Annotated in this window: 56 protein-coding genes and 2 riboswitches (2 of these 58 only partly in view); of the genes, 30 read left to right on the top strand and 26 right to left on the bottom strand. The window is 52.7% G+C overall.

Features of this window, described 5'->3' with window-relative positions; genetic code table 11:
- Positions 1-156 carry the 3' end of an alkaline phosphatase family protein gene (locus tag NSQ46_RS01055; protein WP_007128984.1) on the top strand. 660 nt of this gene lie to the left of the window's left edge, so 156 of the gene's 816 nt are visible here — the last part of the coding sequence; the start codon falls outside the window, past its left edge; its stop codon occupies positions 154-156.
- Positions 157-202: 46 nt separating this feature from the next.
- On the opposite strand, the gene NSQ46_RS01050 is transcribed toward NSQ46_RS01055, so the two are convergent.
- Positions 203-733 (bottom strand): cysteine hydrolase family protein, encoded by a 531-nt coding sequence (locus NSQ46_RS01050; protein ID WP_251535810.1) that lies wholly within the window; start codon positions 731-733, stop codon positions 203-205.
- Between the two features lie 394 nt (positions 734-1,127).
- On the opposite strand from NSQ46_RS01050, the gene NSQ46_RS01045 reads away from it, so the two are divergent.
- The 6 genes from NSQ46_RS01045 (at position 1,128) to NSQ46_RS01020 (ending at position 8,672) form a co-directional block, all read left to right on the top strand.
- On the top strand, positions 1,128-2,225 hold the full coding sequence (locus tag NSQ46_RS01045) for a GntR family transcriptional regulator (protein WP_007128986.1): 1,098 nt from the start codon (positions 1,128-1,130) through the stop codon (positions 2,223-2,225).
- Between the two features lie 43 nt (positions 2,226-2,268).
- Entirely contained in the window at positions 2,269-4,467 is a 2,199-nt protein-coding gene (locus NSQ46_RS01040; RefSeq protein ID WP_342576081.1) for a GH92 family glycosyl hydrolase, read from the top strand.
- Positions 4,468-4,658: 191 nt separating this feature from the next.
- The gene (locus tag NSQ46_RS01035) at positions 4,659-6,323 is read left to right on the top strand and encodes a spore germination protein (protein ID WP_342576968.1); all 1,665 of its coding nucleotides are present in this window, start codon (positions 4,659-4,661) and stop codon (positions 6,321-6,323) included.
- A 32-nt stretch (positions 6,324-6,355) separates the two neighbouring features.
- On the top strand, positions 6,356-7,465 hold the full coding sequence (locus tag NSQ46_RS01030; RefSeq protein WP_341342572.1) for a spore germination protein: 1,110 nt from the start codon (positions 6,356-6,358) through the stop codon (positions 7,463-7,465).
- Positions 7,462-8,439 carry a Ger(x)C family spore germination protein gene (locus NSQ46_RS01025; RefSeq protein WP_342576079.1) on the top strand — a complete coding sequence of 326 codons (978 nt, stop codon included), beginning with the start codon at positions 7,462-7,464 and terminating at the stop codon, positions 8,437-8,439. The genes NSQ46_RS01030 and NSQ46_RS01025 overlap by 4 nt, the downstream gene beginning before the upstream one ends.
- Positions 8,440-8,453: 14 nt before the next feature.
- Entirely contained in the window at positions 8,454-8,672 is a 219-nt protein-coding gene (locus NSQ46_RS01020; protein WP_342576077.1) for a Ger(x)C family spore germination C-terminal domain-containing protein, read from the top strand.
- Between the two features lie 62 nt (positions 8,673-8,734).
- On the opposite strand, the gene NSQ46_RS01015 is transcribed toward NSQ46_RS01020, so the two are convergent.
- On the bottom strand, positions 8,735-10,150 hold the full coding sequence (locus tag NSQ46_RS01015) for a hypothetical protein (RefSeq protein ID WP_341342574.1): 1,416 nt from the start codon (positions 10,148-10,150) through the stop codon (positions 8,735-8,737).
- Between the two features lie 166 nt (positions 10,151-10,316).
- On the opposite strand from NSQ46_RS01015, the gene NSQ46_RS01010 reads away from it, so the two are divergent.
- From NSQ46_RS01010 to NSQ46_RS00990, 5 genes are all read left to right on the top strand, one after another.
- The gene (locus NSQ46_RS01010; RefSeq protein WP_251535816.1) at positions 10,317-11,018 is read left to right on the top strand and encodes a response regulator transcription factor; all 702 of its coding nucleotides are present in this window, start codon (positions 10,317-10,319) and stop codon (positions 11,016-11,018) included.
- Entirely contained in the window at positions 11,015-12,022 is a 1,008-nt protein-coding gene (locus tag NSQ46_RS01005) for a sensor histidine kinase (RefSeq protein ID WP_341034727.1), read from the top strand. The genes NSQ46_RS01010 and NSQ46_RS01005 overlap by 4 nt, the downstream gene beginning before the upstream one ends.
- A 371-nt stretch (positions 12,023-12,393) precedes the next feature.
- Positions 12,394-13,164 carry an ABC transporter ATP-binding protein gene (locus tag NSQ46_RS01000; protein ID WP_251535818.1) on the top strand — a complete coding sequence of 257 codons (771 nt, stop codon included), beginning with the start codon at positions 12,394-12,396 and terminating at the stop codon, positions 13,162-13,164.
- Entirely contained in the window at positions 13,139-15,070 is a 1,932-nt protein-coding gene (locus NSQ46_RS00995) for an FtsX-like permease family protein (protein WP_342576073.1), read from the top strand. Before NSQ46_RS01000 ends, NSQ46_RS00995 begins: the two co-directional genes overlap by 26 nt.
- A gap of 4 nt (positions 15,071-15,074) precedes the next feature.
- Positions 15,075-15,563 carry a DUF418 domain-containing protein gene (locus tag NSQ46_RS00990; protein WP_251535820.1) on the top strand — a complete coding sequence of 163 codons (489 nt, stop codon included), beginning with the start codon at positions 15,075-15,077 and terminating at the stop codon, positions 15,561-15,563.
- Here NSQ46_RS00990 and NSQ46_RS00985 read toward each other — a convergent pair.
- The gene (locus NSQ46_RS00985) at positions 15,512-16,255 is read right to left on the bottom strand and encodes a hypothetical protein (RefSeq protein WP_342576071.1); all 744 of its coding nucleotides are present in this window, start codon (positions 16,253-16,255) and stop codon (positions 15,512-15,514) included. The genes NSQ46_RS00990 and NSQ46_RS00985 overlap by 52 nt on opposite strands.
- A gap of 207 nt (positions 16,256-16,462) precedes the next feature.
- Here NSQ46_RS00985 and NSQ46_RS00980 point away from each other — a divergent pair, with 207 nt between their 5' ends.
- Both NSQ46_RS00980 and NSQ46_RS00975 read left to right on the top strand, forming a co-directional pair.
- Positions 16,463-17,293, top strand: a complete 831-nt coding sequence (locus NSQ46_RS00980; protein ID WP_251535822.1) for a MerR family transcriptional regulator — start codon at positions 16,463-16,465, stop codon at positions 17,291-17,293.
- Positions 17,294-17,484: 191 nt separating this feature from the next.
- Complete coding sequence (locus NSQ46_RS00975; RefSeq protein WP_251535823.1) at positions 17,485-18,249, top strand: SDR family oxidoreductase; 765 nt, start codon at positions 17,485-17,487, stop codon at positions 18,247-18,249.
- Between the two features lie 118 nt (positions 18,250-18,367).
- Here NSQ46_RS00975 and NSQ46_RS00970 read toward each other — a convergent pair whose 3' ends face one another.
- Both NSQ46_RS00970 and NSQ46_RS00965 read right to left on the bottom strand, forming a co-directional pair.
- A complete protein-coding gene (locus NSQ46_RS00970; RefSeq protein WP_251535824.1) occupies positions 18,368-19,960 on the bottom strand; it encodes a sigma-70 family RNA polymerase sigma factor in 1,593 nt (530 codons plus the stop codon).
- Between the two features lie 214 nt (positions 19,961-20,174).
- Positions 20,175-21,005: a hypothetical protein gene (locus NSQ46_RS00965; protein WP_251535825.1), complete on the bottom strand. Its 831-nt coding sequence runs from the start codon at positions 21,003-21,005 to the stop codon at positions 20,175-20,177.
- 451 nt (positions 21,006-21,456) lie between these two features.
- Between NSQ46_RS00965 and trpS the strand changes: the two genes are divergently transcribed.
- Positions 21,457-22,440 (top strand): tryptophan--tRNA ligase, encoded by a 984-nt coding sequence (trpS, locus tag NSQ46_RS00960; protein WP_251535826.1) that lies wholly within the window; start codon positions 21,457-21,459, stop codon positions 22,438-22,440.
- A gap of 196 nt (positions 22,441-22,636) precedes the next feature.
- Here trpS and NSQ46_RS00955 read toward each other — a convergent pair whose 3' ends face one another.
- Positions 22,637-23,815, bottom strand: a complete 1,179-nt coding sequence (locus NSQ46_RS00955) for a DUF3533 domain-containing protein (protein ID WP_213616100.1) — start codon at positions 23,813-23,815, stop codon at positions 22,637-22,639.
- Positions 23,816-23,991: 176 nt separating this feature from the next.
- On the opposite strand from NSQ46_RS00955, the gene NSQ46_RS00950 reads away from it, so the two are divergent.
- Positions 23,992-24,600, top strand: coding sequence for a TetR/AcrR family transcriptional regulator (locus NSQ46_RS00950; RefSeq protein ID WP_213616098.1), 609 nt, complete (start codon positions 23,992-23,994; stop codon positions 24,598-24,600).
- Between the two features lie 54 nt (positions 24,601-24,654).
- Here the strand turns inward: NSQ46_RS00950 and NSQ46_RS00945 are convergent, their stop codons facing one another.
- Positions 24,655-25,704, bottom strand: a complete 1,050-nt coding sequence (locus tag NSQ46_RS00945; protein WP_007129005.1) for an NAD(P)/FAD-dependent oxidoreductase — start codon at positions 25,702-25,704, stop codon at positions 24,655-24,657.
- Between the two features lie 331 nt (positions 25,705-26,035).
- Between NSQ46_RS00945 and NSQ46_RS00940 the strand changes: the two genes are divergently transcribed.
- The 4 genes from NSQ46_RS00940 to NSQ46_RS00925 are packed head-to-tail and all read left to right on the top strand — an operon-like array spanning position 26,036 to position 29,872.
- Complete coding sequence (locus tag NSQ46_RS00940; protein ID WP_007129006.1) at positions 26,036-26,908, top strand: ABC transporter ATP-binding protein; 873 nt, start codon at positions 26,036-26,038, stop codon at positions 26,906-26,908.
- Positions 26,862-27,818 (top strand): iron-hydroxamate ABC transporter substrate-binding protein, encoded by a 957-nt coding sequence (locus NSQ46_RS00935; RefSeq protein ID WP_210094174.1) that lies wholly within the window; start codon positions 26,862-26,864, stop codon positions 27,816-27,818. The genes NSQ46_RS00940 and NSQ46_RS00935 overlap by 47 nt, the downstream gene beginning before the upstream one ends.
- 36 nt (positions 27,819-27,854) lie before the next feature.
- Positions 27,855-28,865 (top strand): iron ABC transporter permease, encoded by a 1,011-nt coding sequence (locus NSQ46_RS00930; RefSeq protein ID WP_210094074.1) that lies wholly within the window; start codon positions 27,855-27,857, stop codon positions 28,863-28,865.
- Positions 28,862-29,872, top strand: a complete 1,011-nt coding sequence (locus NSQ46_RS00925) for an iron ABC transporter permease (RefSeq protein ID WP_007129009.1) — start codon at positions 28,862-28,864, stop codon at positions 29,870-29,872. The genes NSQ46_RS00930 and NSQ46_RS00925 overlap by 4 nt, the downstream gene beginning before the upstream one ends.
- A 117-nt stretch (positions 29,873-29,989) precedes the next feature.
- Here NSQ46_RS00925 and NSQ46_RS00920 read toward each other — a convergent pair whose 3' ends face one another.
- A complete protein-coding gene (locus NSQ46_RS00920) occupies positions 29,990-31,540 on the bottom strand; it encodes a BCCT family transporter (protein WP_251535910.1) in 1,551 nt (516 codons plus the stop codon).
- 124 nt (positions 31,541-31,664) lie between these two features.
- Positions 31,665-32,006 (bottom strand): helix-turn-helix domain-containing protein, encoded by a 342-nt coding sequence (locus tag NSQ46_RS00915; protein ID WP_251535827.1) that lies wholly within the window; start codon positions 32,004-32,006, stop codon positions 31,665-31,667.
- Positions 32,007-32,128: 122 nt separating this feature from the next.
- On the opposite strand from NSQ46_RS00915, the gene NSQ46_RS00910 reads away from it, so the two are divergent.
- The 3 genes from NSQ46_RS00910 to NSQ46_RS00900 all read left to right on the top strand — a co-directional run bounded on the left by NSQ46_RS00910 (position 32,129) and on the right by NSQ46_RS00900 (position 34,018).
- A complete protein-coding gene (locus NSQ46_RS00910) occupies positions 32,129-32,548 on the top strand; it encodes a nuclear transport factor 2 family protein (protein WP_251535828.1) in 420 nt (139 codons plus the stop codon).
- Between the two features lie 136 nt (positions 32,549-32,684).
- On the top strand, positions 32,685-33,116 hold the full coding sequence (locus tag NSQ46_RS00905) for an HTH domain-containing protein (RefSeq protein ID WP_237086953.1): 432 nt from the start codon (positions 32,685-32,687) through the stop codon (positions 33,114-33,116).
- Complete coding sequence (locus tag NSQ46_RS00900) at positions 33,113-34,018, top strand: IS3 family transposase (RefSeq protein ID WP_341035036.1); 906 nt, start codon at positions 33,113-33,115, stop codon at positions 34,016-34,018. The genes NSQ46_RS00905 and NSQ46_RS00900 overlap by 4 nt, the downstream gene beginning before the upstream one ends.
- A 91-nt stretch (positions 34,019-34,109) precedes the next feature.
- On the opposite strand, the gene NSQ46_RS00895 is transcribed toward NSQ46_RS00900, so the two are convergent.
- The 3 genes from NSQ46_RS00895 to NSQ46_RS00885 form a co-directional block, all read right to left on the bottom strand.
- Positions 34,110-35,087: a ring-cleaving dioxygenase gene (locus NSQ46_RS00895; protein ID WP_342576065.1), complete on the bottom strand. Its 978-nt coding sequence runs from the start codon at positions 35,085-35,087 to the stop codon at positions 34,110-34,112.
- A 229-nt stretch (positions 35,088-35,316) separates the two neighbouring features.
- Positions 35,317-35,838 (bottom strand): peptide deformylase, encoded by a 522-nt coding sequence (def, locus tag NSQ46_RS00890; RefSeq protein WP_007129014.1) that lies wholly within the window; start codon positions 35,836-35,838, stop codon positions 35,317-35,319.
- Positions 35,839-35,842: 4 nt separating this feature from the next.
- Positions 35,843-36,088, bottom strand: a complete 246-nt coding sequence (locus NSQ46_RS00885; RefSeq protein ID WP_213616845.1) for a helix-turn-helix transcriptional regulator — start codon at positions 36,086-36,088, stop codon at positions 35,843-35,845.
- Positions 36,089-36,327: 239 nt separating this feature from the next.
- On the opposite strand from NSQ46_RS00885, the gene NSQ46_RS00880 reads away from it, so the two are divergent.
- From NSQ46_RS00880 to NSQ46_RS00865, 4 genes are all read left to right on the top strand, one after another.
- Positions 36,328-37,017, top strand: a complete 690-nt coding sequence (locus tag NSQ46_RS00880; RefSeq protein ID WP_213616843.1) for a response regulator transcription factor — start codon at positions 36,328-36,330, stop codon at positions 37,015-37,017.
- Positions 37,014-38,018 (top strand): sensor histidine kinase, encoded by a 1,005-nt coding sequence (locus NSQ46_RS00875; protein ID WP_251535829.1) that lies wholly within the window; start codon positions 37,014-37,016, stop codon positions 38,016-38,018. Before NSQ46_RS00880 ends, NSQ46_RS00875 begins: the two co-directional genes overlap by 4 nt.
- 225 nt (positions 38,019-38,243) lie before the next feature.
- The gene (locus tag NSQ46_RS00870) at positions 38,244-39,005 is read left to right on the top strand and encodes an ABC transporter ATP-binding protein (protein ID WP_007129018.1); all 762 of its coding nucleotides are present in this window, start codon (positions 38,244-38,246) and stop codon (positions 39,003-39,005) included.
- Entirely contained in the window at positions 38,995-40,938 is a 1,944-nt protein-coding gene (locus NSQ46_RS00865) for an ABC transporter permease (RefSeq protein WP_007129019.1), read from the top strand. Before NSQ46_RS00870 ends, NSQ46_RS00865 begins: the two co-directional genes overlap by 11 nt.
- Before the next feature lie 295 nt (positions 40,939-41,233).
- Here NSQ46_RS00865 and NSQ46_RS00860 read toward each other — a convergent pair whose 3' ends face one another.
- The 3 genes from NSQ46_RS00860 to NSQ46_RS00850 all read right to left on the bottom strand — a co-directional run bounded on the left by NSQ46_RS00860 (position 41,234) and on the right by NSQ46_RS00850 (position 43,719).
- A complete protein-coding gene (locus NSQ46_RS00860) occupies positions 41,234-41,725 on the bottom strand; it encodes a DinB family protein (RefSeq protein WP_342576060.1) in 492 nt (163 codons plus the stop codon).
- Between the two features lie 355 nt (positions 41,726-42,080).
- On the bottom strand, positions 42,081-43,298 hold the full coding sequence (locus NSQ46_RS00855; RefSeq protein WP_100085199.1) for an MFS transporter: 1,218 nt from the start codon (positions 43,296-43,298) through the stop codon (positions 42,081-42,083).
- The gene (locus NSQ46_RS00850) at positions 43,291-43,719 is read right to left on the bottom strand and encodes a MarR family transcriptional regulator (RefSeq protein WP_007129022.1); all 429 of its coding nucleotides are present in this window, start codon (positions 43,717-43,719) and stop codon (positions 43,291-43,293) included. Before NSQ46_RS00850 ends, NSQ46_RS00855 begins: the two co-directional genes overlap by 8 nt.
- Before the next feature lie 249 nt (positions 43,720-43,968).
- Between NSQ46_RS00850 and NSQ46_RS00845 the strand changes: the two genes are divergently transcribed.
- Complete coding sequence (locus NSQ46_RS00845) at positions 43,969-44,214, top strand: hypothetical protein (RefSeq protein ID WP_251535830.1); 246 nt, start codon at positions 43,969-43,971, stop codon at positions 44,212-44,214.
- 118 nt (positions 44,215-44,332) lie between these two features.
- On the opposite strand, the gene NSQ46_RS00840 is transcribed toward NSQ46_RS00845, so the two are convergent.
- From NSQ46_RS00840 to NSQ46_RS00805, 8 genes are all read right to left on the bottom strand, one after another.
- Positions 44,333-44,554, bottom strand: coding sequence for an aspartyl-phosphate phosphatase Spo0E family protein (locus NSQ46_RS00840; RefSeq protein WP_007129024.1), 222 nt, complete (start codon positions 44,552-44,554; stop codon positions 44,333-44,335).
- A 656-nt stretch (positions 44,555-45,210) separates the two neighbouring features.
- On the bottom strand, positions 45,211-45,759 hold the full coding sequence (locus tag NSQ46_RS00835) for a hypothetical protein (RefSeq protein WP_251535831.1): 549 nt from the start codon (positions 45,757-45,759) through the stop codon (positions 45,211-45,213).
- A gap of 156 nt (positions 45,760-45,915) precedes the next feature.
- Positions 45,916-46,010: riboswitch (cyclic di-GMP riboswitch) on the bottom strand.
- Between the two features lie 268 nt (positions 46,011-46,278).
- Positions 46,279-46,373: riboswitch (cyclic di-GMP riboswitch) on the bottom strand.
- 198 nt (positions 46,374-46,571) lie between these two features.
- The gene (locus NSQ46_RS00830) at positions 46,572-47,186 is read right to left on the bottom strand and encodes an FMN-dependent NADH-azoreductase (protein WP_251535832.1); all 615 of its coding nucleotides are present in this window, start codon (positions 47,184-47,186) and stop codon (positions 46,572-46,574) included.
- Positions 47,187-47,240: 54 nt separating this feature from the next.
- Positions 47,241-48,602: an MFS transporter gene (locus NSQ46_RS00825; RefSeq protein ID WP_251535833.1), complete on the bottom strand. Its 1,362-nt coding sequence runs from the start codon at positions 48,600-48,602 to the stop codon at positions 47,241-47,243.
- Positions 48,603-48,692: 90 nt separating this feature from the next.
- On the bottom strand, positions 48,693-49,283 hold the full coding sequence (locus NSQ46_RS00820) for a TetR/AcrR family transcriptional regulator (protein WP_007129028.1): 591 nt from the start codon (positions 49,281-49,283) through the stop codon (positions 48,693-48,695).
- Between the two features lie 109 nt (positions 49,284-49,392).
- Entirely contained in the window at positions 49,393-50,454 is a 1,062-nt protein-coding gene (locus NSQ46_RS00815; RefSeq protein ID WP_040738327.1) for an LLM class flavin-dependent oxidoreductase, read from the bottom strand.
- A gap of 204 nt (positions 50,455-50,658) precedes the next feature.
- Entirely contained in the window at positions 50,659-51,168 is a 510-nt protein-coding gene (locus NSQ46_RS00810; RefSeq protein ID WP_083832598.1) for an SRPBCC domain-containing protein, read from the bottom strand.
- Between the two features lie 29 nt (positions 51,169-51,197).
- A complete protein-coding gene (locus tag NSQ46_RS00805) occupies positions 51,198-51,527 on the bottom strand; it encodes a metalloregulator ArsR/SmtB family transcription factor (protein WP_040738328.1) in 330 nt (109 codons plus the stop codon).
- Positions 51,528-52,680: 1,153 nt separating this feature from the next.
- Here NSQ46_RS00805 and NSQ46_RS00800 point away from each other — a divergent pair.
- Complete coding sequence (locus NSQ46_RS00800; protein ID WP_342576055.1) at positions 52,681-53,895, top strand: MFS transporter; 1,215 nt, start codon at positions 52,681-52,683, stop codon at positions 53,893-53,895.
- Positions 53,896-53,981: 86 nt separating this feature from the next.
- Positions 53,982-54,542 (top strand): hypothetical protein, encoded by a 561-nt coding sequence (locus NSQ46_RS00795; RefSeq protein ID WP_007129034.1) that lies wholly within the window; start codon positions 53,982-53,984, stop codon positions 54,540-54,542.
- A 168-nt stretch (positions 54,543-54,710) separates the two neighbouring features.
- Here NSQ46_RS00795 and NSQ46_RS00790 read toward each other — a convergent pair whose 3' ends face one another.
- The 3 genes in view from NSQ46_RS00790 to NSQ46_RS00780 are tightly spaced (at most 47 nt apart) and all read right to left on the bottom strand, a layout consistent with a single transcriptional unit that may run on beyond the window.
- Complete coding sequence (locus NSQ46_RS00790; protein WP_213616833.1) at positions 54,711-55,877, bottom strand: mannitol-1-phosphate 5-dehydrogenase; 1,167 nt, start codon at positions 55,875-55,877, stop codon at positions 54,711-54,713.
- Complete coding sequence (locus NSQ46_RS00785; protein ID WP_007129036.1) at positions 55,874-56,314, bottom strand: PTS sugar transporter subunit IIA; 441 nt, start codon at positions 56,312-56,314, stop codon at positions 55,874-55,876. Before NSQ46_RS00785 ends, NSQ46_RS00790 begins: the two co-directional genes overlap by 4 nt.
- Positions 56,315-56,361: 47 nt before the next feature.
- On the bottom strand, positions 56,362-57,273 hold the 3' portion of the coding sequence (locus tag NSQ46_RS00780; protein WP_342576052.1) for a BglG family transcription antiterminator. 1,161 nt of this gene lie beyond the right edge of the window; 912 of the gene's 2,073 nt are visible here — the last part of the coding sequence; its start codon lies off the right edge, out of view; the stop codon is at positions 56,362-56,364.

Genomic DNA, 57,273 nt, shown 5'->3' with positions numbered 1-57,273 from the left:
TGGGGAATTACGGGACCTGCCGTAAACGCCGGCCCTATCCAAACGCCGGTTGGCATTATGGATACGGCTGCCGTTACGGCGCATGTGCTGGGATTGCCCGTACAAGAATGCTGGGAAGGAACCATTCCCGGAGGACTGTTTTCATCAAATTTATGAATCGGCCAAACCTTTTTTAAATAGCCAACAGACCAAAAGCCGGCGATTACACGCCGGCTTCTTCGTGGAAATCGATCTCTTCCGTCCGTCGAATTGCCGCAAACCATCGCAGGACGTCATTATGATGATCTATAATCTGCTGGGCGGTCAGGGCCGAATTATTCCAGGTGCTGTGGGCGTCTCTTGCCAGCGTGACCCGGTAGCCCAGGCTTACCGCCCTTCTGCATGTCGTATCCACGCACAGATCGGTCTGCATTCCGGCAAGCACGAGATGCTCGACGCCGTGACGCTTCAATTCATCCTCAAGCGTCGTTTGATAGAATGAATCCGGCTTCGTCTTGTGAACGATCGCATCCATCATTGCAGGTGCAATATCGGCATGAATCTTCCATGCCTCCGACCCCTTCTCCAAGCCCTCATCGCTGTGTTGTATGTAGACCACGGGAGCATTGTCCTTCCGGGCCTTTGCTATAAGCTGCTTGATGTTTGTCAGCAGCCGTTCTCCCTCATATACCGGATCCCCTTCATCAAACATCGCATTCTGCACGTCAATGACCAACAACGCCGTTTTCCCCATCCCGCCAGCCTCCCTGTTCATATTCCAATCTTTCTCCACTATAGAACGTACATTCCCGTTTTGCAATACATAAAAGTAGATTTTGGAAAATTCCCGGATATTGAGCAGAAGAGCTGGCTAACCGGAAATGATAAGGGATCATTGAAAGACGGATCGGATAATCCGCATCCCCTCAACTTGATATAACAACTAATACAAGCTAAAATACCACAAATAAAGCAATACCACGCCGCCCACCGTCCTATCCAGGATGAATAAACTGCTAAAACATTAGAGCCCCCTCTTCCACCGACTTTTCAGGTTCGACATACCAACTTAAATGATGTAATATTAATCTATCGATTTTTCTGACGAATCCCGCGTATATGATATATCAAATTATAAGGGGATATTCATGGAACAATTTCCGCTATACCAGCAAATCGCGAATGCGTTACGGGCAAAGATTGAATCCGGGGAGCTTCAGAGCGGGGATCAACTGCCAACCGAAGCTGAAATCTCGAAGACTTATAACGTAAGCCGCATCACATCCAAGCGGGCGCTGACCGAGCTTGAGAATGAGAAACTGATCTATCGGATCCAAGGGAAGGGCAGCTTCGTCAGTACATCGCCGCCTCCCCGCCAAGCTTTCGGCGGAAGCGGCAAGGACGTTCTGCTGATCCTGCCGTTTGCCCATAATCCCGGGCTCGGCGATTACGAGAAAGGGATTAATGAATATCTGGCTGCGACGGATTATACGCTGAACATCCAGTCGAATACGATTGTCGGGCAGCGCAGATTGCTGCAAAGCGCCCTTCAATCCTCCCACTCGGGCCTGATCTTCTACCCGGTTAACAGCGTATCGGATCTCGGGATTTTGTATCAGTATCATCTTTCCGACTATCCGCTCGTCACGATGGATAAATGCATCCAAGGGATTCCGTTCCTCTCCGTGGTCGCCGATAACTTCGACGGCGGCTACCAGGCTGCCCGCCATCTGATCGAGAACAATCACAAACGAATTGCCTTCCTCTCGTCCCAGAAGATCGAGGACTCATCGTCGCTCCGGGAGCGCTATTTCGGCTATTTGAAGGCGCTGTTCGAGGCAGGCCTGACCGATCCCGGCATGCATGATCTTACCGAACAGGGTCTGGCCCATGACAATCCTGCGTCGCAGGAATATTTCCTCCGGCTCCTCGAATCCGTGATGGAGCAAGGCATCACCGGCATCGTAGCCGAGAATGACCTCATGGCCATCGAGATCATTCAAGCTGCCAAAGAACGGGGGCTGTCCGTCCCGGACCATTTCTCCATCGTGGGCTTTGACGATATTCAGCTTGCCGGTCTCATCGAGCCGAAGCTGACCACCATCTCGCAGGATTTCGAGCGGATGGGGTACCTTGCGGCCGAAAGCCTGATCGGGCTCATCGAGCAGCAGCCCCGGGTTCAAGCCAAGGAGAATGTTGTGGTTCCGGTACGGCTCATTAAGCGCCAGACCGTCAAGAAGCTGTAACCTGCCATCTATTTTCAATTGATTAAAAAAGGAGATGTTACATATGCTGCAATACATCGATACACGACAAGGCTCCAACAGCAGATATCCTTATTCCAACGGAAACACGCTTCCTTATACAGGCGTGCCTTTCGGCATGAACCATTTCGTTGTGCAGACCCACAATGAAGGCAGCTGGTTCTTTAACCCGCATGACCGCATCTTCCAGGGCATTCGGCTGACGCATCAGCCAAGTCCTTGGATGGGCGATTTCACCCACTTTCTGATGACACCGATCGCCGATGACAAGATCAAAGGCTCCGTCTTCACTTGTCAGAGCTCATACCGTCCGGAAGAGGCCGTATTCAAGCCGCACTATGTGCGGGTTAAGCAGCAGCGCTACAACATTACGACCGAGCTGGTTCCAACCTGTTACGGAGCGGCGATGCGCATAAGGTACAATTCCAAGCAGCAGGCCGGATTGGTGCTGAACGTTAGCAATAAGAGCGAGTTCCGCCTGGATGCCGCGGGGCGCAGGCTCACCGGATACGTCAGCAATTTTGCCGACTGCCACGACAAGGATTTCCGGATGTATGTGGCCATGAGCTTCAGCAAAGATGTGGACCTCTCGACATCCGGATATTATGACGCGGAAGGTGCCTTCATTCCCGAAGTCTCGCTGGGCGGCACCGATCAACATGCCGTCATTCGATTCAAGGACTGCGAGCGGGAGTTGTTGGAGGTGAAGCTGGCAACCTCGTTTATCAGCATCGAGCAGGCCGAGCTTAACCTTCAGCGTGAAGTCACCGGCACCCTGGATGAGCTGAAGGACCGCGCTGCCGAGTCGTGGAATCATTACCTAGGCAAAATCCAGGTCACGCATTCGAACGAAGAATACCTGCGTACATTCTATACCTGTCTGTACCGCATGTTCCTGTTTCCGCAGAAGTTCTATGAACTGGACGCCGATCTGCAGCCGGTCCATTACGATACGACGGCTAAAACGGTCAAGAAGGGGATTTTGTACACGAATAACGGATTTTGGGATACGTACAAAACGGTATATCCGCTTTACTCCATCATTGCTCCGAAAGAGTATGAGGAAATGCTCGAGGGCTTCCTGAATTCCTATCGCGAGGCCGGATTTCTGCCGAAGTGGCTCTCTCCGGACGAGCGCGGCCTGATGCCGGGGACGCTGATTGATGCCGTGATCGCAGATGCTGCCGCCAAAGGAATCGGTATGCACCTGATGCCTGAGCTGCTGCAGGCCATGCTGAAGGCAGCCACGACGCAGAGCGGACAGAATTGCTACGGGCGCCAAGGGACGCTCGATTACCTCCAATATGGGTATGTACCAAGCAGCTACCACGAGAGCGTGAACCATACCTTGGACTATGCCTACAGCGATTACTGCATCAGCCGTGTTGCCGACGTGCTCGGCGAGGAGAGCATTGCTGAGCAATACCGGCAAAGCGCATTGAATTACCGGAACATTTTCGACCCCGTCACCGGCTTTATGCGGGCGAAGGATAAGAACGGACAGTTCCGCCAAGAGTTCGACGATACAGCTTGGGGCCGGGATTATGCCGAAGGCAGCGCCTGGCAGAACAGCTTCGCCGTATTCCAGGATTTCGAAGGCCTGATTCAAGCGTACGGTTCCAAAGAACGCTTTTTCGACAAAATCACCGAATTATGCAACAAAGCGCCGGATTTCGACGTGCTCGGGTACGGCTTTGAAATCCATGAGATGAGTGAGATGGCCGCGATCGATTACGGGCAGCTGGCGATCTCCAATCAGCCGAGCTTTCATATTCCGTATCTGTTCAATTATGTAGGGCAGCCAGCCTCGTCCCAGGTCGTTCTGAAGCAGCTGATGAGCAACCTGTTCAACAGCGGCTATGACGGCTTCCCGGGGGATGAAGACAACGGCAGCATGTCGGGGTGGTACGTATTCAGCGCGATGGGCTTCTACCCGGTTTGTCCTGGAAGCAATGAATATGTGCTCGGTATTCCACTCTTCGACAGCGTCACCATTGAGCTGCCGAACGGCAAGCAAATGCGCATTCATACCGATAACAACAATCGGCAATCCAATTTCGTTTCGAAAGTGGAGCTCGGGGGCGAGGAATACACCAAGCTGTTCATAACGCATGAGGATATCTTGGCAGGAAAGACCCTTGATTTCCGGCTTGGCTTGGCACCCCGCTACCGTTCCTATACTCCGGAGGAGCTTCCATTCTCCTTATCCAAGCAAGAACGCTAAAGGTTCACTTGTAACTGTTACAAGGGACATCCCTCAAGGCCGGATTCATGGCCTGCGGGATGTCCCTTTTCTTCGTTTGGGTTCACTTCTCTGAAAATGAAAAAAACGGAATGTTCGGCGCCGCATCGGGTAACAATACACTTGATCTTCATTTATGACGGATAATCAGAGGAATTACGGGGGTGATATTGTTGTGGTCGACGGTATTATACTACGTTCCAAAGTGGACTGTTTTTGCTCAAGCCTTTCTGCTCTTGATCATCCCTCTCCTGCTCTTACCCATGTTCAAGATGATCCGAAAATCCATAAACTCCAGCTTTTCTTTGAAGCCGGACAAGTATTCCCCTCCTAGAACGGAAAGTCCGCTAAAGAATATCCGTTTGACCGGGAAGTACGATACAGACCTAACGGCGATCCGTAAAGTTATCGGAGGTCAGGCGGATGTTCGATTCCGTGAGATTACGATCCGTGGAACGAGGGTCAGGGCCGTGCTCCTGTTCGTCGAAGGGTTGACGGACATCGACCTGGTCGTCACGCAGCTGCTCAAACCGCTAATGCTCCATGGCATACCGGAAGAACATCGGACAGCCTTTCTTCATTCAAGCAGTGCGATGAAAGACTATTTAACCGAACAGGTGATGACGGTCAGCGAAGTTCAAGCCGTGACTGAGATGGAGAGGTTCGTGGAATCGGTTCTGTTCGGTAAAACCGGGCTGGTGGTGGAAGGGATGCAGGGCGCATTCCTTATCGGAGCCGCTAAAGGGAAGAGCCGGAGCATTGAGGACCCGATCTCGGAGGCGCTTCTGCGCGGTCCCCGTGTCGGCTTTACCGAGCGTCTCGGAGACAACACGGGCCTGCTCCGGCTCCACGGACAAAACGAGAGTCTCGTCATGACAAAGTTCGAAGTAGGGAACCGGGTAAAGAAGGACTTGGTTTTGGCCTACATGAGGGACATCGCCGATTCCAAGCTGGTGGAAGAGGTAGCCTCCCGGATTCAAAGGATTGAAATCGATGATCCTATGGAATCCGGATACATTGAGCAGCTGATCGAGGACAACGTTCTGAGTCCGTTTCAGCAGGTGCAGAACACCGAAAGACCCGACAGAGTGATTGCCGGATTGCTGGAAGGAAGAGTTGCCATTCTGCTGGACGGTACCCCGTTTGCTCTCATCCTCCCGGTTACCTTCAGCATGCTGCTCCAGTCGCCGGAGGATTACTATGATCGATGGCTGCCAGGGACTTTTATTCGTGTATTGCGGTTTCTGGCTGCTATGCTCGCCCTGTTGGCCCCGGCGCTCTATATTTCATTCATCTCGTATCACCCCGGCTTGATTCCGACCAAGCTGGCGCTTTCCATTACCGAGACAAGGCAAGGCGTACCGTTCCCCTCGATCATCGAGGCGCTCATCATGGAGGTCTCGATTGAAATCTTACGTGAAGCAGGAATCCGGCTCCCGAAGCCGATCGGACCTGCGATGGGCATCGTCGGCGGTCTGATCATCGGCGATGCGGCCGTCAACGCTGGCATCGTCAGCCCGTTCCTGGTGATCGTCGTTGCCGTTACCGCCATCTCGTCCTTTACCATTCCGGTATACAGCGCCGGAATTACCCTTCGCATTCTTCGTTTCACCGGGATGTTCAGCGCGGCGGTGCTGGGACTGTTCGGCGTCGTCCTGTTCTTCCTGTTAATTTGCAGCCATCTGGTACGCCTGAAGAGCTTCGGCGTTCCTTATGTGAGTCCTATGACACCTTATAACATCAGCGAGTGGAAGGATTTTATTATTAGAGCTCCGCTCAAAATGATGAAGAAGCGGCCCGGTATGTTAAAACCAAATGATAGCGACCGAAGAAACTGAGGATATCCATGCAGTGAAAAGAGGTTAGAACGATGAGCAGTCCCAACACGAGTCCTAAAGAGAACATCTCCACTTCGCAAGCTGCCGTAATGGTTATCAACTATATGCTTGGGGCCGGTATCCTTACCCTCCCCAGAACTACCGTAGAAGCCGTTCGAACGCCGGACGCATGGATCTCCATCATCGTGTCCGGACTTATCGTTTTGGCAGCAGGCTGGATCTTAGTATCGCTGTGCAAAAGATTCCAAGGAAAGACATGGTTCCAATTTGTTCCGGAAATTACGGGCAAATGGATCGCATTCATCCTAAGCCTGCTGGTTATCGGATATTTCATTGTCATATCGGCTTTTGAGATTCGGATTTTGGCCGAGGTGACGGCATTATTTCTACTGGAGGGTACGCCCATATGGGCAATCGTCCTGCCCTTCATGTGGATCGGCCTGTATTTGGCGCTGGGGGGCATTAACTGCATCGCCCGCCTCTATGAAATCATACTGCCGATCACGCTTGTATTTTTGGTTCTCGCCCTCCTGCTGAGCAGCAATATTTTTGAGGTGGATAACCTGAGACCGGTGCTTGGATCCGGTATTATGCCTGTATTGCGGGGGATCAAGCCGACGCTTCTGTCCTTTACGGGCTATGAGATTATGCTTGTTGCCACAGCTTTTATGAAATTCCCCAAGAAGGCAACTAGTGCTGTGATAATCGGCATATCGGTACCTGTTTTGATGTATACCTTTACCGTCATTATGGTTGTCGGAGGGATGTCGATTGACGGCGTGGTGACGAGAACATGGCCCACTTTGGACCTGATGCGCAGCTTTGAAGTGCAAGGCTTGATTTTTGAACGGTTCGAATCCCTCCTGCTCGTCATCTGGATTATGCAGATTTTCTCTACCTATACCGTTACGCTGTATGCGGCATCCCTAGGATGGTCGCAAGTATTTAACAAAAAGTTCCGTCCCTTTGTGTTTGCATTGCTTCCTGTCATCTTCCTCATCGCGATGATTCCTAAAGACGTGACGGAAGCCTTCAAGCTCGGCGATACGGTCGGCTATGCCTCCGTCTTTCTGTTCGGAGTCATGCCGCTGATATTGCTGCTGGTCAGCTTGGCCCGCAAGAAAGGAGCGATGCCCAAATGAACAGAAGGGTCCGCCAAGCGCTGCGGGTTACCGCAGCCATGCTGCTTGTCCTTAATACCGGATGCTGGAGCAGCCAGGAAATTGAAGACATGAGCATTGTTGTAGGACTCGGGCTGGATGTCGCCAACGAATCCCGATTCGAGCGCGATATCACCAGGCAAGGGGGAACCTATCCGAAGAGGAATGTGGTGACTGCGACGGTGCAGATTGTTCCCCCTATCTCAGGTCGTGGCCAGAGGCAGGGCCAAGGCGGTTCAGCCGGGTCACAAGGTTCCAGCATGGCCTATTTGAACGAAAAGCTGACGGGAGACTCCATGATCCAAATTTTCCGCCAGTTCTCGGTTCGGAGAGACCGTCCGCTAATCGGAGACCATCTCAAGGTAATTGTCGTTGCATCTGAATTGGCCAAACAATACAGCTTGGAGCAAATCTTCGATTTCATCCTTCGCGATAACGCCATACGTCCAAGCTGCCTTGTCGTTGTCAGCCACCGGGAGGCGATCGAGGCATTAAGCTCGACAGAGCCTGGAGAAGTCCCCGCCTTCTACTTGACGGGACTTGTCGATAATCGAAGCCGGTCCAACAAAATCCTTCCTCCGGTGACGCTGATGAAGCTGGACAGCACCCTGCAGTCGGGCACCAGCTTTCTGCTGCAAAACATGGTTACGTCTAATGGCGAGCACAAATTTTCGGGAGCCGCCATTATTAAAGGCAGCTCCAAGAAGTGGATCGGAGAATTAACTCAGTTCGATGTGGAAGGCTTGTCTTGGATCAGGGGGGAAGTCATGGGCGGAGCGCTTAAGGCGTACGCACCTGCCGGGTATACGGTTACCTATGAGCCGAGGAATTCCAGCAGCAATATCACCCCCAGAGTTAAGGATGGCGACATTTCCTTTCATATCAAAATCAGGTCGGAAGGCCGGTTAATTGAGGACTGGAGTTTCCGGAGATCCCCTCCACCGAATCCTATCTGAAAGAAATGGAGAAGGTGTTCGAAAAACAAGCCTCCAAGCAAATCGATCAGGTGCTGCACAAGATGCAGCATGTATACCATGTCGACGTTGGAGGATTCGGTGAACAGCTTCGGATCAAGCATCCAAAGCTGTGGAAGCAGATAAAAGATCAGTGGGATGATACCTTCAGCCGCATCCCGATCACCTATGAGCTCGAGATGAAGATAACGGATGCCGGATCATCCACGGATTGAGAGTGCGAGCGCGGAGCTGACAAGCCCGCGCTCGTTGACGTTCTGCAGATGCTCAGATCCCCTTATATCAGAAACATCGCTACAGCCGTTGTGGCCGCAAGACCGATCAGCACAGGCTTCAGATTGCGTCTGGCCAGCTCGAACGGACTGACGCCGCATATAGCTGCCGCCGGAATAAGGGCCCAAGGAATCAGCGTGCCGCCTCCAACCCAGATGGCAGCCACCTGGCCGAGTGCAGTCAGCGTCTCGGCGCCGGAGCCGATCGCAGCAGCGAACAGCTGCGCAACCGAACCGGCCAGCGAGATCCCGGAGAAGCCGGAGCCGTCCAGACCGGTAATGATGCCGGTAATGGTCAAGGTAACCGCACCCGCCGCACCATTGAGCGGCACCACATGGGCAAGGGCAACCCCCAGATCGTTCACGATGCCGTGCGAGGCGGATGGCAGAACGGTTCCGAACAACTCCGCGAAAGCTGCATCGCCCAGGTAGAAGAAGGCCGCGATCGGGATCACGGGCCCGAAGACTTTGAAGCCGAACATAAGACCCTCGATTAAATATGAGGTGACTTTCTCAAGTCCCCGGTTACGGTGAGCGATCAAGGTAATGGCACCAAGAATGAGGACGGCCGTGCCGCCAACGAGAGCGGTTGCATCCCCTCCCTGCAGCTTCAGGAGGAACATCGCCGCAACATCTGCAGCGAACAGCAGCAGGATCGCAATCGCCAGCCATTTCTTCATCCCCGGCGATATAACCGCCGTCGCATGCTCCTCATCCGAATGGGTCGTGAGCGCATCTCCCGTGCTTTTAATCGTGACGAGTCCATCCCGCCAAGTGCCGTTTCTTAAATCCCTTCGCATCATCCAGAACGCGGTCACGGTTGTAACGGCTCCCATCACGATAACAAGCGGCACGCTGGCGGCCATGACACTGGCTACGGGCAGCCCTGCCGCATCGGCCGTCAGCTTCGGTGCTCCCTGGATAATATAGTCGCCCGATAGCGCGATACCATGACCGAACAGATTCATGGCTACCGCGGCCCCGAGGGCAGGGAGTCCGACCCGAATCGCCACCGGCAGCAGAACGGCGCCGATTAACGCCACGGCAGGCGAAGGCCAGAAGAAGAAGGAAGTGATCATCATAATGATGCCGATCCCCCAATAGGCCATCGCCGGCGTGCGGAGAAAGCGCGTTAACGGCGCCACCATCGTCTCGTTAATCCCGGTCTTGATCAGCACCCTGCTCATTGCCACAATAATGGATATAATCATGATCGTGCCCATCAGCTCTTTCGTTGCATAAATGAACGATTGGAACACGCCCGAGACCGAGCCGCTGAGTGTCTCCGTCGCCAGCAGGCCGAGCGCAAAGATGCCGGTCACGCAAATCAGCGTCGTGTCGCGGCGCCGGATCAGCAGCGTCAAGATCAGCACGATAAACGCCAGGTACACCCAGTGAATCGCGGTCAGTTGAATTCCCATATGCCGTCACGCCCTTTCCAGGCAGTTGGTTTATTTGTGACTACATCTTATGCATGGGCCTGGGCAAGGGTTCAATGACCCGTACGACCGGACGTTTACGAAATCTGCACGATGCGTATGGTATATTGAATGCGAGCGGTGTTTTGCGAGGAAAGGAGTTGAATCGATGTACACCATTCTGATCGTGGAAGACGATGAACGCATCGCGGATAAATTAAGCTCGGCCATCTCCAAATATGATTTTAATGCACGCATCATTGATGATTTCAGCCGCGTCATGGACATCTTTACGGATACGAAGCCGGATCTGGTGCTGCTGGATGTTAATCTGCCGAAATACGACGGTTTCTATTGGTGCCGGCAAATCCGAACCCAGTCCCACTGTCCGATTATTTTCATCTCGGCACGCGACAGCGGCATGGATCAGATCATGGCGCTGGAAAACGGGGCCGATGATTATATTACGAAGCCGTTTGACATGGAACTCGTTCTGGCCAAAATCCGCAGCCATCTGCGCCGTGCGGTTGGCGCTTATGCGACCGGCCAAGAGGAGGAACATACCGTTGAAGGCGCCGGTCTCATCCTGTATCCGGAGCGATTCGTCGTGGCCTATGGGGACCGGTCAGCCGAGCTTACCCAAAAGGAGACGGCCCTGCTGATGATGCTGATGGAAAAGGACGGCCGCGTGGTCAGCCGCGAGCGGCTGCTGGATCTGATGTGGGAGGATCAGCATTTCATCGATGACAATACGTTAAATGTCTATATCACAAGGGTTCGCCGCAAGCTTCGCGAATTGGGCGCCGGAGACCTCATTGAGACCGTTCGGGGAGCAGGCTACCGGTTCGTGACGGGCAGGGAGCCCTTATGAGACTGTTCCTGCGGGAGCATCTCCCGCTCATCTTGTTTTTTACCGTGCAAATGCTGCTTGTCCCCCTCCTGTATTGGCTTACCGGGGAGGGCAGGCCCTTTGCCATCGTGCTGTACGGGATTCTGCTGGGCAGCGTCGTGCTGCTCGCCTATCTTGCGTACCGTTATCTTTCCCACCGCACGATGTATCAGGAGCTTTCTTCCGAGGATCTTTCGGAGGAGTTCTCCAACCCTCCCTTGGGTGAAGCGCCCCTGCCGGAGGCGATGCATGAGCGGATCAGCCATTATGAACGTTTATATCGCGAGCAGCTGTACCGGCATCAAAGCCAGACCGACCAGCATCTCGCCTTCATGAACCGCTGGGTGCATCAAATGAAGACCCCGCTGTCCGTGATTCAGCTCACTCTCGATGAAGTCGGAGAAGCACCCGCCGAGCATATTCGGGAAGAGCTCGAACGGATACGCAAAGGCCTGGAAATGGTGCTGTACACCGCCCGCTTAGACCGGTTCGAGCAGGACTTCGCCGTAGAATCCATCGGACTCCGTGCCGTGGTAAGCGAATCGGTCGTCGAGAACCGCAGGCTGTTCATTCGTAAAGGCATTACGCCGGTGTTCCAAATCGATGATCAGATCTCCGTCTATACGGATGCCAAATGGTTCAGGTTCATGCTGGGGCAGATTCTGACGAATGCCGTGAACTATTCGGGCAGCCCCGGTAAGAAGATTCATTTGACAGCCGAAGCGTCAGGAGCATTCGTTAAGCTGCACATATGCGATGAGGGGATCGGCATCGCGCCGGAGGATATCAACCGGGTGTTCCACCCCTACTTCACCGGAGAGCGCGGGAGGCAATACCATGAATCCACCGGCATGGGCCTTTATCTTGTCCGTGAAATCGCCCATAAGCTTGATCATTCCGTACAGCTGGAGTCCACGCTCGGTGAAGGAACCACCGTTACCTTGACGCTGCGCCGAGCTGATAACCAAGGCACACCTCGAGACTAGGTGTGTCTTCTTTGTATAGGCATAGGATATCGTGAGATCCATCGTCTAAAGAATACGAACAAAAAATACGAACATAACCTTATGGCAGATGTAAGCTCCGTTTCACCTAAATCCATAGCAGGGCCAGGGCAATATGCGATAGAGTTAGGTTACACTAAGAGGATGTTCAAAAAGCCGTCTTTTGATCACGTAGGGAGTCAAGAAGTAACTCGGCATCGAATCTTGAATTCAGCCGGGCCTTCCGGTGCTCACGTACCCAAAACGTACGCTCCGCTCCTCACTCCCTAGCTTCATCCAACCTTCTCGGTGCTGAAAATCCGACTTTTTGAACTCGCACACTAATTAGGCATATAGAAAGGAGCTTACGGGTTATGGCTATTCTTGAAGTCACAGCATTAAACAAAGTATATACGGGCAAAGTGGCGACACAAGCTCTTACCGATATTCACCTCACCATCGATGAAGGGGAATTCGTCGGCATCATGGGCCCTTCGGGCAGCGGCAAAACCACGCTGCTGAACATGGTATCCACCATCGATCGGCCAAGCTCCGGCGAGGTCAAAATCGGGGGAAAGAATCCGTACACCATGAAAAAGGGCGAGCTTGCCCACTTCCGCCGGAGACAGCTCGGCTTCGTATTCCAGGATTTCAATCTGCTCGATACGTTAACCGTTGCCGAGAATATTGTGCTTCCGCTGACGCTGGACCGTCGTCCGCTCAAGGACATGGAGAAGCAACTGCAGCAGACCGCCTCGCGGCTTGGCATCCGCGAAATTCTCAATAGACGCGTATACGAGATTTCAGGAGGCCAAAGGCAGCGTACCGCGATTGCCAGAGCGATCATCGGCGCGCCTCTGCTGCTCCTTGCGGATGAGCCGACAGGAGCGCTCGACTCGAATTCCTCGCGGATTGTGATGGAGTCGCTCGCCGAGATCAATGAGCGGGACCGTACCACCTTGATGCTGGTTACGCACGATCCTTTGGCCGCAAGCTATTGCAACCGCATCGTTTTTATTAAGGACGGCAAGCTTGCCGCCGAAATTCACCGCGGCGAGAACCGGCAGGCCTTTTTCCAAAAAATCATCGATACGCTATCGTTCTGGGGAGGGAATACAAGTGAACTTTCCTCAATTCGCGTTTAACAACGTCCGGCGGAATGCACGTCAGTATTTTGCCTATCTCTTAAGCAGCTCGTTCATGGTCATGATCTTCTTTACCTATGCCGTATTTATCTATCATCCGGCTATCGAGAATTCGCCAATGGGCGCCATGACGCGTACGGGCATGACCATTGCCACCGTAATCGTGTATGTGTTTGCCTTCTTGTTCGTGCTGTATTCGATCAGCGTCTTTCTGAAGTCGCGGAACCGGGAGTTCGGTATTCTTACGATCCTCGGGGCCGAAGCCAAACAGATCAATTGGCTGATTTTCCTGGAGAACACGCTCATTGGCGCCATTGCCATCATCACGGGCATTGCCAGCGGAATGCTGTTATCGAAGGTGTTCTTGCTCATCAGCACCAAAGTGATTGATATGGACGAGCTGCCGTTCTATTGGCCGGTCAAAGCGATCCTGCTGACCGCCGGTGCGTTCGCCGCGCTGTTTCTCGTCATTTCGCTCTTCACCTTGCTGTTTATCCGGAAGAATCAAGTTTTGGAGCTTCTCAAAGGCACCAGCAAACCAAAGACCGAACCGAAAGCCAATCTGTTCCTGGCCCTCTTGGGCGTGATCCTGCTCACCATCGGCTTTTCCGTCCTTCGCGTCAAGGAGTTAGACCCTACAGGACTGATGATTGCTGCGGTTACCGGCATTCTGGGCACGTATTTCTTCTACTCCCAACTATCCGTATGGGTGGTTCGCATGCTGCAGCGAAATCGCACGACCACTTGGAGAGGGACGAACCTGCTATGGATCTCCGAAATGAGTTACAAGATCAAGGACAATGCCCGCATGCTGTTCCTGGTCACGGTTGTCGTGGCTCTGGCCTCCATGAGCACCGGCTTCGTGCTGGCCATGCAGCAATCGATTCGATCGGTATATTTGGATAACCCCTACGCGCTTAGCTACACCTACTACAGCAATGCCGACGAGACTAAGGTGCAGGATGAGTTGGCCCTGATTGAACAGCGACTCCAGTCAGAAGGGCTTAAGTATAAACGTGCGGAGGTCGAGACCATCTACTATCGCTTGTCAGCGAATGGGGAGGACTCCTTACACATCATGCCGCAGTCCCAATACGATCGTTTGGCTGCCATGATGAATACCAAGCCGGCTGGGGCACTCGGCGAGAATGAAGCCTTATTGACGGAAACCCCGAATGCAGCGAAGAAGAGTAAAGGGAAGCTAATGGAAGCGGATATCGATTTATCCGGTCAGCCCTACTCATTCAGCTTGGAGAACCGCACAGACCGGATCGCGGCTTTGGTGTATAGCGGCAGATTGATGGTCGTTACGGACACCATGTTTGAAGAGCTGCGGAGCGGGGATAAAGCAAATAGAATCAGTGTGAATCATACCTATCCGTTTATTTTTCCCGGTTCCCAAGGGCTCCCCCAGAAGGACGATCCTGAAACCAAGCTCGGCCAAGAGCTGTCGGAATGGAACGGTAGCGCAATCAGTGAAGGTTATATAAAATCCAGGGCGGAGAACTATTACACCAATAAACAGGCCATCTCATTATTCAGCTTTATCGGGGTGTTTGTCGCCTTGATCTTCTCGATTTCAACCGCCAGCTTCCTGTATTTCAAGCTGCACACGGAGCTTTCAGCGGACCAGGCGATGTACCGTTCCCTGTCCAAAATCGGACTCAGCGCCCGGGAGATGAATATCTCCGCAACAATTCAGATTGCCGTACTGTTCTTTATCCCGATCTTGGTTGCCTCCGTGCAGTCCTTGGTCGTGCTCGGTCCCGTTCTTGGATATCTGGATGCTCCGTATGTTAGCGGTCCTGTATTGGCGGCCTCATCGGCATTCTTGGCTGCCCAAACGATCTATTTTCTAATCGCCAGAGCCCGTTACATCAAGTCTGTGAATAGAATGATGGTGTAACACAATGGCTACAGTAAAAAATGAGACCGTGATGAAACGCCAGCCTGCCACTGGAACGGGACGATTACAATTTCTAGACCAGTTCAGGGGATTCGCTCTGCTTGGCCTGCCGTTTGTTAACGTACTGGCGCTCTGGCTGATCGCCACGCCTATCGTGTCCTTATTTTATCTAAGCTCGCTCTTGATGCTCGGACATATCCGCATAGGCGCCAAGGTCTTGCATCCGTTACAGGCGTACGGCAGGATGGCGCTTACCAATTACATTGGCCAAACGGTTTTTTTGGTCGGAATTCAACGTTTAATATTGAATGGATCCCCGAGCACGTATGTCGTCTCCACGCTCGTTTCCCTAGGGATTGTGGTCTTCCAGATCATCATCAGCAACCTGTGGATGCGTTGGTTCCAATACGGGCCTCTGGAATGGTTGTGGCGGTGCGGGACCTATTGGACCCTCTTGCCGATTCGCCAAAAAACAGGAAACCCGCAGGCCTGAGGCCTATAGGTCTCCTGTTTTTTCTTGTAGATGCGCCCAGTGATCATGTAAATCCCGAAAAGTATCGTCCATATAAACACAGGGCCTGCGGTGACCGGGTAGATGAGCACGCTTAATTTCGGAAGCAGCAGTGCAACAGGTATTCCAATCGCCCCCCACACTCCTGTCGCTATGCCAATCCAAGCCAAGACGGGCTTCATATTGCCTCCAGCAAGCAGCGCAAGGCCAAGCAGGCTTACTCCGATCCAGGCCAGCATCATGGCAAAGTCGCCGGCCATAATTCCGAAAGCAAATAATCCCACACCCAAGGCGGCTGTCCCAGGGTCCTGCACTGAACCCCACTCCTTGGCAAGGACCGGAAGAACGGTTAACTCCATCGCAAGTACGAGCACCCATATCGTGATCGCCGCAACGAACAAGCGGGAAGCCAACATCGCAGCAGGGCGCCTGCTGGCGACGGCCTCCCCGAGCGACAGTCCTCCCAGCCACAATAATATGGCCGCCAGCATCAGGCTGTGATCCCATTGCCAATAGGTCAGCATGTCCGGAATCATCGATATAACATGGTGCCCCGTCCACGGATCCGTAGCCGGCGGGTGCATCAGCGTAGCTGTAACAAACAACGCCCCGCCCAATAAAATGCTGATTCCTGCATAACGGCCAACCCGCGAAGCATCCTTCCATTTGCTCATGAGGGGTTCCCTCCTTGCTTCTTCGTCTACCTATCCTTATACTTCCCGCTCTGCGTTGAAACTAGAAGTTTAAGATTTTGTCGCGACATTCAAGCAGATATGACTGATTCCACTGAAACCGGGCCATTTACGTCCGCTGAAGAGCGGGATATGATATCGTTATCCACACAGTTGAAAAACCTAAAACGCAAGGAGGCGGCACATCGGATGATGAAGATCAGCGTTTTTGCCAAGGTCAGCGGGCTGTCCATCAAAGCGCTGCGCTATTATGACGAGCTGGGCCTGCTCAAGCCGGCCCATGTGGATGAACAAAGCGGATACCGTTATTATGCCGAGGAGCAGCTTCTGACCGTCAAGCGGATTGCCGCCTACAAGGAACAGGGGTTTACATTGGAACAGCTTAAGCCGTTTTTGGAAGACAATATAAGAGCCGATGCCGTTAGAGACAAGCTTTCCGAGAAAATGAAGGAGCTTCAGGAGACGGTGCAAAGTCTCCAGCTGCAGCTGGATGAGGTGAACAGCAGACTATCTCACCTGGAGCACATCGGGACGGGGGATCCCGCGGAGTCCATCCGGACCCGGAAAGTCCCGTCTCAACGCGTCGCTTCCCTTCGTGACCAGGTCCCCCGCAGCCAGCTATGTCTCTTGCTCGATGAGGTTATGAAATATGCGGCTCTACAAGGGGAAGAGGAGGCCGGGCAGCTCATCATCCTTTGGCATGACGACGGCAATGGGAATGCCGATGTGGCAGACATTGAAGTTGCCCTCCCTTTATCCAGGGATATACCTGCCAATGGCCGGGTGCGTGTGCATGTCCTGCCAGAGCTGGAGTCAGCCGCATCCCTTATCCATCATTGTGATCCGTACAGCTATAGCTGCCCCGTCATACCCGAGCTCAAGGCATGGATTTCGTCCCAAGGTCTCGTTCAATCGGACCGGGAGCCGATCCGTGAAATCTATCTCACTTCGGACAAAGATATTTACGGCAGGAAGCGCCCTGCGGAATTGCTTATTCCCTTGCTAGGTAATGCAGAGTAGCCATTCCATAACGTGATCGGATACCGGAGAAGCGCCTGGGCCCAGCCCTCATCGCCTCAACACGTACTTGGAGAGGTAGTAATCCGGCTTGTTTTTCATGAAAGCTCAAAAAATGCTCCCCCCCTCTTGACTCTCCCCTTAACAGGAGAGTGTACAGTAGCTTTAAATCAAACAAGAGGAGTGGGATTTTCATGAAACGATTGGAAGATAAAATCGCATTGGTTACAGGCGGAAGCCGAGGCATCGGCAAAGGAATCGCGCTTCGGCTGGCGGAAGAAGGGGCACTGGTCGCTGTTCATTACGGAACACGCCGGGATGCAGCGGAGGAGGTTGTCCAGACCATACAGAATCAGGGCGGGCGGGCTATCGCCTTAGGCGCCAACCTGGAATCGGTAGACGGAGCCAAAGGGCTTATTCATTCGCTGGAAGAGGAACTTCTTCGCGCAACGGGGGACAACCGCTTCGATATTCTGGTGAATAACGCAGGCATCGGAACCTCCAAGACCTTTGAAGAGACGACCGATGAAAGCTTCGATGAGCTGATTGCCGTAAATGTAAAAGCACCGTTCTTCCTGGTGCAACAGGCCCTGCCGCTCCTGCGTGATGATGGGCGCATCGTCAACATCTCCTCCGGCGTGACGCGGATCGCTTATCCGCATATTATGGCCTACAACATCACCAAGGGAGCCATCAATACGTTTACCTTGCATCTTGCCAAGCTGCTGGGCCCGCGCGGAATTACGGTGAACGCGGTGCTTCCAGGGATTGTGGACACGGATGTGAACGCATCTTGGCTGCATACGCCGGAAGGACAGCAGCATGCCGCGGAGATGTCCGCGCTTGGCCGAATCGGTCAGCCTTCGGATATTGCGGATGTCGTAGCGTTTCTCGCATCAAGCGACGGGCGCTGGGTCACGGGACAAATGATTGACGCAACCGGCGGCTCTCATCTGTAACTGTGAAGAAGGGCTATCCTTGCTCGGCAGTAACGCCAAGAATGATAGCCCTTATGCTATATATACTGCTGTTAATTGGATCTGTTAGTATGCTGCTCAATCAAGGTAGCTCTTTCCCTCAATTCGTTGTTCCATCGGATTCGCCCATCCGCACAACCGACTTTCGCTCCGGGTCCCAGCGCAGTGACAGAGCCTCACCTTGCACATGCAGGCCTCCCACCCATTTGTCGATGATACCGGTGCGGGCATCGCCGGCCTTTCCGGCTAATACCTCCCGGCCCAGATTCGTGACTTGCAGGACCTGATCTTGGAAATGCGGGGCGGCCTGCTTGAAGTCCGGAAACGGTGCTGTGCCATCAGTAACCAGCAGCGGGTCCGGCCCCTCCGTCAGCTTCGCAAGGTAAAACCAGAATTCCAGGTCCCCCATGCCGAGCATATGGAGCTGGTCTCCTACCCTTCGGAACAACTCATACGGCTGATGAACTCCATCCGCTACAGCCTCTAACGTCGTCTGCTCGATGATTCCGAGCCCATTGCCCACAGAGGGCAGCCGGGCAAGATGGGCCTCGAATGCATCCCTTGCAAAAGGCAGTGCCGGGGAATCCACCTCCAGCATGCGCTGATGTTGCTCCGGCCGATCCGAGGTATAGGCTTCCCACAACATGCTGCCGAGTGCAAGCTCGTCTTCTCCGATCGCATGCCATGTGCCCGATAAAGTCTCGAGCTGCTCGGTGCTGAGCTGCCCCAACCCGCGAAAAAGCTCAATGCCCGGGTAGGCGCCAATGCACAGCAGGCTCAGCTTCGTATTTCCCAATGACTGCTCCTTAAACCAATGCAGCAAATAGGACAGCATGGTCTGGTCAAACAGGTCATGCTCAAACCAGAGCACGATTTCATCATATTTATGAAAATCCCGAAGCTTCCTCTCCTGCGACTCGCAGGTCTCGATATATTCCTTCTGCGGAATCCCGAGCGTTTGCTCCAAATAGCGAGCCCTCGTTCTGCGATTATCCGGCTCGTCCATTCTCGGAAAGACCGGACCAAACGAATAAAGCTCTCTCCACACCAGGATATCTCCTTGAATGTTCCCTTGCTTCAGCTTATCCCCCACTGAATCTCCGTTGACAATATGCAGCATACGCCTGCCTCCCTCATATAGATCGGTGAACACCGATACAAAGTCGGCTACATGAAGCGTGTTCTTCAGCTTCCGCCGGGCATCAAAGAGCCGCTTCTTCAAAGCTGCCAGAGATATATCCAGATATTGCGAAATCTCCTGCAGGCTGTAGCCTTGAAAATAATAGAGCTGAACCGCAATCCGCATGCCCGGCGGCAAATCCGCGATCGTGGCATGCAGCTGGCCGATCAATTCTTTCTTTTCCACAACCGTCTCCAGGCTCCGCTGGTCGCCAGCCGGCAATTCCATCTCGTGCAGCGGTAACGTCTGCAGCTGCTTGCGGCGCAGGTCCCTGTAGCACTGCCGCTCAACAATCACTTTGAACCATCCGGGAAAACGCCGGGGATCCTGCAGCTTATGCAGATTTGCAAAAGCCTCCGTAAAGGCCTCCTGCACGGCATCCTCCGCCGAGTGGGGATCCTGCAATTTATCGTAGGCTACGGCCAGCGCCATTCCGGTATAATGCCGGACCAGGCTTTCCTGAGCCTCCGCACTGCCCTGCCGGGCTGCCTCAATCCACTGAAGCACGTTCATCTAACCCTCCTTTCCCGGTGTCTCTATCCCTTAAGTGCCGATCTGAATGAAAAAGGTTACCTTCCTTCAAGAAATTATCGTTTGAACCGGATGGATGATCGATCGGAAATTCTCCATCGCCTTCGCCGGCGCTTCCGAAACACGGTTCCAATGGTGATAGAAGCTGCATGGAAATTTAAACAGATGGCCGAAGTCCCAGTCGATCGCAGCTCCGTCAATGCCCGCCCAGTACTCCGGCTGATGCGGCAGCCAGACCGATCTTGGAGCCTCCGCGAGAGGCAGCCGATTCCACCGGGGATATGAGCCGGATCGGTTCCGCAGGGTCCAGCCGGCGGCTGGCACGGAGCACCTTCACGATTTTGAGCAAGCCCGGCAAGCCTCTATGGAAGTAAGTATGGTGGCCTAAATCGTACAACAGGTTTAAGGCATGGGAATAGGTCAGCATATGCCCCAGCAAGTCATGATGGGCTTCCGCGCGGTAGATCACCGAATAAGCGGCCAGTTCGTTCAAAATAAAAGCCGACAGCTGATCGCCGTCCGTTATTTCAGGTATCCCGTCAAGCTCATCCAGAGTCAGCCGTTTAACCTCGGCTGCTGAATATCCGATCCAGGACCTTCCCGGGATCGTCTTCGCGAAAGAGCCAATTAATTCCGCAATATCGGCAGCTTCATGCCGTAGACCGCCTCCAAGCTCATGGAGTGCAGCCAGGCTTATTGCGGAATAGATCACGTTGTGACCTACCCAGTGCAAGCCATCAATCGTAGCGTCTAGGGCCGCGAGAATCCGTGCTTCCGCGTCTTTCACGCTTATGCTGTCCTCTGCCGCCGCCCTTCCCGGCTGCAAGTATTTGCCGACCATCCTCCGATTCTCCACCGCCACGGCCTCTTCAACCTTCCCGGTCAACCGGTTTGCCTTTGCGAAAAAATAACCCGCAATCGCGGCCGCTCCGTAATGGGCCTGCCAAATATCCCCCGTTTGCCGTCTGCACTGCGACAGTATGGTTAATCCGTCAGCGAGAATCACCGTCTCCTGATCCCTCAACATGAATCCCCCCATAACGCTTGACATTAACCTAACACCTGTGTGATGATACTCATCAAATCATCTTGTTCTCTCTTCCATTCGAAAAAGAGCTGCGCAGATGATTTCAAGAACAACATACCACACGGCTAGGAGAAGAAATAGTAGCTTATCTTTCGAGGTCCAAGCGAACCGGCGAATGGTGCGAGGCCCGGTACCCCGGAATAAGTGAATGGATCTTCTCGCTTCAACCCCAACCTTCGGCTAATGCCGGGGCAGTAGGCCTTGACGGCTCTCCTCCGTTATCATGGGAGATATGACAGGAAGCATGGCGTTGTCCCCCTTCCCCATTCCTCCCGTGTCATGGATAAGAGCGGCTGTACGGTCGAATTCGGGTGGTACCGCGGAGTTACACTTCGTCCCATAGAGGGATGAGGTGTTTTTGTGTTGTTCGCAAACGATCAGGAGGTGTGTTATGAAACGATTATTGTCTGGCATCAAGCCAAGCGGGGATTTGAATATTGGCGGGTATGGAGGCTCGCTCCGTCAATATGTGAAGCTGCAGCATGAGTATGACTCCTATTTCTTTGTGCCGGATCTGCATGCAGTGACCGTCTATCAGGATCCCAAGGAGCTGCATCAGCGCTCGCGGGACATTGCAGCGCTGTATATCGCATCGGGGATCGATCCCGATAAAGCGACGATTTTTCTGCAATCGCAGGTCCCTGAACATGCCCAGCTGGGATGGTTGCTGGAGACGCAGGCGCATTTCGGCGAATTAAAGCGGATGACCCAGTTCAAGGAGAAATCCGCCGGGCAGGATACGGTAAGCTCTGCCCTGTTCACGTATCCGGTCCTGATGGCTGCCGATGTGCTGCTCTATCAGGCAACGCATGTGCCGGTCGGTGACGATCAGAAGCAGCATCTGGAGTTGACCCGTGATGTGGCCGAGCGGTTCAATAACCGGTATGGCCGCACGTTTACGATGCCCGAGCCGATCATTCAGGATATTGGCTCCCGCGTCATGGGCCTTGACGATCCGTCCAAGAAAATGAGCAAGAGCAATCCGAATAGAAATAGCTGCATCCACATGATGGATACGCCAGAGGATATCCGCAAGAAATTCTCCAAGGCCGTTACCGACTCGGACGGACAGGTCCGGTACGACTGGGAGAATAAGCCGGCGGTCAGCAATCTGATCGAGATTTATTCCGTATTCTCCGAGGAGGAAATCCCCTTCATCGAGAAACGGTATGAGGGCCAAGGATACGGTACGTTCAAGAAAGAATTGGCCGAAGTGGTCATCGAGAAACTTCAACCGATCCAGGAGAAGTTCCATCAAATCGTGAATTCCTCCGAGCTTGATCGCATTTTGATGGACGGAGCGAAGCGTGCTTCCGAAACCGCAGGCACAACACTGCTTGCCGCCAAGAAAGCGATGGGATTCGTCACGTTCTGAAAGCACCGCAGGGCGTCCCCTTGGTATCTGCATCCTGCTATTAGGATTGAGATCAAGGGGCGCCCTGCACCATTCATCCATTACATCGTGCCTTATCCACCGTCAATAACCTCTTATGAAGGCCCACTCCGTAATCCAGTAATCCATCGTACAGTTTCCTTTTCCATGTGCTATTTCGGGCGCTCATCCACTTATGTTACGATGCCGCAACCGACTTTCCTTTATCCGAGCGTTTTCCCTTCTTCACCACCGAAGCTAAGTGCAATACCAAGAAACCGCCGGCGATCGCCCATAGTACCGTATGATTTGCCGTTGCGGATGCCGATCCGTCAAAATACATCACATCCCGAAGCGCCGAAGCGGCAAAGCGCAGGGGGATCCACGAGTACAGCCAATCCTGCGTGGCCTGCGGCAGAAACTCCGGCGCCATATTGAGAAGCGGCATCGAGAAGAACATCAGGAGCACCAGGATCCCCATCGCCGGAAGTCCGAGCCAGTTAAGCAGCGTGGACTGCAGGAGGAAAAATGCGGACCCTGCCAGCCACAGCATCAGCCATACGTTGCCCCCGTTCGTTAGCTCCATGCCATACCAGGAGGAAGCCATCCATACCAGGAAACCGGAGGCCAAACCCGCCAGCAGTAAACCAACAGCACCTTGAAGCACGATCGCGATCCCCCTGCTGCCATCACCAGCTGCTGCTGTCCGAAGCGCCTGGAACAAGGACAAGCTAATAATCAGGCATCCGATCCATAGAATTTGCGTCAGCAGCCCCGGCGCATTGCCGCTTGCATGATTAGCTCCGACCGGGTGGACAATCTTTTCTTGAACCTCAAACGGGGTAAGAAGAGCCTGTGCTGTTGTTACGGGCACCAATTCCGCCTGCGCGCCAATCATGGTCAATGCCTGTTTGGATAGCTCGGAGCCTGCCATCTTGAGCACCTGCCCAAGCATCTGCTTGACCACGGCGGACGCTTGGGCATTCATCCCCTCGTTTACCAGTATGTGAATGACAGCCGGGTTGGGAGCCGGAGACTGAAGGGTCAGCATGCCTGAGCTGAGATTCTCCGGAAGCACCAGCGCTCCGTAATATTTCTGCGCATCCATCCCTTCTCTCGCTTCCGCCTCCGAAGCTACGATCTCCCACCGAACGGGCAGCTGCGTGTTTTGCTCCAGCATTCCCTTCATCTTCTCCCCCACAGCAAGCGTCTCCCCGTTCGGAAGCGCTGCAGGCTGATCCAGCACGACCAGCGCCACTGGCAGAGATTTTGGCTTTGCGCCTACGATCGAGCCCATCATGGCAACGCCAAAGACGGTTAACACCAGAAGGACTGCCAATGCGCCAATCCACAGCATTTTTTGCCTTAAGAACACCATATCCACCACTCCTCATTATAATGAACAAACTGTTGATTAATGATCACACCGTTAATTATAATGGGGAAAGAATGCAGTTCAATCATCAGCTTTATTCCGAGTGTTCATTACTCATCATGTTCAAGATAGGTGTTCATTAATTGGGATAAAATCATCGGTCAGGGGGAGAACACGCTTTGCCTAGAAAAACGGACCGCAGGCAGATTCGAACGAATCAGCTGCTGCGCAAAACGTTGTTTGAGCTTATGCAGGAGAAGTCCGTCAATGCCATCACCGTGACGGATATAACGAGCCGCGCGGATATTAACCGGGGGACGTTCTATCTTCACTACAGGGACGTGCCGGACATGCTGGAGAAGTTGAAGGAAGAAGTGATGGCGGAAATCCACAGCATCGTCCTGGAAATCGACCCGAGGGATACCAGGATTTATGCGGAGAAAGGCGAGCCATATCCGCCCTCCATCCAGATATTCGAGGTGCTCATCAAACACGGCGACTTTATCAAAGCCGTCCTCGGGCCTAACGGAGATATGTCTTTCGTGCGTCAATTCCGGCAGTTCATGACCGAGAATATGTACGACAAGCAGGCCTTTCGAATGGCAGCACAGAATAGCCGGATTCCAAGCGACTATCTGATTGCTTACATGACCTCGGCCAATATCGGGCTGGTCATCCACTGGATCGAGTCAGGGATGAATCTGTCCGCAGAAGAGATGGGCGCCCTGATGACGCAGCTGATCAATTACGGGCCGCTGATCACATCCGGCCTCGTAAGCAAGGCATAACGAAGAGGGATCCATTCGCTGGATCCCTCTTTCATCATTACCATGCAGCTGCCGCTATTTAATCATCTGCTTCACGAGCTCGCGGTTGCGCTCCTTGAACACCTCGTTGTGCGACGATACCATCGCGCTGCGGTGCGCCTCCGGCTCGATAAAGCGCTTGGCGCTGTTGACCGCATTGGCCGCATCCTGGAACGCGCCGGCAATCAGATGCAGCTTCCCGTCGTAATGCAGAATATCCCCTGCGGCATACAGTCCGGGCACGGAGGATTGGCAGTGTCCGTTCCCGGCAATGTAATAATCGTCCACGCGTTCGATCCCAAGCCCGCTGTTCTCAAGCAGGGAAATGTCGCGTTCATAGCCGTGGTTGATAATGACTTCGTCGACCTCAATGACATTTACCTCGCCGGTCTTGCTGTTCGTGAGTTCCACCCGCTCGATTGTTTCGTGGTTCTCCGAAGCGATCAGCTTCGTAATCTGCGTATGGAAAAAGCAGCTGGCCGAGCTGTTCAGCAGCTGCTCGACCTGGGCCTCGTGGCCGCTCAGCTCTTCTTTCCGGTAAGCCAAGTATACCTTCTTCGCGACCGGCTCGAGTTCATTCGCCCAGTCGATGGCGGAGTTGCCGCCGCCGGATATAATCACGGTCTTATCCTTGAAATGCTGCAGCGATTTGACGGTATAGTTGAGGTTCGACACCTCGAACCGTTCGGCTCCTTCAATCTGCAGCTTCTGCGGATTGAGAATGCCCCCGCCAACGGCAACGATGACCGTTCTCGAGAGGTGGGTGCCGGAGTTCGCGGTATGTAATTCGAAGATCCCTTCCTCGTTACGGGAAATGGATTCCACCTTCTCATTCAGCAGCACTTCCGGACTGAAGGTCAGGCCCTGCTGAACCATCTGCTCGATGAGCTTGGCGCCGGTAATCGGAGTCTGGCCTCCGACATCCCATATCATTTTTTCCGGATAGACGTGAACCTTCCCGCCCAGCACCGGCTGGTATTCAATAATCTTGGTCTTCATTCCGCGAAGCCCGCTGTAGAAAGCCGAATATAAGCCAGCCGGCCCGCCGCCAATAACCGTCACATCAAAAATTTCGTTCCCTGCCACGAATTACACCTCCGGGATATATCGGTAAAAGGTTATGTCCATAACCTATACTTGGACGTAAATGATTATCATTATCATTTAGTATACGTTGCCTTCATTTATTTTACAATCGCGGATTTTATTTTTTTCGTTTTTTTATGATTTTATCTATATATAGTAATCCTATTCGGATTTTAGCTATATATTGAACAATAGTGTTGTGTGCATGAAAATTATTTAAATATTCCATGAAGATACTTATTGACAAAGAGAGGTCCCCATATTATATTATGGCTGATATTGAGAATCATTATCGTTTAAAAAGCGAACTTTCCCCAGGAGGTGAACCTATATGATTCGTCTTTGCACAGATCGATTAACTGTCGGTTACGGTGAGAACGTCATATTAGACCGGCTGAACGTCGATATTCCCGATAAAAAAATCACAACGATCATCGGTCCGAACGGCTGCGGCAAATCCACGCTGCTGAAGGCAATGACGCGCATTATCCCGTATCAATCCGGGGCCGCCATTATCGATGGTCAGGAAATCGCGCGCATCAATACGAAGGAGCTGGCCAAGAAGCTGGCCATTCTCCCCCAAACACCGGAGGGTCCGGGCGGATTGACGGTAGGTGAGCTGGTGTCCTATGGACGCTATCCCCATCAGCGAGGGTTCGGACGTTTAACGAAGCAGGATATGGAGGTTATTGACTGGGCGCTTTCCGTCACCGGAACCCAGGATTATAAATATCGTTCCGTGGATGCCTTGTCCGGCGGCCAGCGGCAGCGGGTATGGATCGCGATGGCACTCGCTCAAGAGACCGAGATGATCTTCCTCGACGAACCGACCACCTACCTGGATATGGCTCACCAGCTTGAGATTCTGGAGCTGCTTGAGCAGCTGAACGTCATGCAAGAGCGCACCATCGTGATGGTGCTCCATGATCTGAACCAAGCGGCCAGATTCGCCGATTACATCATCGCTATGAAAGACGGAAGCGTTATTCAGGCCGGTGATCCCGAGAACGTCATCTCGCGCGAGGTGCTGAAGAAGGTATTTAACATTGATGCGGAGATCGGACGCGACCCCCGCACCGGCAAACCGTTATGCATCACATACAATCTATTAAGAGGAGAGCAAGAACATGAACCCCAATTGGAAGCAAAACCTGAACTTGAGGAAGCTGATCATCCCGTTTATCGCGCTGCTGTTCATTCTTAGCGCTTGCAGCAGCCAGCCGAAGGATACCGGAAGCAACGGAAGTGGGACCGCTGCGCCGGAAACTCCAGCAACCAACGACAAAGACAGCGCCTCCGGCACGATTACATACCAGTCCGAGAACGGGCCGGTCGAGGTACCCGCTAATCCGCAGCGTGTTATCGTACTTTCCACCTTTGCCGGGGACCTGATCCATCTTGGCGTCAATATGGTCGGCGTCGATTCCTGGTCCAAGTTAAATCCCGCGTTTGCCGACAAGCTTAAGGATGCCGAAGAGGTATCCGATGAGAATCTGGAGAAGATCATTGAACTGAACCCGGATCTCATTATCGGACTATCGACAATCAAGAACGTCGATAAATTGAAAGAAATCGCTCCTACCGTTACGTTCACGTACGGCAAAGTCGATTACCTTACCCAGCATCTTGAAATCGGCAAGCTTGTGAATAAAGAGAAGGAAGCTCAAGCCTGGATCGACGATTTTAAACAGCGTGCGGAGAAGGCCGGTGAAGAAATTCGCGCCAAGATCGGTGAGGACGCGACCGTATCCGTAATCGAAAGCTTCGAGAAGCAGCTCTATGTATACGGAAACAACTGGGGCCGCGGGACTGAGATTTTGTATCAGGCCATGAAGCTGAAGATGCCTGAGAAAGTAAAGGAAACCGCGCTGAAGGAAGGCTACTACGCCATTTCAACCGAGGTGCTGCCGGAATTTGCCGGCGACTATATCATTCTCAGTAAGTTCAACGATGCGGACACCTCCTTCCAGCAAACCGATACGTATAAGCAAATCCCTGCCGTCAAGAACGGCCGCGTATTCGAAGCGGACGGGAACCGGATCTATTTCAACGATGCGACCACGCTCGAATACCAGCTTGAGTTTATTACCGAGCATTTCTTGGGCCAGAAGTAAACTGCCCATCATCCAAACTTAAGGAAAGATGATTCCATGACTAAGCCTACTCAGCGATCCATCCCTTTCTCCGTCAAGCTTGTTGCCGGTCTCATCGCCTTTGCGGCCATGTTCGTCATTGCGATGGTATTCGGAGCGGCGGAGACCAGTATAAAGGACGTGTGGCTCGCCTTGGCCACCAAGGCCGAAGGCGAGAAATTGTCCGTCCTGAGAGATATCCGTCTCCCCCGCGAGATTGCAGCCATCCTGGTCGGAGCCGCGCTGGCGGTCTCCGGCGCGATCATGCAGGGCCTTACGCGCAACCCGCTGGCGGATCCGGGCCTCTTGGGCCTCACCAGCGGCGCCAATGCGGCGCTCGCATTCACGATGGCCTTTATCCCCGCGGCCAATTATTTCGGCATTATGGTGGCCTGCTTTATCGGGGCCGCCGTGGGGACCATCATGGTGTTCGGCATCGGCGCGATGCGCAAAGGCGGCTTCTCGCCGCTCCAGATGGTGCTTGCAGGCTCCGCGGTCTCGGCCTTTCTGTACGCCATCGCCGAAGGGATCGGCATCTATTTTAAAATATCCAAGGATATCTCCATGTGGACGGCAGGGGGCGTCATCGGAACGTCTTGGGGCCAGCTTCAGACGATCTTCCCGTTCATTCTGATCGGAATCCTGATTGCGATCCTCTTGTCGAGACAGCTGACCATCCTCAGCCTGAGCGAAGAGGTGGCGACCGGGCTCGGACAAAATATCGCGGTCATCAAATTCGTTTTATTCGTGGTTATTATTCTGCTGGCCGGCACATCCGTAGCTCTGGTGGGCAATCTGGCCTTCCTCGGCTTAATGGTGCCCCATATCGTCCGGGGGATCGTCGGCACCGATTATCGCCATGTCATTCCGATGTCGGCTACGGCCGGTGCGGTGTTCATGCTGTTTGCCGATACCGTTGGCCGGACGCTGAATGCCCCGTACGAGACACCGGTAGCCGCGCTGATTGCAGTCATGGGCCTGCCCTTCTTCCTGTTTATCGTGCGTAAAGGAGGGCGAGGAATGGCATGATCCATCCATCATTAGTGAAAAAGCAGCGAATTACGTTTCTTATCCTGTTCATCCTAACCGTGTGCACCGTCCTGGTAGGTTTAGGGCTAGGGTATTCTTCGGTCAGCTATGACCGGATTATTCCGACCCTGCTTGGACAAGGAAGCTTCAAGGAAGAGTTCATTATTTTCTCGGTGCGTCTGCCGCGCATGTTGATTACCCTGCTGGCCGGAATGGCCTTGGCGCTGTCCGGCGCCATCCTGCAGAACATCACGCGCAACGACCTGGCGGATCCCGGCATCATCGGGATCAACTCGGGAGCCGGCGTCGGCGTGGCCGTGTTCTTTCTGTTCTTCCCGATCGAGGCCGGCTCCTTTATTTACATGCTGCCCATCGCCGCCTTTATAGGAGCCGTGCTGACTGCGGCATTCATCTACATGTTCGCTTACCGGAAAGGCGAAGGCCTTCAGCCCGTCAAGCTGGTGCTCACCGGTGTCGGCTTCTCTATGGCACTCTCCGGCGTCATGATCGTGCTGACGTCGTCGGCTGAACGAGAGAAGGTCGACTTTATCGCCAAATGGCTGGCCGGCGGCATTTGGGGCACGGACTGGCCGTTCATTCTTGCGCTGCTGCCATGGCTGATCGTCCTCGTTCCGTTCACGCTGTATAAAGCGCAGCGCATGAATCTGCTCGGACTCAGCGATCCGGTCGGCATCGGCGTCGGCGTGTCCATTGAACGGGAGCGGATCGTCCTGCTCCTGGCCGCCGTAGCGCTGGCGGGATCCGCCGTATCCGTGACCGGCGGCATCACGTTCATCGGTCTGATGGGCCCGCATATTGCCAAGGCGCTGGTAGGCCCCCGCAATCAGCTGTACATTCCGATTGCGGTCCTGATCGGAGGCTGGCTCCTGCTGCTGGCCGACACGATCGGGCGCAACATCGTGGACCCCGACGGCATTGCGGCCGGCATCATGGTCGCCATTATCGGGGCACCGTATTTCGTCTACTTGCTGTTAAAGCGAAGTTAATCGTGCCTAAACCTTAATAGGAAAGGCTTTAATTTAAGCCCATCCCCTGAATTGTAAAGAGCCCTGAAGACATTTCACGTGTCCTCAGGGCTTTATTCATAACGGCTTATTCATGAGTCACTTTCTCCCCTTATTCGCCGCTTCCTCCAAACGGCGGAACCGTTTGAGATCAGCCTTTCGTACAGGCAGCGGCTCATGGGCCATCAGCCTGACCACCGCGACGATCAGCAGCAGCAGAAGCACCGTAAACGGCAGCGCCGCGATCAGGGAGGCGGTCTGAAGCGCCTCTAGTCCCCCGGCATACAGCAGCACGCCCGCGATGCCGGCCATCAGCGTACCCCACACGATTTTGACCATCAGGAAAGGGTTCAGGCTGCCGAAGGTCGTCATACTGGATAGAATATACGTCGCTGAATCTGCTGATGTCACCAGAAACGTCAGAATCAGAATGATCGCCAGCACGTTCATCACGGAAGAGAAAGGCAGCTGATTAAACAGCTGGAACAGCGCCGAGGTGACATCCGCATTGACGGCTGCGGCTATCCCGGTATTCTCATGCAAGTCATACCAGAGCGCGGTCCCGCCGAATACGGCAATCCACAGACAGGCGATGAGCGGCGGAACGACCATAACCCCGACAATAAACTCCCGCACGGTCCGTCCTCTGGACACCCTGGCTACGAAAGCACCGACATATGGTGACCAGGCAATCGCCCAAGCCCAATAAAAAATCGTCCATTCCCGTACCCACGAGCCTTCGGCGTATGGCTGCAGCCGCAAGCTGTACGACACGAAATTCGAGATATAATCGCCCAGCGCCATGGTGAAGGTCTCCAGAATGAATACCGAGGGCCCGGTGACAAACACAAACAGCAAAAATATGAGCGCCATCGCCAGATTCAAATTACTTAAGTACTTGATCCCCTTATCCAGGCCAGTCGTGGAAGAGATCATATAAGCGACAAAAATAATCGCCAAAATCCCCAGCTGAAGGCCAACACCGTTATGAATCCCCGTAATGGTATTCAATCCGCCGCTCATCTGCAGCACCCCGAGCCCGATCGAGGTCGCGATTCCCATCACGGTAGCAATGACCGCCAAGATATCAATGCTATTCTTTACCGCCGGCCTGGAGCCGGTTACCGGTTCGAGGGCCGTGGATACAAGCCCATTCTTGCTCTTGCGGAACTGCAGGAATGCAATCACCAGCCCGACGAGGGCAAATACCGACCATTGACTGATCCCCCAGTGGAAAAAGGAATACCCCATTGCGACACGGGCCGCATCCACGCCTTGGGCCTCTACGCCTGCAAAGGGGGTTTTGAAGAAATGGCTCATCGGCTCCGCCACGCCCCAGAATACAAGCCCGACGCCGAAGCCGGCCGAGAACAGCATGCCGATCCAGGTGAAGAACGGATATTCCGGCTTTTCCTTCTCGCCGCCCAGGCGAATCGTCCCGTACTTGCTGGCGGCAACCCATATCAGAAAGATGATGATAGCAAAAATCGAGAGCAGATAGAACCACCCGAAATTCGTGGTCGTGAACCTATACAGATGTCCCGCTACTTCACCAAAGGCGCCTGGCATGACCGCCCCCAAAACAGCGAGCACCGCAATGATGACAGCCGAAACCGAGAACACGACATTTTTCAATATATTCTGTTTCACAATGCTCACCCCAACCTGCTTAGTCATCAATCCCTATACAGTATTTGTATTTAAACCGAAATTCATGTACTTAACCGCGGGGCGGGTGTGCAGGCTAGGGTCTATGGGAAAAAAGAAGCCTTGTTTAAGATTCATGCTCGTCCTTGCGCGATGCGATATATGCTTCACCCAGGTGAACCAGTGCTTCAAGGACCGGTTCAAAGCTTCGGCCGTATTCCGTGATCGTGTATTCCACCTTCGGCGGAACTCCGGCATAAACTTTTCTGCTGACGATGCCGCCATGCTCCAGCTCCCTCAGATGGACCGTGAGTACATGCCGCGATACATCCGGGATCGCCCTTTGCAGCTCGCCGAATCTCCGTGTTCCTTGAAACAGCTCATATAAAATGCGGGGCTTCCACTTTCCGCTGATCATCTGCAGGCCGACATCGGCGGGACAGCCGTAAACCTCGTCTTCATAAGGCATGGTGCTCGACAACCTTCTCTGTCATTTTTAGATGACTATGTTATGAATTACTGCGTACTTCCTGCGCAGCTCTTATTTCGATAAGCTGTGACTATAACCATCATAACGAAAGAGGAGATCCAATGAAATCACCGTTTCCAGACAAGCCTGTCCTTCGGCCGGAAGAGATGAATGCGGCTTTTGCCGACGCCTATAATTCAGGAGAGCTTAAACGGCTGCTTGCGCTGTATGAGCCCGGGAGCATTCACGTGCACCCAAGCGGAGCCTTGGAGATCGGTCTCGAGTCCTTCCGTGCGAGCCTCAAGGAGCTGCTTCAGCTTAGAGGCACCATGACCTCAACCAATGTGTACTGTATCCCCTTTGAAAATATGGCGCTTTTGCGTGCGCACTTCACATTGCATTCGACAGGACCGGACCGAGAGCCCTTGCTGCTGCAAGGCCATACCTCGGAAATCGTCAGGCAGCAGCCGGAAGGTCACTGGCTTTACCTTGTCGACCATCCCTTTGGGGCCGGACCGCTGGAGCTTCTCCCAAGCAAATGACATCACTTGAACGAAAAAGAAGCCGCCCTGACTCGTTAGATGAACTGTGACCCATAAGATGGACACTTTGAAAAAAGTGACTTCTTGTGGGTCATTTGTGTTTTAATCAAGGTATGTGACGAGGAGTGATACGAGAATGGGGAAGTTGAAACGGGTGCTCTTTACCGAGGAGCAAATGAGGAAGCTGGAGGAGAATCCAAACGTACACCATGTGACCGAGGCGGCCATTACATACACACCTGCATTCAAGCTGGAGGCGCTGAAAGCCTACAAGCAGGGGCAGACACCTTCAGAAATCTTTATTCGTGCCGGCTTCGACCTGGACGTTATTGGTCATAAGAAGCCCAAGGACAGCTTAAAACGGTGGCGTGAAACCTTCGAACTGTACGGTGAGGAAGGTTTGGCTACAGAGCGGCGCGGTAAGGGCAGTACAGGGCGCAAGCCAGCTGGTCAGTTGTCAGCCGAAGAAGAATTGAAACGGGCTAAGGCCCAGATCAAACTGCTTGAAGCTCAAGTGGACATGCTAAAAAAGCTCGAAGCGCTCGATCGGCAGAAGAAGAAACGCTGACGCCCTCCGAGCGCTATGAGATCATAAATCGCACCATTCGGGCATATGGCCTGAAACGAATGACACGCTATCTATGCGAGCTCGTGGAAGTAAGTCCAAGCGGCTATTACAGGTGGCTGGGGACGGAAGAAGATCGTCAACTTCGTGCTGCCGCCGACGAGCAGGACATCCTTCTCATCAAGCAGCACTTTGACGCGCTCCGCGGCAAAGCAGGTGCGCTTGTGATTAAGATGCGGCTGGAACAGATAAGCGGCGTTGTCATGAACCACAAGAAGATTCGCCGGCTTATGAAAAAGGCAGGCTTGGTGGCCGTAATCCGTCAGGCGAACCCCTACCGCAAGATGGCTAAGGCAACTCAAGAGCACAAGACGTGTCCGAACCTGCTGGAGCGAAAGTTTGACCAAGGCGAACCTGAGAAAGTGTTTCTCACTGACATCACTTATTTGCGCTATGGAAGCGGACACTGGGCATACCTTTCCTGCGTGAAGGACGGGGCGACCAGGCAGATCCTTGCCGACAGCGTGGCAGCAACACTCGAGCTTCCAATTGTCGAGCGGACGCTACAGCGTCTTTTAGAGCGATTAGATGGAAACATTCATCCAGAAGCGATTCTGCACTCCGACCAAGGGATGCACTACACGCATCCTAAAACCCGTCTTCTCATTGCTAAGGCAGGATTTAAGCAGTCGATGTCGCGCAAAGGCAATTGCTGGGACAACGCCCCGATGGAATCATTCTTCGGTCACTTGAAAGACGACGTTGATTTTAGCGATTGCCAAACTATTGATGAAGTGAGGGTGCGAGTGAAGGAGTACATAAGCTACTACAACTCAGAACGATACCAGTGGACATTAAAAAAGATGACCCCCGATGAATTCAGAGGTCATCTGCTTGCTAGCTAAGCTCTAGGCGGTTTATTTCAAACTGTCCACAAATCGGGTACAGTTCAAGACGAGCCGAAGGCGGCTTTTCGCTGCTGCAACATTCACTCTGTTATTCCTTCACGAGTTCCTTCGTGCTGCGAACCGTATCAATCGGCCGCACCAGCTGCTCGATCTGCTCCCGCTGCGGTTCAAGGAACGGCGGCAGCGACAGCTTCTCGCCCAGTGTCTCATACGGCTCGTCGTCCATGAAGCCTGGGCCGTCCGTGGCAAATTCGAACAGAATTTGCGGAGCGACGCGGGCATAGAGCGATTGGAAGAAGTAGCGGTCGACGAAGCCGGAGGTATGGAACTGGAATTGATCCAGCCGTTGAATCCAATGCTCCAGGACCGACCGGTCCTCGACCCGGAAGGCCGCATGGTGGACCGTACCGAACCCCTGTTGTGCACGTGGAAGTACGGCGTTATACTCGACAATCACTTGGGCGCCATTGCCGCCTTCGCCAACTTCGAACAGATGAAGCGAGCCTTCCTTCGCAATCTCCTTGAATTCCAGAACCTTCTCCATCATTTCCTTGAAGTATTCGAAATTCGAGACCCTGACGAAGATCGGTCCAAGTCCGGTTATGGCATATTCCAGCGGAATCGGGCCCTTCTGCCAAGGCGTGCCGGAGGCGATGCCTTCGTTCAATTCATCGGACACAAGCTGATACTGCTGATCGTCGAAGTCGACGAAGGAGAGTCTTTTTTTGCCGAAAAGCTCTTGAATGCCTTGGTGCTTCACCTTCATCCGGTCAAACCGCTTCACCCAGTATTCCAGCGCCGCATCGCTCGGCACGCGGAACGAGGTTCTGTAGATCTCATCGGTTCCGTGCGTGCCCTTCCGGATGCCGGGAAAATCGAAGAACGTCATATCCGTTCCCGGGCTTCCCGTATCATCGGCAAAGAACAGGTGGTATGTCTGGATATCATCCTGATTGACCGTCTTCTTCACAAGGCGCATCCCCAGGACATATGTGAAGAACTCATAGTTCTTCTCGGCGCTGCTGGTTATGGCTGTGACATGATGTATTCCTTTTAATCCATTCATGGTTTCTATTCCTCCATCTCATATGTTAGGCAGTGTGTACAACACGACAACGATTTATTATTTCTAATTCATATATCTTTAATTTAAGATAATTGTAGCACGGATGCGATCTGCCGTCAACATGAACACCGAAACCAATTATATCGTTAAACAAAAAATAGATGACTCCTGCCCATTACCGGTACAGGAGTCATCTTGAATCCATTGCCTTGACACATTCTTATTCTATTTATACAACCCCCGAATTGGTCAGCCTGATCACGGGCAGCAGCTCGATTCTGCGGTTCGTCTCCTCATGATACAGCCAGCCGTCTTGAACGTGATCGACAAACAGGATTCCGTTCAAATGGTCAATCTCATGCTGCATGCACCGGGCCAGATAGCCCTCTCCTTCCAAAATGACCGTCTCGCCCTGCCGATTGAGCGTCTTCACCTTCACGTGGTCCGCCCGCTTCACATATCCGTAGTAGCCCGGATAGGACAGGCACGCCTCGGGCCCTGTCTGCTCCCCGTCCATCTCCACGATTTCAGGGTTGATGAGCTCGATCAGCCCTTCGCCGCAATCCATGACCAGCAATCGGCGCAAAATCCCGATCTGGGGCGCGGCAAGACCAGCGCGGCCTTCCTCATCATACAGCGTCTCCACGAGATCATCCAAAATTTTCAGTGTTCTTTCATTCACCGCTTCAACGGGCCTCGCCGTCTTGCGCAGAATGGGATCGCCAAATGGCACAATCGGTTTTACCGCCATGGTGTTACGCCTCCTTTATCTTTGAAGGTGTTGGTGTATGGACCCATAAGTCGCTCGGCGTACATTCCAGTGCCGTGCACAGGGCATCCAATGTCTCCACCTTCATCTGCTTGGGCCGGACCGACAGCAAGGCACTGATGGAAGCCGCTGAAAGACGGTAGTCCGCCTTCTCTTGCAGCAGTCTCGCCAAAGCTGCGCCCGACCAGATTCCGCGCTGGGCCATAACGCTTCGCAGCATCCATTCAAGCAAATGCTCCACCTCCCCATCCAACATTCACAAAATATTAGGTATTACCTAATTTTATTAGGCAGCGCCTAATTCGGCAACCCCAAAGTCATCTTACTCCTCACACAAACGGGCTTAGCCATTTAGGAAGCAGTCAGCCAAGGCCGATCTACTGTTCCTGAGCACCTTCGTCAATAGCACAACACGCCTTTTTGATATACACTGAAAGAAACAAGCCGAATACATAAAGTGTGGTGACTCCTTTGTTCAAAATTATGCTGATCGAAGACGATGCGACCCTGTTCCATGAAGTCAAGGAACGTCTGACCCAGTGGTCGTACGACGTATACGGAATCCATGATTTCGGGAGCGTGCTTCAGGAATTTACGGCCGTGCAGCCGGATCTGGTGATCATCGATATTCAGCTTCCGAAATATGACGGCTTTCACTGGTGCCGCATGATTCGTTCCCATTCGAACGTGCCGATTATTTTTCTGTCCTCGCGCGACCATCCGACCGATATGGTCATGTCCATGCAGCTTGGAGCCGATGACTTCATCCAGAAGCCGTTCCACTTCGAAGTGCTTATCGCCAAAATTCAAGCTACGCTCCGCCGTGTGTACAACTACAACACCGAACGCACGGAGCTGAGAACCTGGCGCGGAGCTACGGTCGAATATGTGAAGAATATGGTTACGAGCCCTTCAGGGGCCGTGGAATTAACGAAGAACGAGATGTTCATCTTGAAAATGCTGATTGAGCGCAAAAATCAGATCATCAGCCGGGAAGATCTGATCAAGAGCCTATGGGACAACGAGCATTTCGTCAGCGACAACACCTTGACGGTGAACGTGAACCGGCTGCGCAAAAAGCTGGAGCCGCTTGGGCTTGACACCTATATTGAAACCAAGGTCGGGCAAGGCTATATGGCAACGGAAGAGGTTCATTCATGATCCGTGCCTATTTGAGAGAACGGCTGAGCTGGATTCTGCTGTTTGTGTGCCTGCAGGTGCTGCTCCTGTTCGTAGCCGCGATCGACAACGCCATTCCCTTCCAGCCGATCCTATACATCGCCTTTCTGTCCACGCTGGTGTTCATCGTGTTTCTGGCCGTTCGCTACAACCGGGAGACGAGGGTCTACAAGAGCCTGAAGGCGTGGGACGACACTTATGACTTGGCCGCAATCGATCATCCGGAGCTTCCGTTCGAAACGCTCGCTATGGAGATGCTCACGCTGCAGACTGAACGCTTCAAGCGTGAATCCTCCATGCGCCGCATGGAGATGGAGCAGGAGAAGGACGAAATCATGTCCTGGATTCACGAGGTGAAGACTCCGCTGACCACGATGCAATTAATCATTGAACGCATGGAGGATGAAACGCTTAAGTCCCGGCTCATGTACGAATGGCTCCGCATCCACCTGCTGCTGGATCAACAGCTGCATCAGAAGCGCATCCCGTTCATCGAGAACGATCTGTTTATCGAAACCGCGCTTTTGGAGCCGATCATCCACAATGAAATCCGGGCGCTCAAATCCTGGTGCCTCCAAAAGGGCATCGGCTTTGATGTCTCCCTGAAGGTTACGGAAGTGCTGACCGATGCCAAGTGGCTTGGCTTCATGATCCGGCAGCTGCTGACCAATGCCGTCAAATACAGCGAAGCTTCGGACATTATCATTGAAAGCGTCTTGGTCGATGGCCATGCACAGCTGACCATTCAGGATTTCGGCCGCGGCATCGATCCGAAGGATTTGCCCCGCATTTTCGACAAGGGCTTCACCTCTACGACCCAGCACCATGACAGCGCGGCAACGGGCATGGGCTTGTATTTGACGCAAAAGGTAGCGGATGCTCTCTTCATCCGCATCCACGTCGTATCCACGCCCGGAGAAGGGACTATCTTCACGCTCACCTTCCCGAAGAAGAATGAGATCGTCCATATTACCGGCATGTGACAACAATGTCACATGCTTTTGCGCTTTGTTCGCCGAATCGAAGGAAAAGCCCTGCCTCCTCCTTTATGATAAGGACAACAAGGAAATAACCGGCGGCCGATCGGTGTGATGAATGCTCAGGGCGCATCGGCCAGGTTATTTTCCAGGGGAGACCCGGCTGGGCTTTCTCTAGCGCTGAGCTCTAAAGCCCCCCGGTATCCATACGACAAAGGAGTGAAGAAAAACGTGGCCATTCTTGAAGCACATCAAATCCATAAAAGCTACGGCAACAAATTCAATAAACAGGAAGTTCTGAAGGGCATCGACATCAACGTGGACAAAGGAGAATTCGTCAGCATCATGGGCGCCTCCGGTTCCGGGAAAACCACGCTGCTCAACGTACTGTCCTCTATCGATAAAGTCAGCCTCGGCAGCATCAAAATCGAGGGCAAGGAATTCACCGGCATGAAGGAGAAGGAGCTTGCAGAGTTCCGGAAACACCACTTGGGCTTTATTTTCCAGGATTACAATCTGCTCGACACCCTGACCGTCAAGGAAAATGTCCTGCTCCCGCTGTCCATCAAGAAAGTATCCAAGAAGGAGGCCGATCAGAAATTCCAGCGCATTGCGACAGAGCTTGGAATCTATGACCTCAAGGATAAATATCCGAACCAAATTTCCGGCGGTCAGAAGCAGCGGACCTCGGCGGCGCGGGCGTTCATCCATGATCCGAGCATTATATTCGCCGATGAACCGACCGGGGCGCTGGATTCCAAATCGGCCTCGGACCTGCTCAACAAGCTGAGCGATTTGAACCAGAAGATCCACTCGACGATCATCATGGTGACCCATGATCCAGGCGCAGCCAGCTACTGCAGCCGGGTCGTCTTTATCAAAGACGGTCAAATCTATACGCAGCTGAACAAGGGCGAGCAGTCGAGACAAGCGTTCTTCAACGATATTATCAAAACCCAAGGCGTGCTGGGCGGTGTGCAGCATGAACATTAATTATCTGATCTACCGTAATTTGAAGAAAAATATTAAAAATTATTATCTGTACGTTTTCGCGCTGATTTTCAGTGTCGGCTTGTACTTCTCCTTCGTTACGCTGCAGTACGATCCATCCATGGATGAAGTGAAGGGCTCGGTGAAAGGAGCCGCCGGACTCGGGGCCGCCTCGGTGCTGCTGGTAGCAATTGTCGCCATCTTCCTGCTCTACGCCAATACGATATTCATCAAACGCCGAAGCAAGGAGATCGGGCTGTTCCAGCTGATCGGGCTCACCAAGGGAAAAATCTTCAGGATCCTGAGCGCGGAAAATCTGATCCTGTATTTCGGCTCGATGGTGATTGGCGTTCTTGCCGGCTTCGCCGCTTCCCGGCTGATCCTGATGATTCTGTTCAAGGTGACCGGCGTCGAAAGCGAGGCCACCCTTAGATTTTCCAGCCAAGCCTTGATCCAGACGGCCATCGTATTCGCCGCCATCTACATTCTGATCATGGTCATGAATTTCACATTCATTAAGGGACAGAGCATCCTGTCGCTCTTCCGGGTCGTATCGACCACCGAGAACCGCGTCCGGAAAATGTCGGTTGGCGAGATGATTCTCGGGCTGCTCGGCGTCGGGCTCATCCTGGTCGGTTACTATGTATCCACCAAGCTGTTCAGCGGTGATTTCACAAACATGAATGAATTGTTTATGGCGATGGTCTTCATTCTTGGGTCGGTCATTATCGGAACCTACCTGTTCTACAAGGGATCGGTCAGCTTTATTTTCAATCTGATCCGCAAGAGCAAGGGCGGGTATCTGTCGGTGAACGAGGTGCTCTCGCTCTCCTCGATCATGTTCCGGATGAAGTCGAACGCCCTGCTGCTCACCATTATCACAACCGTCTCAGCGCTCGCCATCGGGCTGCTGTCGCTAAGCTACATCTCGTATTATTCGGCGGAGAAGTCGGCGCAGCAAAGCGTTCCGAATCATTTTGCCATCGCGGTACAGGACGATCTTGCAGCCTTCACGCATGCGCTTGCGGAGGCGGATATTGAATTCAAGCAGACCGATCGGGACGTGATTCAGGTGGACGTCGACGTCTCCAGGATTATCGGTTCCAGCTTTGAAGAAACGGGACAGACCGGCTCCATGATCATCGGGGTCATCAGTGATGAAGGAATTAAAGACGTGGACCTATCCCCGGAAGAAACGCTGTTTACGGGTTCAAGCGATGCGATCCAGCAGTTCATGTCCATTCAGGCCACAGGACAGATTGAGCTTAGCGGAAGCAAGGAGAGCATTCCGCAACAGCTGATCGGAACGAACAAGGACTCCTACATCTCGGTTAATTTTTCCAACGGCGGCCTGCCGACCGCCATTGTCGACCAAACCGTATTTGAACGGTTAATGCAGGATCTCGATCCCAAGATCCAGAAGGGAACGACTGTCTACCATGGCATCGATATCGTAGATCCAGCGGCCATCAATCAGGCGAACCAAGTATACATGGATCTGGGGATTGGGGAACATCCCGGTAATTTCTCCCAAATCGGGATGATCACGGACCAGAAGATCAACATGGGGCTAATCATGTTTATCGTTGGCTTCCTTGGCCTAACCTTCCTTATTACTTCCGGTTGTATCCTGTACTTTAAGCAGATGGATGAAGGCGAGGAAGAGAAGCCGACCTACACGATTCTGCGTAAGCTCGGGTACACTCAGGGAAATCTGCTCCGGGGCATTCAGTTCAAGCAGCTCTTTAACTTCGGCATTCCGCTGATTGTGGGATTGTCGCACAGCTACTTTGCGGTTAAATCGGGCTGGTTCTTCTTTGGAACCGAACTTTGGACTCCAATGGTTATCGTCATGCTGCTGTACACGGCGCTGTATTCCATCTTCGGCCTGCTGTCCGTGATGTTCTACAAGCGAGTCATTAAAGAGGCGCTTTAAGTAGGGGAACAATATACAAGCAAGTTTGAGGGTTCTTCGAGCGTCTGGGTTTGTTCAAGTTAATAGAATGAAGAAGGTTAGCTAAATCATATAGAAAGCCAGTTTCGGTTGAGCCCGAAGCTGGCTTTATTTTCGCTTGAAGGTTCATTTTTTCAAGTTAAGAATCATTAGAAGCGGAGCGTGCCCTTTATCCCCTGACTTCAGCAAACGAAATGGGATTAGAGGAAACCCGGGGATAAGAGGGATCGGAAGTACAATCCGCATGTGCAGTGCTGAGAACACCCCTCCTCTAACATTACCAATCCAGCGCCCTGCAGCTCTTCTGCAGCTTGCGGATGTAAACAATCTGGCCGATATGATAAGCATTATGTGTTGCAGCGTTGCTGATGATCTCCCACCACTTGGCCGGCTCCGGAAAACCGCTAACATCCTTCTCCAGGGTATCCGCAGACTCGGACAGCAGCGGCTGCCATCCTAGTAAAACCTCCAGCAGTCGTTTCCTTAGCTCGGCAAACGTCACATGATCCGGAAGGAGAAGGCTGAGATTATTGTCTTCAATTGCAGGCACCGCATCCATACGTTCTTCCCTGTACCGGGTCTGCCACGTTTCATTCCAATAGAGCAGATGCTGAACGATCTCTGCAATGCTGTGACTGTCGTTCGCCGGCGTCCAGAACGCCTCGTCCTCCGTCAGATCCCGGGTGGACTGCTGGAAGGGAATATACCAGCTCGGATCATTCGCACCCGCGAGCAGCTGATTTCTTAACACGTCACTTGCATGCGCCATAAATGCCTCACTCCTCCACGAAAAAATAAATGAGACGCACAGACAATCATTATTCATTGTATAACAGGTCATGTGTGCGGAGATCGGATGAAACGACTATAAACGTTTTTTCCTGAAGAGCTACCACTTAAGCCACAACCCCCTTGTTTACTTTCCTTATGCATCCCGGTTAGGACATGGGGTACAACAGAAAAAGCCTGCAGATCTGCTCCTTACGGAGGTTAATCTACAGGCTTAAGACGGCTCTAAGTGGGCCAGAGAGTGTTTAATGGCGAGCGTCTGGAACTGGAACCTTGTCGTGCCAAATCCAAGGCCAAGGAGCCGTCACCTAAGCTTCTCTGAATACGAATCTTGGTTAGGCAGCCGTTCGGGCAGCCTTCTCTCGGCTTTCTCGTTTCCCGACGAGGAAATAATACAGAATCACCGACAGCGCCAGCAGGACCGCTATGGTCATGTACATGCCCCGGAACCCTGCCAGCGGCGTAAGGAAGCCAAGAAGGAGCGGACCGAACCCGATGCCGACGTCCACAAAAATGTAAAAGGTCGATGTTGCAAGACCGATCCGGTGCGCCGGAGAGCGTTTAATGGCGAGCGCCTGGGAGCTGGACTGTGTCGTGCCGTATCCGAGGCCTACGAACACCGCGGACAGCAGAAGGGTTATTCCATGATGTGCCAGACCGAGCAGCAGGATCCCGATCGCAAAGGATACGATAGCCGGATACATCACAACATTCGCTCCCCGGTGGTCAAACCAGCGTCCGGTAAACGGCCGGGACAGAATCACCACGATCGCATACACGATGAAGAAGTAGGTTGCCGCTTCCACCAGCCCGATTTCCCCCGCAAAGATCTTCAGGTACGACAAAATGCTCGAATATCCAAAGCCCATCACAAAGCTTATGATCGAAATCGGAAGCGCCTTGAGCTCAATGAAGTTGGATAGCCGGAAGCCCTTCATCTCCCGTGCCTGTTCGGCGGTGAGCACCAGCTTCGGAATGCGCATGAATAACGAGGATACCAATGAGAGCACGCCCAGGATTGCACAAAGGACAAAATTGCCTGTCATGGAGGCATGCTCCAGAATCATAAGTCCGATGAAAGGGCCGATTGCCGATGCAATGATGATGCTGACACCATAATAACCTGTCCCTTCACCCCTTCTCGAGTTTGGAATCAAGCTCGCGGCAATCGTGCCGGTCGCGGTAGAGGCCAGCGCGAAGGCCAGGCCGTGGAGGAAACGGACGATGAGCAGCACCGCTAAGCTGTTAATGATGAAATACAAACCGATTAAGACGCTGAATGAGACCAATCCGGTCAACAGCAGCGGTCTTCGTCCGACCCTCTCGATAATGCTGCCTCCGATCAGCCGCCCGATCAGCGCCCCCACCACGAAGATACTGGAAGCAAAGCCGGCCATTCCAGTCGATGCATGGAATTCCTCAGCTGCATAAGTGGGCATAATAACAACCAATAGATAAAAACAAAGAAAGAGCAGGAAATTGACGCCGAACACAATCAAAAAGTCCTTGCTCCATAAACGATCTTGGGAGTTTTCTTGCTGCAAGTTAATCACCTTTTCTTATAATGTTATCCCTGACTGTCTCCATGACACGGATGACGCTGGCTTGTTCCTCAGCGGAGACACCTTCCATAATCTCCATCTCGTAGTCATCGAATAATTGACGAATCTGCAACGCGACATCGATGCCCTTACTTGATAAACGGATTCGCTTCTCCCGCTTGTCCGATGCCGGGATCTGCTCCACATAACCCAGCTTGATCAATGCGTTCACCGTTCTAGTCACCGTGGGCTTCTCTACATACAAAACTTTGGACAATTCCACCAAGGTCATCGATTGGTTCGCGTCCAGATAATACATGATCGACCACTGGGCATAATACAGCCCAAAAACCTCGAGCCGCCGGTTCAGTTCATTGACGAACGGGCGGTACAGTCTGAAGTACTGCTGAAAAAAATGTCGGTGGGTGCTCATGGGGAAACCTCCATCCAATTGGTTACTCAAGGTAACTATTTGATTATAGAGTAGTGTTCCGAAAATGTCCAGACATAATGTCTGGTATTCTGATCCTTTTACTCGACGATGCATCAGTTCACCTAACAATGCCCATCGACCGTTTTTCAACACAGGTTATTCAGAATATATTCAGATTTATATGATTTAATTGGTATATTCCATCCGTCTTCTAGACAGATATTACAGGATTTGTGTGGTGAGGATGAATTGACGTTATCGGAAATACAACAAGAAGCGCTGGAACAGGCCAAGAAGCATGGGAGACTTGTCCGCTGGAAGAAAGGCGGATACTGGACGTATGATGGTGTCTTGACGAAGGCAAGCGGTGATTCGCCATCTGTACCCAACTTGGAATGGTATTGCCGAACCAATACGATTTTCGCGCTTGTTAGGCGCGGGTACATTACAATGGATAATTGGAGCAGCTGTTCGCTCGTACAGAAAAATGATTGAATCCAAGCACCTGACTTGAAATGGCTTCCCTTAAAGCTGGAAGCACCATATCTTTAAGCAAATAACCCCAGAAGGTCGAGAATCGACATCCGGGGTTCTATTTTTTATGGAGGACTTATTACTCATGGCTTGGTTTATTTAACTTTGCGCACTTTCTATTGATCTCTTCCTCATGGCTTTTTAATTCCATGTAACGGACAATCAGCTTATCGAACGACTGCGAAAGTGCGACAACATCTTGATGTACGAATTCAAGACTGCCGGCCATTCGCTCAAGTTCCCTCCTGAGATATTCGAGCTCGTCGGATACATGCTTCAGTTCGTTCTCTATAGAAACCATCACATCCACCCACCCCCGTCGTAGCAAGTGATTTATGACAGCTGCCAACGTTTTTGCGGCAAACCTTCTCAAACAGAGAGTTGATCGCTCATTCCTAAACGAACAAACCGTTAAAGCATGCTCCTCTTCATGAAATGTTGAAGGCTACCCGATTCAGTTTCTGCAGCGGCGTCAGGTCAGCAGGGTTATCTAAAATAAACAGTTCCCTATTCAATCGTTGTCGCATGGCGGATCAGAGGTTTCCGTCGTATTCGGCCAATTGCAGGGATCGTGGTTGCATATGAGCGTCCACAACAGCCTCTGCAGCTTCGCGTCACCACCCTTTCGACGGGTTTGCGATAGATTGTACGAATTATGAATTAGGTTTAAATTTTAACTATCTGTCATCAGTGGCTTGCCTATAATTATAAAATTTTACTTTAATAAATAAAATACCCATAATTGGGTAATTAGTGCTTATGTATTGCCTATATCTTCATGTAAATTTTCTTAGGAATGCCCCTTTATGATTGACTCTCGTTTTGGCGTATATCTTTTTGATGAAAGTACGGACCGTGCTTTGACTGATTCCATAAATATCCGCAATTTCAGGCACGTTTTTATTTTCCAGCCATTCGTAGGCGATTTCTTTCTCGCGGTTTGTTAATTCATATTGGTCAAAGAGTGAGTAGGTCAGCTCTTTTTGTAGCATGGGATCCTTTTGGGGTAACTTTTTCTTCAATATTTTTGGCCAGATGTTCAATGAGGGGCAGTACAAATGTAACCTCGTGAAAGTAATGAAAACAGAGGCTGAGGTAGCCTATAATAACATGATTTATTCGTATTGGCGTGCAAACGCAGGACAGCTCTGCAAACAATTTATTGCTGTGCTCGGCGCCGATTACGACTGAGACCGATTGATTTTCCATGGATAACGCAATGGCATTGATTCCCGCCTTGTTCATAGCAGAAGATGTTCCGATTTTCAAATGATTTCTTTCAAAATAACCTTTTAACAGCTCCGTCCCGCAATAATCGATAACGGTTCCCTCTGGGTCCGCAATCACAAATAAATAAGGTATAGACAGCAAATCGTTCATATTCCTGGTTTCCTCTTGCAACAGATACAGGATTTCTTTTCGCTCGATCAGCCTTTCTTTAATTTCAGAGATGCTGAGGATATTAGGAAAATGATCGTTTACTTTCAGCAATGTTCTTTGGCCCATTATTTTCCCTTCTTCCTTGTTAAGAATAAGTGATTAATAATGAAATCGATCTCCTATTTATCGCCGCTGTGAAGATTCGGTAGCTCTTAGCGAAAAATAAAAAACCTCCATCCATGAAGATTACCATAGCAAAATAGGACGGAGGCTTCCGTCGTATTCGGCAACTGGCTGGCATCACGTATCTTAGCAGATTCGCATTAGCCCCTATAGCTTTGCGTCGCCACTTTTCAGTGGGTTTGCTATTATCGTACGAAACGATTCGATTGGTTTGCTGTCAAAGACGCTGCCGCATGAATATTCCTTGTTATCCGCTGAGAGTTGAACTGCTGTAGTTATACCGCGCTGCGGGAAATCATGTTCCGCATCATTCACCTCCTTTCAGGCAATTGACCGTAACTTTTAAGGAACAGGCAGTTACTGCAGGAGCCTCCCTATAAAAATTTGTGAACAACAAATAGCCTCCGTCAGCTTGTAGACATAGGTAGTAACTAGCAAGAAGTGACGGAGGCTTCCGTCGTATTCGGCAACTGGCTGGCATCGCGGTTCTATGCAGAACCCCATTAGCCCCTATAGCTTTGCGTCGCCACTTTTCAGTGGGTTTGCGATTATCGTACGAACGATTCAATTGTCGAAAGATACAACATATAGTTCTGAATGAATGACCTAATCAAACTATAACTTACATTGTTTTTCATTGAATATAGGCTTCATGACTCAAATTCCCGACAATTACCTGCTGAATTTTGTAATTTTTTGTCACAAAGTAACTAGCAGAGCGTGTAATATGTCAAAATAACCAGCTTCTCCATGATTTAAAAAAGCTTTGCCGCTTCGGCTGCCCGCCGAAGGCCTTCCTCAATGATTTCCTCGCTTCGATCCCGGAATTGATTATGCCCCTCAATGATAATCGTAGTAATGTCGGTAATCCCGAACACGTTGAGATGATTTTTTACGAAGCTGACCGCCATCTCGGATGGATCGCCCTCCGCATAGATCCCGCCTCTAGCATTCAGCAGTGCTGCTTTTTTGTCACCCAACAGACCGACCAAGCCCTGCTCCGTATATTTGAACGTTTTACGCGGATGATGCATGTAGTCCAGGTAGGCATGCAGCACTGCAGGAACCGTCAGATTCCAGAGCGGGAAGGCAAACACCAATTTGTCGGCGGCAAGAAATTGCTCCAAGTGCCGGTTGACGATGTCCCGAACGGCCTGCTCTTCCTCCGAAAGCTCCATGCTCATGGCTGACTTGAAATTCCCGCTAATCATAATGTCGTCCAGAAGGGGAATGCGTTCCCGGTACAGGTCGACCTCAACCACCGCATCATTCGGATGTGCCTCGCGGTAGCTATTGAAAAATGCGTCGTATAATCTGCTTGTGACGGCCCCTTGGCGGTTGTTGGCTTTAATGAATAAAGTGGTTGTCATTAGAATCTCCTCCTATATTTTGTAATCAAAGTGAATGGACTCAAAGCTGCGATATCAGCTTCCCGCCGCTCTTATATGACCGTGCTCCGTTTTCCCGAACCTTAGGGAATAGAAAATCAGCATGGCGAGCAGCAGCCCGGCTAGCACCAGATAAATATTGCTGTAAATTTGTCCCTTGGCATAGGCATACAAGGGGTTCCACGATACCCCGGAGCGGATATCCAGCATTGTTCCGTACACACCGGAAGCGATCCCGGCCGAAATAAAATTCAGCATCTGCATCAGCCCCATTCCGATGCCGGCCTGCTCTTTCGCTAAGCTGAGGGAGACGGAATTGGATAGTGCAATCATCCCGAACGTCTGCCCGACATTGCCTAGAATCAGGAAGAACGCAACCGCGACGGCTGAAATGGCGGAGAACGTGGATAAGAGTACAAAGCACGCGACCAACATAATCATGCCGGTTAGAAACAGATACGTGTTCCCTTTGGCATCGGCCAGCTTCCCCCCTGTCTTCCCGAGCAGAGCGGAGGCCGCGGCGGCCGGCACCATGACAAATCCGATCCAACCTGGAGGCAGCGCATGAATCTCTGCCAGCAGCAACGGGCTTAGAAAATGCAGCGCAAAGGCCGCGCCGCTGAACAGAAACATGATGACAAGCCTAACCGAATACTCTCGATTCCGGAACAAAACCGGGCTCACGAACGGGACGGATGCACGATGAATCCGGACAATGAACAACGCGGCTACCAGCAGTCCGGCTAGCGGAAGCCACCAGATTCCGTTCGTTATTCCCAGCAGCAGACAAGTGATCGCGACAGCCAGCAGGCCGCCTCCCAGCAGGTCGAATGATCCTGGCACCTGAGGGTCTTCGTCCTTCAGATATTTCCGGTAAAAAGGAAGCGTGATGAGAATCAGCAAAGGGATGCTGAACAGCCAGCGCCAATGAGCAAAGCCGGCCACTAGCGAGGACACCACCGGCCCAAGCGCGCTGCCGATGGACAATCCAATAAAGGCTGTCGCCATGGCTGCTCCTCTTCGCTCCGGCGGGAAGTAGCGAATCGGTATAAGCGTTGCCGCCGCCGGTATCGCCGCCGCGCCGATCGCCTGAAGGCATCTTGCAGCCAGGACCATCCAGAATGCCTGGGAGACGAGGCCGACCAGAGAGCCGGCCGCGAACAGCAGCAGACCGAATGACAGCAAATTTTTGAGCTGGTAGCGTTCGGTCAGCTTCCCGTACAGAACCGTGCCGATCCCGTACAGCAGGGAATACGAGGAAGTTACCCAGCTAACCTGAGCGGTGCTCAAGCTGAATTCCTCTCGCATGTCCGGCAGGACAAAGTTAAACATCAATCCGCTCATAGCGGACAGACACAGCGTGAACATGAGGACACGCATCAGCTTCCGAGTCTCCATTAGAGCTTCACCCTCCTTGTGAGTAGAAAATTTTAAACAGCGAGATTAGCATGTCTGTCAGTACTTACTGACGTATGCTTTGAAAAAAAACTAGGGGGTTAACGCCCTAGCAAAAATCCGCACACTCTCCTCAATAAAGTCATCCAGCGTTACGGAAGGAAATATCTCCTTGGAATCCAGCTCGTTCATGAACGCGCCAAAGTTCATCATCATAAACGAGATCGCCCGCAGCTCGGGATCTCCGGCAACCAGCTTCCCCTTCTCCGTCATGATCGTAAAATATTTCGTCAACACGTCCAGAAACTGCTTCGGATGCTTGCTGGTCATCTCTCGAAGTCCCGGGAGATGATCACTCTCCTTGATGCTGATCGTGATCAGCTTGCGGTTCCGGATCATCAAGTCATGGTACGTCCGGCTGATCAGAATCAGATCCGCAGTAAGCTCTCCCGTGAGCTTCTCCGCGAAAAGCTTCGTCATTTCTTGACCGTAATGATAGCGTTCGAACGCCATCTCCAGGAGATTTCGCTTGCTGCCGAACTTTCGGAATAGAGTCTTCTCGCTGAGCCCGGCTGCCGAGGCAATCTCCTGCGTCGTGACGCCGTTGTAGCCCTTCCGGGATATCAGATCGATTGCGGCCTGCAGCAGCTTGTCGTCACTGCTTATATGTTGATCTCTACTCATGAAAGTCCCCCCTCCCTACATGAATGTCAGTACTGACTGTCATTCGATGGACTTATCATATTTTACATTGTCTGATTTGTCAAACGGAATTTTAATTGGATTTGCTTGCTTACTCCGCCGGCTCGCCGGCCGCTTCCCACCGGTCGATCTCGGAACGAACCCGAGGCGCAACCTCCGTACCGAGCAGCTCGATCGCCCTCATGACCTCTTCATGCGGCATCGAGCCGACCGGCACGTGCAGCATAAACCGGGTAATACCCACATGCTTGCGAAGATGGATGATCTTCTGAGCGACCGTCTCCGGATCGCCTACATAGAGGGCTCCCTCGAAGCTGCGTGCAGCATCGAAACGGGCGCGATCATAGTAACCCCAGCCGCGCTCCCGGCCGAGCACGTTCATGGCCGCCTGGGTGGAGGGAAAGAACTTATCCGCGGCAAGCTCCGTATCCTCCGCGATAAATCCATGGGAATGCGAGGCGACCGGAAGCTTCGATACATCATGCCCTGCATGGGCGGCCGCTTCTTTATACAGCTTCACGAGCGGGGCGAACTGCAGCGGGCTCCCGCCAATGATCGCCAGCACGAGCGGCAGGCCGAGCAGGCCGGCTCGGACGACGGATTCGGAGTTGCCGCCGCTGCCGATCCATACGGGCAGGGGGTTCTGCACAGGACGCGGATATACGCCCAGATTATGGATGGCCGGGCGATGCCGGCCCTCCCAGGTCACCCGCTCCGACTCCCGAATTTTTAACAACAGCTCCAGCTTCTCTTCAAACAGCTCATCGTAATCATGAAGATCATAGCCGAACAAAGGAAAGGATTCGATGAATGAGCCCCGCCCGGCCATGATTTCCGCGCGTCCGTTCGAAATCGCGTCCAGCGTGGCGAAGTCCTGGAATACCCGTACCGGATCCGCTGATGACAGCACCGTCACCGCGCTTGTCAGCCGGATCCACTTGGTCCGGGAGGCAGCAGCCGCAAGCACGACCGCAGGGGACGAGGCCGCATAATCTTGGCGATGATGCTCGCCTACTCCATACACATCCAAGCCGACCTGGTCGGCCAGCACAATTTCCTCCACGACCTCGCGCAGCCTTTGGGCGTGGCTGATCAATTCGCCGGTGTGAACGTCCGGCACGGTTTCAACAAACGAGCTAATTCCGATTTCCATCATCGGTTCCTCCTAGTAACGTATCGTTATGTGTATGTTTCACAGACGCTATATTTTCTTTAGTTAATATATCTTTATATTGAACGTTTACGCATCTTTTTTCAAGTGGAAAAACGTCAGGGCTGCAGCCTAAGGTTATCGGCATCAACAGATTCAAAAAAAAGACCGGCACTTCTCCCGAAGGCCGGTCTCTCCCTATGCGGTTTATTTCTTGGCAAGCAAGTATTCCTCGAGGCGGTCCCAAGTTTGCGTAATGCCTTCCTCCATGCCCATTTCGAGCACCTTCTTAAGCTCATCCGCGGATTGATATACGGTCCGGGAGACGATCTTCGTTCTTCCGTCCAGCTCCTCGAATGTCATCGTTGTTGTGGACGCTGGAAGTTCCTCGGAAGTATTGCCTTCGGCATCGGAGAAATAATCGGTGTAAACGATTTTGGTAGGCTTCTCAATCTCATGGTAGACCGATTTCCCCCATGACTCCATGCCATAAAATTCTCCTTGATTCTTATCCATGCACGTCATGCAATAATGCCATGAACCGCCGGGACGAAAATCCATGTTCGACACGGTTGTCTCCCAGCCACGCGGACCCCACCAGTGCTTCAGATGCTCCCCGTCCGAGAACACCTCGAATACGAGCTCTCGCGGCGCGTCGAATACACGCTCCAACACAATTACAGGTCCTTCCACTCGGGTAATCATTTTGCTTGTCATCATCATTTCCTCCTCAAGTTTAAGTTAGGCTATGGGTCCTTCTTCTCGCCCGATTGCAATTTCTTCAAGTATGCGTCCAAGCTGTCAAAACGTTCATTCCATATTCTGCGGTAATCATTCAGCCATGCATCCAGCTCTTGAAAGGGCTCCGAGCGAAGCATGTAGTTTCGCCTGTTCGCTTCCGCCTGAACCTCTACCAATCCGGCCTCCAGCAGCACCTTCAGATGCTTCGAAGCCTGAGGCTGGCGAATCTGCAGACGTTCGGCGATATCACCCACCGTCATCGGACCTCCGAGGAGCAGCTCTACAATCGCAAGACGGCTCGGCTCGGCTAATGCACTAAATATCGCTTGCTTCATTCCTGGTGGTGACGGTTATAGAACCGAAGCTTCGGGGAATACGGCTTTTGTCTACTGTCTATTCCAGCCACCAACATCACCTCGATGCGTTTATTTGATTATGCCGTGTTCTTGAATTGAATATACCACACTAGGAATATTCCTGTAAAGGAATATTTATTTTGTTCACATCACTTATGCATTCAGCCGCTATATTCGCCTTCCTTCCCCCCCGCTTCTCCATTCCATTAACATCGGTCACACCTGCATGGGCTTCTGCATAGCATATGATGAAAATCATAAATCACCATTCGTATAGGATTGTACAAACCAACGAATGTATCTGCTGCCTATACGGATGCAAGCTTGCAGAGGGCCGGTAGCCAAGCGGTGGCCACTGCCGTTTGCAGACTCTTGCAAGCCGTGCATGGCAGCATGAATCCCATGAAGGAGTGAAGTTATATGGCATTTTTGCCGCCGCAAGGACCACCAGAACTGCAAGGACCCCAAGGACCGCCTGGGCCGCCAGGACTGTTGGGACCACCGGGACTGCAAGGAATGCAGCAAGGACCGACATCCCCTCCTCCCCAGTTCATTCCCCAGAACCCCGCCGCAACTTCCGTCACCGGAGCTGGCCCTTCAACCTTTGCGGTTGATCCCGGCGCCATTCGGGGCTGTCTGTTCCGGTTCACGTTTATATGGCCTAGACGCGGGAGGGGCTTTTGGTTCTTCCCAACGTTCGTAGGACGTACTTCTGTAGCAGGTTTCCGGTGGACCGGAAGCACCTGGGTATTCTCGGGCTTTGATTTAAGAAGAATCGAGTCCTTTACTTGCTTTTAATAGTCCGGATCCGACATAGTATCCGCGACTGGCGATGATCATGCCGAAACATGGAATAATTGCCTGAATCAAAAAAAGGGATTGCTGTTCTTCGGCAGCACTCCCTTCCCCAAGCCAATTCCAAAGAGCAACGTACACCGGCTTACACAACCGTTTAGCGGTGTCGAAACGACCGTACCCTCCCCGTACAACGATTGGACAAGCTCTTCTCTCCAAATAATAACTTGATTATATTTCATCATCGTTAAATAATATGTAGCAGGCCTGCTTAAACCGATTATAAAGATTGGGATTATCAATATATTAGAAGCAGCAGAAAGGTTGACAGAACACAATGGCATTATCCCAGCAGCTTAGTAACAGCAATCCATCCATTAAACAACCGTTTCCCGTGTCCATTCTATCGCTTACGGTCGGCGCGTTTGCGATTGGCATGACGGAGTTCGTCATCATGGGAATTCTACCGAATGTCGCCGCAGATCTAAACGTCAGCATCGCGATGGCGGGCCAGCTGATCACGATGTACGCTTTGGGGGTTGCCGTCGGCGCTCCCATCCTGACGATTCTTACGCATAAAATTCCGCAGAAGAAGCTCCTTCTTCTGCTAATGGGACTATTCATATTCGGCAACGGAATCTCCGTGTTTGCACCGAATTATGCCGTTCTCATGGGCGCCCGGATGCTGACGGCGTTAACGCACGGCACCTTCTTCGGGGTCGGCGCGGTGATCGCCTCCGGCCTCGTTCGCCCGGACAAACGGGCTGGCGCCGTCTCCATTATGATGGCCGGCTTGACGATCGCCAATATAATCGGCGTCCCGCTCGGTACCTTCATCGGTCAACAGATGGGCTGGCGCGCCTCCTTCGGCGCAATTGCCATCATGGGCGTCCTTGCGCTGGTCGGCATCCTGATCTTCATTCCGCAGATTCGCCAGGAGCAGTCTTCAGGCATTGTCCAGCAGGTGAAGGAGCTTTTGAAGCCCAAGCTGACGCTGTTTCTGCTCATTGGCGCGCTCGGCAATGCCGGCCTGTTCGCGGTGTTTACCTACATCGCTTCCCTGCTGATCGAGATTACGGGATACGCGGAGGCAAGCGTCACGTGGATCCTCATTTTATTCGGCTGCGGCGTTACGCTGGGCAACATCGTTGGCGGGAAGCTGGCCGATTGGAAGCTCATGCCTTCGATCCTAAGCATCTATTTCGCGACCGCCGTCATCCTGGCGATCCTGACGTTCACCATTCACCAGCCGATATTGGCTGTGGTAACCATTGTGCTGTGGGGAGCGGCCTCATTCGCCGTCATGCCCGGCCTGCAAATTCGGGTGATGAACTTGGCGCAGGGAGCGCCAGCGCTCGCCTCAACCTCCTCCCATTCCGCCGGCAACTTGGGGAATGCGGCCGGGGCTTTCATCGGAGGGCTTGTCATCACGCATCTAAGCCTGAACGCCCTGCCTTGGGTAGGGGCCATTCTGGCGGGAATCGCCTTCTTATTGGGCCTCGCCTGCTATATCTCCGAGCGCAAGACCGGGGATGCAGCCGTGAAGGTATGAGACGAGGTATGCCAGAATAGTTAATGATGTGCTTCCTGGCTTTTTCTTGAAGATAGACCATATCTAAAATTCCGAGGAGGTCCTCCATGCCGCGACTTATGAAGTTCAGCCTCATATTCGCAGCCATTGCAGCTGTACTCTATGTCATGATCTATGATTTCGGATTCCCCAAATTTCCGTATGAGATCCGAATGAGCTATCCTGCCGTACAGTACACTGCGGAAGATCCCTCCTCTGCCGTTCCTACGACCATCGAAATTGAGGGAACTTATTATCGCCGGTTGTTCCAAGAGCCGCTGTTCGACGGATCGATTCGGGTCCCTCTGTATGACTTCACGATGAGCTCTGATCCTGATACTGAGTATCCGCTGTATCGTTATGACCGCATATACGAAGACCCGCAGGGAAGCAGCAATGACACCTATATCTCCTTCTTGAATTATCCATCGTACACGTTCAAATCGAATGGCGCGATTGATAGCGTAACGATCGAGACGCTCGGTCAGCTATACATGAAGGACCGCTTTCAGCAAGTATTGATTCAAGTCACCCGCGATCCGGACGTAGACGCGAATCCATGGTTCATCGTCGCTCCGGCAGCGACCATCGAGGAGGCCGAGCAGCTGCGGAAACACATACTTCCCTAGGCTCTGTTCATAGGCGGCATACTTATCGTCAAGCCTGCTGAAGATCACCCGGCCTTTTACTCATAAATCGCTCCAACCATTGAATGTCCATGGCAAAAAGCCCCGGATTCCCTATAATTAAGGAATCCGGGGCTTTTCAATTTCAACTCGGCGCTTCCCTGCTTAAGCTTAGGATCGGTTTTCCAGCTCAATCTTCAGCGCCTCATAGTGCTCCATCAGCTCGCCCATAATCGGATGCTCGCCCGCAATGCCCGTATACTTGGACGCCGTATCGCTTGGTCCGATCTCGCGAACGGAGCGCTGCAGCTCAGCGCTTTCCGGGTCCTCAGGCACGTCGAACAGCAGCGCGGCCGCCATCGATTTGGCCAGGCTTTTGTATGCCAGTCCGCTTTCGAAGGCCAGCATGGCCGGGGACACGAGACGGTCCCCGGGCGACAGCTTCCGGATCGGGGAGCGTCCTACGCGCACCACCTCATCGGTAAGAGCCGGGTTGCGGAAACGGTCCAGAATGGTTGCAATGTATGCCTGATGCTCCGCCGGATTGAAGCCGTGCTTGTGGATCAGCGCCGCGCCGGTCTCATCCAGGACGGCACGGACATGCTTCGCCACCTCATCGTCCTTCATCGCATCCTGAATCGTCTCGTATCCTTTCAGGAAACCGATGTAGGCAGCGGAGCAGTGCCCGGTATTCACCGTGAACAGCTTGCGTTCAATGTACGGCTCCAGCCGGTCCACATAATGCACGCCCTCGACCGGCTTGAAGCCATCCAGCATCTGCGAACGGTCCACTGCCCACTCATAGAAAGGCTCGACAACCACCTTGAGCCGGTCCTCATGCTGCTGGAGCGGTACAATCCGGTCAACGGCCGCATCCGGGAACGCAATGCTGGAATCCGCCTTCCGTCTCGTCTCCTCATCCAGCAGGCCATAGACATGCTCTTTCAGCTGGGTGCTGCCGCCGATGGCATTCTCGCAAGCGATAATGTGAAGCGGAGCAGCCTCCCCCTGCAGCCGGAGCTTTAGTCCTTCCGCAATCGTAGGCGCGATAAACTTCAAAATATTGACGCCTACCGCCGTTGTCACAATATCGGCTTCCGCAACTGCCCGCGCAGCCGCTTCGGGCTCCGAGGCGCTGTTCAGCGCAGTGATGCCCTTGACCACCGTCGTCTCCTGACCTTCGCTGGCAAGCGTCACCGGATACTCCCCGCGTGCTTTCAGCTCGGATACCAGCTCTTCGTTCACATCGACGAAGCAAACCTCGTAGCCTGCTTGAGACAGAAGAAGTCCGATAAACCCGCGCCCGATGTTGCCTGCTCCGAAATGGACCGCCTTCATGCGCCCATTCCCCCTTCGAAGATGGCGAGGATCTCCTCCTCCGTCGAAGCGTTCATAACCTTCTCAATGCTCTCGTCATCGGTGAAGATCATCGCTACATTCGTCAAAATCTCCATATGGTCGCCGCCGGCAGCCGCAATGCCGATAACGATGAAGGCCGGCTCGTCGCCGCCAAAATCAACGCCCTCCGGGAAGCGAACGATGGACAGGCCCGTAGAAGCGACCATGCCCTTGGCTTCTTTCGTGCCATGAGGTATGGCGAGGCCGCCGCCCATGTACGTGGAGGCGATCTCTTCGCGCTCCAGCATTTTGTCCACATAGTCCTCCGACACATGGCCCGCCTTCACCAGCAGGTTGCCTGCCATGCGAATCGCTTCGCTCTTGCTGCTCGCCTGAGCGTTCAAAATCACTTTTTCTTTCGACAGTATGTTGGTCATCGTTAATCTCCCTCTTTCTATAGTCTATGTTCGATTTGTCCGTGTACTTATGGTCTATGATTCAAAAAATGCTGCAGCTCCTCCGCCAAGAAGGAGCGTATCTCTTCTTCGCTGCCCTGCTCCATCAGCTCGATCAGCTCGGAGCCGAGCAGCATCGCGCTAATCTCGCTCAGCACCTCCAGACTCTCCTTCGGGAGCTGCTTCGGGGCGAGCATCAGCAGGATGACGTCGGCCTCCAGCCCCTCTTCGAGCGGAACGGGCTCCGCCAAACGGAAGAGCGTGATTGAAGGCTTCGCAATGTGCCGGCTCCGGGTATGGAACAGCGCGAGCCTCGTCTCGGGGATGAGCTGCGTGCCCATCCGTTCCCGCTCAAGCAGGCGGTTCACCACGCTCCCCGGATCATGTACCGCCTCCAACGCATGCATGCGCGATAACGCGTCTGTCAGCGTTCCTTCCAGATCCGCCGGAGCATTATCCAGGCGGTATACATGGAAGCCGTCTAACAGCGCCACGATTTCGTTCATGAGCGCGGCCTGCATCCGCAATCGCTCGAAGGATGCGGCCTTGCGCTCATCTTGCCCTGCGGCAGCAGCGCCTCCGCTGCCGCCCGCCGGCTTCGCCGCCGCGCGCTGGAGGAAATGGAGCAGACGCTCCTTATCATCTGCCGTAAGCAGCGGGCTCAGCCGGATGTATTTATCTTTTGAAAGGGGCAGGTCAATCGTGGAAATAATCAGATCATACTGCTCCTCCGGCATCCGCGCCGCTTCATACCATGACGCGTTGCCGAGAACCTCGATCTGAGGCATCTCCTTGCGCAGCCGGGTTCCAAGAAGCCTGGATGAGCTTAGCCCGCTTGAGCAGACGAGAATCGCCCTCACAGGCTGCTCCGGCTGATTCAGCCGTTCAATGGATGCGCCGAAATGCATGACGAGAAAGCCGATCTCTTCATCAGGCACATC

The organism is Paenibacillus sp. FSL M8-0142 (genome assembly GCF_038597315.1).
In the GTDB taxonomy this organism is placed as follows: domain Bacteria; phylum Bacillota; class Bacilli; order Paenibacillales; family Paenibacillaceae; genus Paenibacillus_AQ; species Paenibacillus_AQ lactis.
Note: the sequence above shows the minus strand (reverse complement) of the source record. Positions and strands in the feature narration are given on the sequence as shown.

What these genes read in the sequence shown, in the direction of transcription:
- NSQ46_RS00795 (WP_007129034.1), top strand. Translation starts at nt 53,982, where the DNA reads ATGCCGCGACTTATGAAGTTCAGCCTCATATTCGCAGCCATTGCAGCT.
- NSQ46_RS00810 (WP_083832598.1), bottom strand. Translation starts at nt 51,168, where the DNA reads ATGACAAGCAAAATGATTACCCGAGTGGAAGGACCTGTAATTGTGTTG.
- NSQ46_RS00915 (WP_251535827.1), bottom strand. Translation starts at nt 32,006, where the DNA reads ATGCCTTATGAAGACGAGGTTTACGGCTGTCCCGCCGATGTCGGCCTG.
- NSQ46_RS00940 (WP_007129006.1), top strand. Translation starts at nt 26,036, where the DNA reads ATGATTCGTCTTTGCACAGATCGATTAACTGTCGGTTACGGTGAGAAC.
- NSQ46_RS01000 (WP_251535818.1), top strand. Translation starts at nt 12,394, where the DNA reads ATGGCTATTCTTGAAGTCACAGCATTAAACAAAGTATATACGGGCAAA.
- NSQ46_RS00875 (WP_251535829.1), top strand. Translation starts at nt 37,014, where the DNA reads ATGATCCGTGCCTATTTGAGAGAACGGCTGAGCTGGATTCTGCTGTTT.
- NSQ46_RS00840 (WP_007129024.1), bottom strand. Translation starts at nt 44,554, where the DNA reads ATGGTTTCTATAGAGAACGAACTGAAGCATGTATCCGACGAGCTCGAA.
- NSQ46_RS00925 (WP_007129009.1), top strand. Translation starts at nt 28,862, where the DNA reads ATGATCCATCCATCATTAGTGAAAAAGCAGCGAATTACGTTTCTTATC.
- NSQ46_RS00970 (WP_251535824.1), bottom strand. Translation starts at nt 19,960, where the DNA reads ATGAACGTGCTTCAGTGGATTGAGGCAGCCCGGCAGGGCAGTGCGGAG.
- NSQ46_RS01050 (WP_251535810.1), bottom strand. Translation starts at nt 733, where the DNA reads ATGGGGAAAACGGCGTTGTTGGTCATTGACGTGCAGAATGCGATGTTT.
- NSQ46_RS00930 (WP_210094074.1), top strand. Translation starts at nt 27,855, where the DNA reads ATGACTAAGCCTACTCAGCGATCCATCCCTTTCTCCGTCAAGCTTGTT.
- NSQ46_RS00955 (WP_213616100.1), bottom strand. Translation starts at nt 23,815, where the DNA reads ATGGTGTTCTTAAGGCAAAAAATGCTGTGGATTGGCGCATTGGCAGTC.
- NSQ46_RS01025 (WP_342576079.1), top strand. Translation starts at nt 7,462, where the DNA reads ATGAACAGAAGGGTCCGCCAAGCGCTGCGGGTTACCGCAGCCATGCTG.
- NSQ46_RS00975 (WP_251535823.1), top strand. Translation starts at nt 17,485, where the DNA reads ATGAAACGATTGGAAGATAAAATCGCATTGGTTACAGGCGGAAGCCGA.
- NSQ46_RS00990 (WP_251535820.1), top strand. Translation starts at nt 15,075, where the DNA reads ATGGCTACAGTAAAAAATGAGACCGTGATGAAACGCCAGCCTGCCACT.
- NSQ46_RS00905 (WP_237086953.1), top strand. Translation starts at nt 32,685, where the DNA reads ATGGGGAAGTTGAAACGGGTGCTCTTTACCGAGGAGCAAATGAGGAAG.
- trpS (WP_251535826.1), top strand. Translation starts at nt 21,457, where the DNA reads ATGAAACGATTATTGTCTGGCATCAAGCCAAGCGGGGATTTGAATATT.
- NSQ46_RS00815 (WP_040738327.1), bottom strand. Translation starts at nt 50,454, where the DNA reads ATGGAAATCGGAATTAGCTCGTTTGTTGAAACCGTGCCGGACGTTCAC.
- NSQ46_RS01015 (WP_341342574.1), bottom strand. Translation starts at nt 10,150, where the DNA reads ATGGGAATTCAACTGACCGCGATTCACTGGGTGTACCTGGCGTTTATC.
- NSQ46_RS00985 (WP_342576071.1), bottom strand. Translation starts at nt 16,255, where the DNA reads ATGAGCAAATGGAAGGATGCTTCGCGGGTTGGCCGTTATGCAGGAATC.
- NSQ46_RS01010 (WP_251535816.1), top strand. Translation starts at nt 10,317, where the DNA reads ATGTACACCATTCTGATCGTGGAAGACGATGAACGCATCGCGGATAAA.
- NSQ46_RS00980 (WP_251535822.1), top strand. Translation starts at nt 16,463, where the DNA reads ATGATGAAGATCAGCGTTTTTGCCAAGGTCAGCGGGCTGTCCATCAAA.
- NSQ46_RS00860 (WP_342576060.1), bottom strand. Translation starts at nt 41,725, where the DNA reads ATGGCGCATGCAAGTGACGTGTTAAGAAATCAGCTGCTCGCGGGTGCG.
- NSQ46_RS00825 (WP_251535833.1), bottom strand. Translation starts at nt 48,602, where the DNA reads ATGGAGACTCGGAAGCTGATGCGTGTCCTCATGTTCACGCTGTGTCTG.
- NSQ46_RS00865 (WP_007129019.1), top strand. Translation starts at nt 38,995, where the DNA reads ATGAACATTAATTATCTGATCTACCGTAATTTGAAGAAAAATATTAAA.
- NSQ46_RS00895 (WP_342576065.1), bottom strand. Translation starts at nt 35,087, where the DNA reads ATGAATGGATTAAAAGGAATACATCATGTCACAGCCATAACCAGCAGC.
- NSQ46_RS00820 (WP_007129028.1), bottom strand. Translation starts at nt 49,283, where the DNA reads ATGAGTAGAGATCAACATATAAGCAGTGACGACAAGCTGCTGCAGGCC.
- NSQ46_RS00850 (WP_007129022.1), bottom strand. Translation starts at nt 43,719, where the DNA reads ATGAGCACCCACCGACATTTTTTTCAGCAGTACTTCAGACTGTACCGC.
- def (WP_007129014.1), bottom strand. Translation starts at nt 35,838, where the DNA reads ATGGCGGTAAAACCGATTGTGCCATTTGGCGATCCCATTCTGCGCAAG.
- NSQ46_RS00965 (WP_251535825.1), bottom strand. Translation starts at nt 21,005, where the DNA reads ATGTTGAGGGATCAGGAGACGGTGATTCTCGCTGACGGATTAACCATA.
- NSQ46_RS01030 (WP_341342572.1), top strand. Translation starts at nt 6,356, where the DNA reads ATGAGCAGTCCCAACACGAGTCCTAAAGAGAACATCTCCACTTCGCAA.
- NSQ46_RS00805 (WP_040738328.1), bottom strand. Translation starts at nt 51,527, where the DNA reads ATGAAGCAAGCGATATTTAGTGCATTAGCCGAGCCGAGCCGTCTTGCG.
- NSQ46_RS00835 (WP_251535831.1), bottom strand. Translation starts at nt 45,759, where the DNA reads ATGGGCCAAAGAACATTGCTGAAAGTAAACGATCATTTTCCTAATATC.
- NSQ46_RS00785 (WP_007129036.1), bottom strand. Translation starts at nt 56,314, where the DNA reads ATGACCAACATACTGTCGAAAGAAAAAGTGATTTTGAACGCTCAGGCG.
- NSQ46_RS00800 (WP_342576055.1), top strand. Translation starts at nt 52,681, where the DNA reads ATGGCATTATCCCAGCAGCTTAGTAACAGCAATCCATCCATTAAACAA.
- NSQ46_RS01005 (WP_341034727.1), top strand. Translation starts at nt 11,015, where the DNA reads ATGAGACTGTTCCTGCGGGAGCATCTCCCGCTCATCTTGTTTTTTACC.
- NSQ46_RS00830 (WP_251535832.1), bottom strand. Translation starts at nt 47,186, where the DNA reads ATGACAACCACTTTATTCATTAAAGCCAACAACCGCCAAGGGGCCGTC.
- NSQ46_RS01045 (WP_007128986.1), top strand. Translation starts at nt 1,128, where the DNA reads ATGGAACAATTTCCGCTATACCAGCAAATCGCGAATGCGTTACGGGCA.
- NSQ46_RS00910 (WP_251535828.1), top strand. Translation starts at nt 32,129, where the DNA reads ATGAAATCACCGTTTCCAGACAAGCCTGTCCTTCGGCCGGAAGAGATG.
- NSQ46_RS01040 (WP_342576081.1), top strand. Translation starts at nt 2,269, where the DNA reads ATGCTGCAATACATCGATACACGACAAGGCTCCAACAGCAGATATCCT.
- NSQ46_RS00790 (WP_213616833.1), bottom strand. Translation starts at nt 55,877, where the DNA reads ATGAAGGCGGTCCATTTCGGAGCAGGCAACATCGGGCGCGGGTTTATC.